This window comes from Bhargavaea cecembensis, from assembly GCF_000826125.2.
GTDB lineage: Bacteria > Bacillota > Bacilli > Bacillales_A > Planococcaceae > Bhargavaea > Bhargavaea cecembensis_B.
The window spans coordinates 257,862-303,900 of sequence record NZ_LN651372.1; the positions used below are offsets into that span (position 1 = coordinate 257,862).

The following is a 46,039-nucleotide window of genomic DNA, read 5'->3' on the forward strand; positions in this document are numbered from 1 at the left end:
GCCGTCCAGAAGTGCACGGCCGGAACCGAGCGCGAGCACCCAGCCGCTCTCCTCCGCCGCCTCGGCCAAGTGGCGGTTGATCCGCCCGGCAAGCGCCGTCCCGCCCGTCATCGAGCTGATGAGGAACGGGGTCCGGCACGGGAAGCCGAGGAAGTCGGTTTCCAGGGAAATCTCTCCGAAATCGATCTCCGGCAACGCCTGGTGGACAAATGAATACCGCTCGAACCCCGTGGTGATCCGGTCGCCGGTCACCTTTTCATTCAATGTGATATCAATATGCTCTGATTTCCGCCGCTCGATGGAGTCCGCCAAGCCGCACACCTGCTTTCATTGTTGGTCTAAACTTGTTCCGGGCTTTTTTTCGGATCCCGGATGAAGAGAGTCAGCAGCAGCCCGGCCACCGCAATCCATCCCGCGACGATGAACGAGACATTCACTCCGCGGATGGCACCTGCCGGAGTCCCGTCCGGAATGGCGGCGGTCGCCATGACCGTGACGAGGATGGCCGTTCCGACCGACCCGGACATTTGCCGGAATGTGTTGTTGACGGCGGTTCCGTGCGGGATGAGGGAATTCGGCAGCTGGTTGAGGCCGAGCGTGGTCGACGGCATCATGACCATCGAGATGCCGAACATCCTCACGGCGTTCAGCACTGCCAGATAAGCGAAGCTCGTTTCGGCGGTCAGGTTCGTGAACATGAAAGTCGTGACGGTCAGGATCGTGAAACCGGTGCGCAGCAGCCACTTCCCGCCATACTTGTCGAACAGGATGCCCGTCACCGGATTCATCAGCCCCATGACCGCGGCGCCCGGCAGCAGCATGAGGCCCGACTGGAAGGCAGTGAAGCCGTGCATCGTCTGCATGTAGATCGGCAGGATCACCGTCGCGGCGATCATCGAGGAGAAGACGATCATGCCGAGGACCGTCGTTGTTGCAAAGATTTTATTCTGGAATACCCGCATCTCCAAAATCGGCTGCTCCAGCCGCAGCTGGCGGCGGATGAACAAGAACAGCGTCACCGCGCCGACCAGCATGGCGATGCCGACCTGCGGCTGCAGCCATCCGCCGCTCCCCGCGATGCTGAAGCCGTAGAGCAGTCCGCCGAAGCCGAATGTCGACAGGATGATCGACGGGACGTCCACCTTCGGGAACGTCTGCTTTGTGACGTTCTTCAAGAGGAAGGCCGCTGCCGCGATGATCAGGAGGGCGACCGGAAGCACAACGTAGAAAATGCTGCGCCACGGGAACTGATCCACGAGATAACCGGACAGGCTCGGCCCGATCGCCGGCGCGAATGCGATGACGAGCCCGTACATTCCCATCGCCTTTCCGCGTTGCTCGAGCGGAAACAGGAGGAACATGATCGTCTGGAGAAGAGGCATCATGATCCCGGCCCCCGCCCCCTGCAGGAGCCGGCCGGAGAGGAGCACCGGGAAATTCGGGGCCAGCGCAGCGGCCAGCGTGCCGGCGGCGAAAATCCCCATCGCGCTCAGGAACAGCCTGCGCGTCGTGTATGTCTGGATCAGGAACGCCGTGATCGGGATCATGATCCCGTTCACGAGCATGAAGCCCGACTGCAGCCACTGGACCGTGCTTTCGGCAATTCCGAAATCATGCATGATCGGCGGAAGCGCGGTCGCGACGAGTGTCTGGTTCAGGATCGTGATGAATGCACCCGACAAAAGCACGGCGAACAGCGGTATATTTTTTCTGAAATCGAACGTCTCGTTTTTGTTCAAAGCACCCCTACTTTCCCATCTGTCATTGTTGTCCCGATTATAGCACAGGGGCAGAGGAGGGACGGAAAGCAGCAACGTCCTCCTCCGGCAGGGAACGGCTCAACCGCCCCCGCCTGCAGCGGGTGGACTGCAGATCCGGACAGACATAAAAATGCCCTCTTCCCTTTGGTACAGGAGAGGGCATTTTTCTTGCGGCAACCAGTTTTCGCCGGTCAGTCCGCCTCCACTTCCGCGACCGTTTCCTCCACTTCCGCGCGCGTCATCTTCTCGCGGCCTTCCTTCATGGCCTTCAGCGTCTTGTGGGCGAGGGCGAGCGGCAGCCGGCAGAACAGCAGGACGGTCTTCTTCCGCAGCAACTTCATGTATTCATCGGCCTTCGCCAGGTTTTCCTCGGCATAGACGAACAGATCATCGCGCGTCCAGCCGTCCGGGACGAACGACACGCCGCGCTCTTCCATGTCTTCCTGTTCATTGCGCAGGATGTTGACGGCCTGCAGCCCGCGGCCGTAGCCGATGGCGAGTTCACGGTCGGTCTGCTCGCCGGCGTACAGCTCAAACAGATCCGACAGCATGACGCCGACGAGGCCGGCCACGTAATATGTATAGTCATCCAGGTCTTCGCGCGTATGGACCTCCCAATTCCGGCGGGCCCATTCCGCCATGCCTTCCGACATCTCACGCGCCGAGTCCGCGACAATCCCGCGGGAATCCGGCGGGCACGCCTGCAGCCACTCTTCAAGGCGGAGCGTCACTTCCGGCATCCGGTCCTTCTTCTCGCCGAGGATCTCCATGTAACGCTCGTTGTCGAACGGCTCCACAAACAGTCCGGCCACTTGCGACAGCATCCGGTGTTTCGTCTCATTGTCCAGCTCTTCATGGTCTTCGATTTCGTCGATCGCGCGGAAAACGAGATAAGCGGACGCGACGGAATGCTTTAACTGCTTCTGCAAGAATGTGATCGGTATATAAAAAGTGCGGCTCGTCTCTTTCAGGACGCGCATCGCTTCTTTCGGAAAAGCGCTCTCCATGTGAAATTCCTCCTCCATCCGAGACAGGTCCCGGCGGTCCTCATGGCTTCCATTATATCGTTCTTCCATGCGGACTTGAAGCGAAGCACTGCAGGAGCGGGATGATGCCAATTAACAGTCATTTTTCTTCCTGTCCATTTTCCTGTATACTGTAAAAAACTGACGGACCGTCAAGAACGAGCAGGTGATTCAATTGATCCAAATCGGAGCTTCCGAATTAAGCGGCGGTGAATTCACCCGGGGCGTATTCGCCACGCAAGACATCAAAAAAGGCGAACTGATCCACGAAGCGCCGGTGATCGCTTATCCGAATGACCAGCATGAACATATCGAAAAGACACTGCTCGCCGACTATGCGTTTGAATACGGCATCAACCATACCGCCATGCTCCTCGGCTACGGGATGCTGTTCAATCATTCCTACCATCCGAACGCCACGTATGAAATCAGCTTTGAGAAGCATACATTCGACTTCTACGCCTACACTGACATCGAAGCGGGCAAGGAAATCCTGATCAACTACAACGGCGATGAGGAAGACCAGGAAAAGCTGTGGTTTGACCGTGAAGACGAAGAAGGAGACTGATGCGCTTCTCCTCAAATAACAAGCCTGCGATCCGGATCAAACCGGCCCGCAGGCTTTTCTTGTTTAATTCATAACGAGGCCACCGTCGACGATTAGGTTCTGCCCCGTGACCGAGCGGCTCCACGGTGAGGCGAAGAACAAGACGGCATCGGCCAGCTCTGCAGGCGTCGTCACTTTTCCGAGCGGCGTGCCTTCCCGGATGATGTCAAACACCGCGTCCGGCGTCGCTGCGCTGGCGTCAGTCTTCTCCAACAGCCCGCCGGACACCATGTTCACATGAATGCCGTCGGGACCTAGCTCCTTCGCCATGTTGCGGGTCATCGATAGAAGCGCCGCCTTGCTTGTGTTGTAGTCATGGTACGGAACGACCGGATGCTGGAACAGATTGGTCCCGATGTTGATAATCCGCCCGAATTTCTGTTCTGCCATGTCTTTCCGGCCCGCCTGCAGCGTATTGAGGGTGGACTTGATGCTCCCTTCAAACTGCTCGGAGAAATCGGCCCATCCGATTTCATCAAGTTGCTTGCGCTCATCCCCGTTGAACGTAAAGTTGACGAGCGCATTGTTGACGATGGTCGTCACCGGACGGCCGAAATGTTCTTTCGCTTTCCGGAACATCTCTTTTACCGAATCGGGGTCACGGACGTCCGCCTGGATGGCGAAAGCATTTGCTCCGATTTCTTCCGCCGTCTCCTCCGCCTGCTCCTTGCTGGAAAAGTAATTGATGATCACTTTTGCCCCTTCGCGGCCGAATGCCCGGGCGATTTCGGCACCCAGCCCCCTGCCTGCTCCTGTCACGAGTACCACCTGTTTGTTCAATTCCACTTCAGCCATCTCCCCTTTTTATCCATAAAAAAAGAGACCACCGGAAAGTGATCTGCGTCTGCACCAAAAGGGCTCCGCCACTTCCCTACGCCGGTATTGACCGGATCAGGTTCAAAGGGTCGGATTGCTCCTCTCAGCCGAAACGCGGCACCCCCAGTGATCTGTTTCTTTATTTTGCTCAGACTCAAGTATATCACACTTCCGGCGGCCGGCCCGGCTTCATGCCAGCTCATCCCCTGCCGTATGTCCGGCTGTAGAAAGTGCCCGAGAGGACCATTTCCCGCACCGTCTCGAGCCACAATGCTTCATATTTCGCAGCGCCTCCGCACCCGCCCGGCCGCGCAGACCCTTGGCCGCACACTTTCCGAGGACGACCGCATCCGGAAGCGATTCATTGAATCCGCCGGCGGTGTTCGGTGCAGGAAACTTGGGGCCGATTTCTTCTGCGAGTTCGGCAAGCGCGTTGACGTCAACGGAACGGCTCTCTGGAAATAACGAAGTCCCTCTCCTGCGGACAGAAAAGGTAACAGACGGCAATGGACTCAGACGCGCAGCTTTCCGCGGAAACCGCGCGAGGCATAGTAAGAGGAAGCCCCGTTGTGGTAAACGAACACATGGCCGTAACGCCAGTCGCCAAACAGCGCACCCCCGAGCGCCCGGATATCCTCCGGGGTTCGGATCCAGCTCGACGTCTTCTTGTCCAGCGGCCCGAATTCCTGAAGTGCTCGGTATTCGTCTTCCGTCAGCAGATCGATTCCCATCGCCTCCGCCATTTCCTCCACGCTCGTCTCCGGCTTGTGCTTCGACCGCGACTCGAGCGCCTGCCGGTCATAGCAGGTGCTCCGGCGGCCTTTCGGGCTTTCCGGAGACAGGTCGCAGAACAGGAACTCGTCGTTCTCACGGTCGTAGGCGATCACGTCCGGTTCACCGCCGGTCCGTTCCATTTCGGCGAGTGACCAAAGTTTCTCCGGACGGGCCTCCAGCTTCTCCTGCACATCTGCCCACCGGAGACCTTCATGGCGGTCCTGATTCCCTTCGAACCGGGTTTTCAGCTCTTCCAGCAGCATTTCCCGTTCTTCCCCCGTCAATTCCCTGTTGCCTGTTGCCACGTTCTGTCCCTCCTCGTTTGAGTGGTCCGCTTCCTTCTTCTCTTTTTACCATGAAGCTTGCCTTCGCACAATCACGGGTACACAAAATTTATAATGAAACTGGACAACAACAGATGAAACGGATGTGATCGGATGTGCACGACAATCGGATTTCCACATGAAGAGGGCATCGTGTTCGGCCGGACGCTGGAAATGGGCGTGAAGCTGGAAAATCAGGTTCTGTTTGTCCCCCGGAACAGCAAGGCTTTCGTGAGCGCTGCAGAACAAAATGATGATTCGATCTACGCGACGATCGGCACGGGTTTCATGAACATGGCCGCTTTCGGGGACGGCATCAACGAAATGGGATTGATGGGCTCCAGCAACCTGCTTCCCGGCTACGCTTCCTATTCAAAAAAGCCGGTGGACGGAAAGATCAATCTGACCGTTGCAAACGCTTTTAATTACTTGCTCAGCCGGTGCAGGAATGTGGAAGAGGTACGGAAAGAGGCGGGAAAGTTATCCGTCCTGGAACGGGGCAAGACAGATGACGATGTGTCCGGAGACATGCACTTCTTCTTCATGGATGCAGACGGAGACGGGCTTGTCCTGGAACCGGAAGACGGGCGGCTCCTCGCCTATGACAATCTATACGGCGTGCTGACGAATGCACCTGGATTCCCCTGGCATGCGACAAACCTGAAAAACTACCTGAATTTGCGGGCCGAAAACGTCGGTCAGAACGATTGGAACGGAACATTGCTATCCAAGTTCGGGGAAGGCAGCGGCCTGGTCGGGCTTCCCGGCGACTTCACTCCGCCATCCCGCTTTGTCCGGGCGGCATTCTTCGTTTCCGCCACACCGGAAGCCCTCGACCGCCTGGCAGCCATTTTGCAGGCTTTCCGCATTCTCTCCCAGTCGGATATCCCGACCGGCGCAGTGGTCGATCCGGATAACGGATATATGGATGAAACGTTGTATACGGCTGTCATGGACTCCGCAAAAAAAGCGTACTTCGTCAAAGGCCACGACAATATCAATATCCAACCGTTCTATCTTGACGATTTTAAGGACGAGCGGGACATCCGGATCATTGTGCCGGAAAAGGAGATGAATCTCTGAACGAACCATGCCTGTGGCCGGACGTGCGGCGCACAGGCATGGTTTTTTCAATGATTGCGGCTCTAGCGCCGTCCAAACGTCTGGCTGTAGAACTGGCCGGACCGGACCATCTCGCGCATGGTCCTCAGGCGCAGCGACTCATACTTCGCCAATACTTGGACAGCCGCTTCGCCATGCAGCCCCTTCGCTGCGCATTTCCCCAATACGACCGCGTCTTGCAGCGATTCATTGAACCCGCTGGCCGTGACGGGGGCCGGCACATGCGCGGCGTCTCCGACAAGCGCCATCCGGCCGGATGTCAGCTTGTCCGGCACATATTCCTTGATCGGAATGCCGATCAGCGTGCGTGTTTCGATCGAATGAAGCGCCGCGGTCCGCCATGGCTCCGGGAAATCCCGGGAAGCCTGTTCCGCCAGCTCTTCCATTGTTTCCTCGGGGATGTCGGGACCGTTGATCGAATGGCGCACGACCGTTCCGTCCACACATCCGGTGCGGCGAAGCATCGCGCTCTGCGTGTTGTCGTACCAAGTGCATCCGATCCGCTGCCTGCCCGAACCGTCCCCTCTTTGGATCACCGAACCGAATTTGAAGCCGTTATGGCTGTCGAACATCTCCGCACCCGAACCGGCACGGCCGGGACGAAGAGAGGCGGGCAGCTCTTCCTCATCGATTGAGGCGATCCATCCCATATATCCCGCGTACACTGCGTGCGGGTTCTCGGGGTCCACTTCCCGCCTTACACGGCTGCCGTGGCCGTCCGCTCCGATCAGAACATCACCGCTGTACGTCTCTCCTTCATCGGTCACCGCCCATGCCGAATGTTCATCCTGTCCGACGGAAGAGACTCGCGCATGATAATGAAGCGCAATCCCCGGATTCCGCTTGGCTTCTTCGCGCAGGCGGGATTCGATCGTCGTCCAAAGCTGTACGCCGGTCTTCCCGCCGGAAGCGAGGGTCTTAAGCAGTTTTTCGGTCCCGGATTCCCCGAACCTCGCTCCGTTCACGCGCAGTCCCGAGCCGCCGGGCCGGTCCTCCGCGACCTTATCCAGAATCGTTACCCGGATTCCTTCGCGAGCCAGAGAAATCCCGGTCATCAGCCCCGACAGCGAGGCGCCGACAACGACTGCCGTTCCGTTGTGTGCTCCTTTGCTCTCGTTCATTTTTTTCACGACTAGGACCTCCTTATACAGGTCCAGTATACTGCTATTGCGGTGAGGGGTGGAACTGGAATGCTGCCGTCATACCGGGGCGCGGAGTGGCTTCATTCCCGGAAGGCCGCCAGAGCTTTTGAATTTCTTCGTCATAGAATATCCATCCAGATTTTCACTGCGGTTGCGAGTATCAGCATCGCCAAAATGACCTGCAATGCTTTCGTATTGACCTTTTTGCCTGCCACCGCGCCTAAAGGCGAAGCGATGAGACTTGCCACGATCATGACGAATGCCGGATAATAATCCACTTGTCCGGTTGTGATTTTGCCGACTGTCGATCCGATGGAAGAAATAAAGGTGATGGCCAGTGAAGAAGCAATTGTCATCCGTGTGGGAATCCTCAAAACGACCAACATGATCGGCACAAGTAAAAATGCGCCGGCTGCCCCGACGATCCCCGTTCCGGTTCCGACAATCAGCGCAAGCGATCCGGCAATCCACCGATTAAGGGATATCATCGATCCCTTTTTTCGGGATGAACATCATCACCGCCGCAATCAATGCAAGGATGCCGTAGGTGAAGTTGATCCCCTCCTCCGACATTAATTTGGAACCGTACCCCCCGATGAAGCTTCCAACCAAGATGCTCGTACCCATATAGACGATCAATTTCTTATTTAAATATCCGCCTTTGCGATAGGCCCACACGCCGCCGATCGTCGCGAAGAATACCTGAATGGCACTGATTCCCGAGACCTCGTGGGTGCTGAATGCGGCCAATCCAAAAAGCGGAGGAATGTACAGCAACATCGGATACTTGATGATCGAACCGCCGATCCCCAACATCCCGGAGATAAATGAACCGATGAAGCCGATTAGAAAAATCACAATAACGAACGCTGCATCCATCTACACATCTCCTGTATAAATGTTCAACTTTTTCATCGTTGAAAAATATTTCGGAGGAGTGGATTGGCCTGATAACAACATTTTGACAAACCGGTCCTTGTCTTCTTCCAGCAAGGCCCAGTTGTTCAATTTCTCATAACCGACTGTGGACATCGGCACCGCTCCGAGCGCTTTTCCGCAGGCGCTTCCTGCACCGTGCCCCGGCCAGACTTGCAGGTAATCAGGTAATTGTTTGAACCTCTGCAACGAATGGAACATCTGGTTTGCCCCGAGCTCCGCAGAGCCCACCATTCCGACAGCCTTCTCAAGCAGATCCGGCCTGCCTATATCGCCGACAAAGACGAAATCGCCGGTGAAGATGCCCATCGGCTCCGAGGAACCGCCTCCTTGGTCTTTCAAGACAAACGAAATGCTCTCCGGCGTATGACCGGGGGTGTGCATCACAGTGAATTCGATCCGGCCGACATGAAATGTGCAGCCGTCTTTCAGCAGTACGTAGTCAATGCCCTCCAGTTGGTGATACTTCCATTTCTCATCCCCCTCGTCCGACACATGCACGGACGCCCCGCAACGCTTCGCCATCTCCCGGGAACCCGGGATGAAATCAGCGCGGATATGAGTTTCGGCTGTTGCGATGATCTTCAGGCCTTCCTTCTTCGCCGTCTTGAAATACGGATCGATGCGACGGGCGGGGTCAATGACAATGGCTTCTCCTGTTTGCTGGCAGCCGACCAAATATGACATCTGGGCTAAATTCTCATCGAAAAAAGAACGAAAGAACATGTTTAATCCCTCCAACCAAAATAGTTTCTGCAACCGCTTGCAACAGTTTTTTTGGAAGGGATACTTTTCTTGTTCAAGTATCCCGGTAGCTTGTGTTTCATCATATATTATTTTGAATGGTTTGAATAATTGATAATATTTATAGGGTATAAACGGCGAGGGACACCGTACGTTCAATTCCTTTCCTGCACGAAAAAACCTCTTCCCATTTTTCGAGAAGAGGCTTGGCAGGTCGTGTATATCATTTCAAGCAGGATGTACACGACACCGGCGGATGCTGTTCATTAACTATCTGGTCCTGCTTTGTCCAAAATAAATGAGATTTTCGTCCCTTTTCCCGGAGAACTCTCAATTTCTAATCCTTCTCCATAATGTCGTTTCAGCCGGGAATTTGTGTTGATCAGACCGACGCCCTGGCCGCTCTCAGACCTGCTTTCTTTAATCCGTTGCAGGGTTTCTTCATTCATGCCGACTCCATCATCCTTCACGGAGACCAGGACGTGTGAGGTTTGATTGGAGATCCGGATGAGAATTCGGCCGCCTGAACTTCGTTTCATGACTCCGTGGTGAACTGCATTTTCAACCAATGGTTGGATGGTGAGGAACGGAATTCTCACACCTTCACAATCATTCATTTCCCATACGACATGCAGCTTGTCTCCATACCTCACCTGCTCAATGTATAGGTAAGACTGAACAATGCTCAGCTCCTCTTCAATAGGGATCAGATCGTTCATGTGCTGGAACATGAACTTATACTGCAGGAAGTGACTTAACTCTTCCAACACATGACGCATTTTTTCCATATCGACCTCACTCAGAGCGATGACCGTATTTAAAGTGTTGAACAGGAAATGAGGCTGAATCTGTGCCTGCAGCCAGGCAGACTCCAACTGCAGCTGTTCCCTATAGATTTTCTTCAAGGTCGTCAGCCCCTCGATTCTTGATCGGAGCTCCAATGCTTCAACCGGTTTTGTGACATAGTCATTGGCGCCTGCCGCAAAGCCGGCTTGGATATCGGCCAGCCGGCTGCTGGCAGTAAGAAGCAGGACAGGCAGCTCGGTCATCGCAAACCGGCTACGGATTTCCCGGGTGAGCTCATAGCCGGACATGTAAGGCATCATGACATCCGAAATGACGAGATCCCATTCCTTCGCATCCAAAAGCTGCATAGCTTCCCTTCCGCCCGTGGCGACACTAATGTCATATTGATCTGCGGGCAATAACGCCTCAAGGACTTGAAGGTTGACCGGATCGTCATCAACAATCAGAATCGGCGAGCGGTCAACCGGCAGCTCTTCGGAGCCATTTTGCTCCGGCCCTTGCTGCTCGTCTGAAACCGCCATCTCCAATTTGTCATCGCATGACTGAGGATCTCCCGTTTCGAAAGAAGGACTCGCATTCACCTCAGCAGAAGATGCCAGCGGTAGAGTGAAAACGAAATCGGACCCCATGCCCGGCTGCGAAGACACGTCCAATGAGCCTTCGTGAAGTTCGATCAGCTGCCTGCTGATGTTCAGTCCCAGTCCAAATCCGCCTTCCGCTCTCGTCTTTCCCGTAGTCGCCTGCTCATAGGGATTAAAAAGCCGGTTGAACATATCTGCATCCATACCGATTCCCGTATCAGAGATGGTGAATGATGCTTTTTCTCCCTCAATGGAAGCCCGGATGGTGACCCGCCCTTCATCTGTAAACTTGAGGGCATTATGTATCAGGTTATAGAAAATCTGAGTCAACCTGTTCTCATCCGCCATAACCGGAGGAAAATCTTCGGCTACACAATTGACGATTTCCAGGCCTTTTGCATCTCCTATAAATCGCAGCATGTCCACGACTCCGTCAATGACCGGCCGGACTCGTACCGCTTTCTTATCCAGTTGAGGATTGCCGTCTTGGAGGCTCCTCACTTCCAGCAGGTCATTCAGCAATTGCGTCATCCGCCGGCCGACCGATAGGATTGTTCCCAGTTCCTTGACACTCCTTGGTTGCAACGAATCCCTCTCTCTTTCCAGAATGGACTGAGACATGCCCAGCATGCCATGGAGTGGATTTTTAAACTCGTGTGACGTGTTGGCGAGGAACTGATCTTTCTGTTCATTGATCCTCTTGAGCGTAATGGCGAGTTCTCTTGTCTCTGCATGGGTGTCAAAGTAATTTTTAAACCAGATCGCAGACAGGAAACTCGCGGCGATCAACAGATCGAATGGGTAGTGGACGACGCTCGTTCCGCTCTCCCGCCATATGACCGCCCATGCAAAATGGTGGATCACCGCTACCAGTGCCAGCAGCAATAGGAGGTTCCCCCTCCTGCCCCGGCTAAACCGCTGTATGACCGCAACCGACGACACGATCGCCGAAATGCCGACCAACAAATAGTATACCGGGAACAGGCCGATAATTTGCCGGGGTTCCAGAACCAAGGTGGCCGCCGCCACCATCAAAAGAATCGCAGAAAAGGCGGAAGAGACCCTGCCCCAATACGGCAGCTCCCGATGGGCCGTGCATACCAGCAGGGCGTAACAACCGAGTACAAGCACGGCATTCGCCAGTCGGAAATCCCACTCATATCCCATATAGATCAATTGATGAAAAATCTTCTCGTCAAAGCTCAGTAAATTCCCCAAAGCCACGCAGAAAGAGAGCAGTGAAAAGTACAGGAGCTGTTTGTCCCGGCTTCCGAGAAAGTATAAGATCACTGCGTACACGGCGAACGTCATAAAGAGCATAACAGCTAAGAGCTGGACGGATGAAGAGAACTTCACACGGTTGCCGACAGCTTCTTCCGTTCCGAATTTTACTGATCGGACGATTCCGCTGCCTCTGGCATCTTCAAAGTTTGCCGCCTGGATGACGAGGTCAATCATTCCCTGTTCGTCCGGCATGAATGTCGTGGTATACGGAAGGTTCTCTGCGACATACTGGTCTTGCGAAACTGCCACTTTGCCCGAACCGGCAAGACGGACTCCGTTTACATAGACTTCCGAGGCACTTCTTACGCTCGGCACGTATATGCTGTAATTCATTCTTTTTTCCGGATCGGTGCGGATTAACAGCCGGTAGGACCCGAATCCGTAAGGAGACGGATCTTCCTGACCGCCTGCATTCTCCCACTTACCCGGAACTTCCACCGTCACCGGTCCTGCGTCAGCCGGCATCCCCTCATCAGCCAGCAGCCGATTCGGATAAAACGCCCATTCTCCGTCCAGTAGCAGAGTACCATATTCCTCAGCATTCCAATCCTGCAAATTCAGCTCCCCGTCACTGGGAGAGTGAACAAATTCACGGAAAGCTTCCATCCATAAAAGGCGGCAGCCCGTCAAAATGACAAGAAATATCCCGACAATCAACAAAGCAGTTCTTCTTTTCATGTGGTGGCTGGCTATTCAGCCGTTATCCCCTTCCTTGGTCGTTCTTTTGCCTTCGTGGCAATGACTGGGATTCCAGCCATTATACCATGCCGGTTCCTAACGCAACCCACAATCCATTAAACCGCTTGTGATGGTGAACGGTTATAAGTTTTCCGGTTGTGGAACCGGTCGGGCCCTGACAGGAGTTCCATTCCGCTAAAAGACGAAAAAAACCCCTCCCCGGATAACCGGGAAGAGGCTTGGATGCTCGTATTAGCGCTTCGAGAACTGAGGTGCACGACGGGCGCCTTTGAGGCCGTATTTCTTCCGTTCCTTCATGCGTGCGTCACGCGTGAGGAGACCTGCGGATTTGAGCGCAGGACGGAATTCAGGGTCTACTTGAAGCAGGGCGCGTGCGACGCCGTGGCGGATTGCGCCGGCCTGGCCGGTGAAGCCGCCGCCGTTGACATTGACGAGAATGTCGTAGCTGCCGAGTGTTTCCGTTGCAACAAGCGGTTGCTTGATGACTTCACGGAGAGTTTCGAACGGGATGTAGTCTTCTGCGTCACGGCCGTTGATGGTGACTTTGCCTTCGCCGGGTACGAGGCGTACGCGGGCAACGGAAGTCTTGCGGCGGCCGGTGCCGATGTATTGAACTTGTGCCAAGTTGGTTCCTCCTCTGAATTACCCGCGAAGTTCGTAAACTTCCGGTTGTTGTGCTGCGTGTGGATGCTCAGCGCCTGCATAGACATGCAGTTTGCGGAACATCTGACGGCCGAGCGGGCCTTTTGGAAGCATGCCTTTGATGGCAAGCTCGAGCATGCGTGTCGGGAACTTGTCGCGCATTTCGCCTGCTGTACGCTGGCGGATGCCGCCCGGATGGCCGGTGTGACGGTAGTAGATCTTATCCTGAAGCTTGTTGCCTGTCAGTTCGATCTTTTCAGCGTTGATGATGATGACGTGGTCGCCTGTGTCCACGTTCGGTGTGTACGTCGGTTTGTGCTTGCCGCGCAGGATCGAAGCGACTTCAGATGCGAGACGGCCGAGCGTCTTGCCTTCTGCGTCGATGACGAGCCATTTGCGGTCAACATTTTGGGCATTCGCCATGAAAGTTGTACGCATTGTGGTAATCCTCCTAGATTTGGTTCAATCAGTTCCGTTTCTATATCCCAAACACAAAGAAACCTTACCGGGGCATTCTTTAGTGGGGTTATCGAAATACCGCTTATCATCATATCGCGGATTGATGGGGAAGTCAACCATTTTCATGAAAACACCAGGAAAAGTTGTTTCATTCCCCGTAGCGGACTTTTTCAAGGTACAACCCTTGAGGCGGCGCGGTTTTCCCGCCTTTCGTCCGGTCCCTGGCCACGAGGATTTCCGGGATGGCGGCCGGGTCGAGCCGGCCGGTGCCCGCCGCCCACAAAGTGCCCGCGATGATCCGGACCATGTTATACAGGAAGCCGCTCCCCGTGATGATCATATGGAGCTCATCCCCGTGATTTTCGAACCGGATCTCCTCCACGGTGCGCACCTTGTCCTGGACGTCCGTCTTCGCCGAGCAGAAGCTCGTAAAGTCGTGCGTACCGGTGAGATGGGCGGCTCCGGCCTCCATTTTCTGCGTGTCGGGCACCAGGCCCCGGGACGGCGAGGCAAAGTGGCGCCGGAACGGGCTCGGCACGTCCGCGAGCTCCCATATATACCGGTATGTCTTCCCTGTCGCGGAGAAGCGGGCATGGAAGCTGTCCGGCACTTCCTCAGCCCGTAGGACACGGATATCCGCGGGGAGTCGGGTGTTGAGCGCCATGGGCCACCGATCGTCCGGGATGCCGAGCGGCGTATCGAAATGGACCACCTGGCCGGACGCATGCACCCCGGCGTCCGTGCGTCCGGAAGCGGACACGCGGACCGGGGTGCCTTTATGGATGCCGGCAAGCGCCTCCTCGAGCTCCTGCTGAACAGTACGTCCCTCAGGCTGGACCTGGTAGCCCTCAAAGCCGCTCCCGTCATAGGAAATGATCATTTTGATGCGCCGCATGGCAATCGTCCTTTCCGGGCGGGTGGTGGGTGATGCTCTAATTGCAAATCCACCGCTCTAATTGCAAATCTCCAACTCTAATTGCAATTCCACTGCTCTAATTGCAATTCCACCGTTCTAATTGCAATTCCACCGTTCTAATTGCAATTCCGCACTCCCGATCACCAGTCCGCCCCACTGCCGGGTCAGCCTCTGAGCAGCCAGAGTCCGGCGATGAGGGCGAGGAGTACGAGGATGGCGGCCGTGTCGCGCCAGTCCCATTTGAGCTGGCGGTAGCGTGTCCGGCCTTCGCCGCCCCGGTAGCCGCGGACTTCCATGGCGATGGCGAGGTCTTCGGCGCGCTTGAAGGCGCTGACGAAGAGTGGCACGAGAAGCGGGACGACGGCTTTTACGCGTTCTTTCATCGTCCCCGACGAGATGTCGGAGCCGCGGGCGAGCTGGGCTTTCAGGATTTTGTCGGTCTCGTCCATGAGCGTCGGGATGAACCGGAGCGAGATCGACATCATGAGGGCGAGCTCATGCACCGGGAACTTCACTTTCTTCAGCGGGCCGAGGAGCACTTCAAGGCCGTCCGTGATGGAAATCGGCGACGTCGTCAGCGTGAGGAGCGACGTCATGAGGACGAGCACGAGGAAACGGGTCGAGATGAAGATCCCCTGCCGGAGCCCCTCTTCGTACACTTTAATGAAGCCGAACTCGAACAGCAGATCCCCCTGCCGCGTGAAGAAGATGTGGAGCAGGAACGTGAAGACAATCAGGAAGATGACGGGCTTCAGGCCGCCGATCAGGAAGCCGATCCGCACCTTCGACACGAGGATCGAGAGAAGTGTGAAGCCGAGAAGCAGCGCATAGGATGCGGTGTTGTTCGCAAGGAACACCGCCGCGATGAAGATGAAGACGAAGATCAGCTTGGTTCTCGGATCGAGCCGGTGGACGAACGAATCGCCCGGAATATAGCGGCCGAACACCATTTTCTCCATCATCGGCGCCCATCCCCTTCCCGTACGGCCGAGGCAAGATAAGCCGCGAGCCTTTCTTCCGTGAGGCACGGAGGAGCCGGGGGAAGTCCGGCGCCGCGTTCGAACTCGCGCTGGAAGGCGACGGTCCTCGGCACGCCGAGCCGCCACTGTGCAAGCCGCTCCGCATCACTGAAGACTTCCCCGGGAGGCCCTTGCAGGACGTTCGTGCCGTCGTGCATGACGATGATGTGGTCGCCGTACTGCGCGGCATCTTCCATGCTGTGGGTGACGAGGATGGTCGTCATGGAGCGTTCTCTGTGCAGCCGGTGGAACAGATCCATGATCTCTTTCCGGCCTGCCGGGTCGAGGCCCGCGGTCGGCTCGTCGAGGACGAGGACATCCGGCTCCATCGCCAGGACGCCGGCGATCGCGACCCGCCGCATCTGGCCGCCGGACAGGTCAAACGGCGACTTCTCCGCCGTCCCTTCCGGAAGGCCGAGCAGTGCGAGCAGTTCCGTCGCGCGCGCCTTTGCCTCTTCTTCCGGCACGCCGAAGTTGAGCGGGCCGAACATGATGTCTTTCAGGACGGTCTCCTCGAACAGCTGGTGTTCAGGGAACTGGAAGACGATGCCGACCTTGCGCCTCACCGGACGCAGGGCCTTGCCTTTGGTCGCCCGGGTGATCTCCGTGTCCCCTGCCCGCACAACACCCTCTGTCGGCTTCAGGAGGGCGTTCAGGTGCTGGAGGAGCGTCGACTTGCCGGATCCGGTGTGACCGATGATGGCCGTGTAGGAGCCGGACGGGATGCGGACGTCCACGTCATGGAGCGCCTGCTTCTGAAACGGCGTCCCGGCCGCGTATGTGTAGCCTACCCGTTCAAGCGTGATGTCCATAGACTTTCCACCAACTTCCGTTCCGACATGGTCTCGTTGATCGTGACGCCCTGCTCCCTCAAAAGAGAAGACAGGCGCAGTGCAAACGGCAGATCGAGGCCGAGCGCCGTCAGTTCGTTCCCGTTTGCGAATACTTCTCTTGGCGTGCCTTCGGCAAACTTCCTGCCCCGGTTCATGACGACGATCCGGTCGGCGAGGAGCGCCTCTTCCAGGTCGTGGGTGATCGAGATGACGGAGAGACCCGTCTTTTCCCGGAGTTCCAGGATGACCCGGATCACTTCCTCGCGGCCCTGGGGATCGAGCATCGACGTCGCCTCATCGAGGATGAGCAGCCGCGGCCTGAGCGCCAGCGCGCCGGCAATCGCGACCCGCTGTTTTTGTCCGCCCGAGAGATGCTGGGGCTCATGGTCGAGGAACCCGTCCATCTTCACCTGTCCGAGCGCTTCCCGGACGCGGACGGTCATTTCCTCGAATGGGATGCCGTTGTTCTCCAGGGCGAATGCAACATCGTCCTGGACGGTCGCTCCGACAAACTGGTTGTCGGGATTTTGAAACACCATGCCCATCTGCGACCGCTTATCCCACAGGTTCTCTTCGGTGAGCGTGTCTCCGAATAGCTCGACTTTCCCTTCCTGCGGAAATAAAAGGCCGATCATCAATCGGGCGAGCGTCGACTTGCCCGACCCGTTATGGCCGACGACGGCGATCCACTCGCCGGGCTGCATATCAAATGAAACGCCGTCCACGGCCATTGGCTTGTCCGGCTCGTCCGGCGTATATGTAAAACGGATGTCGTCCAGGGACAGGATCCGCTGCATTGCAATTCCTCCTCTGCTCCACTCTGCTGTCTATTCTAACTGAAACCGGGCGGGCTGTCGTCCGGATGCGGCGGCCCGGCGGACGGGGCATTCCGCAACGTTCCCCCTGAGATACACAACGTTTCATCTCAGATACGCAACGTCTCACCACAGATACACAACGTCTCACCCGAGTTCCGCAACGTTTCCGCACTCTCCCCGGCCGCATCGGGCCATTCTTATGTAAAAAAAAAGCGCGCACCCCAAACGGTGACTGCGCTTTTGTCGTATGGGCATATCCGGCGGTTGCTCACACCGCCGGCACCGTGATGGGGTGCGTAGAGCTAGACGCGACGGCCGCAATGGCTCCGCCCATCATAACACTCTGCTTTTTCATTGACGTATAAATCAAATCAGATAGCGGAAAAAGGGGTGCTGTCCATGCTCAATAAACGGCACGCCCTTTTCCATGCAATCAGTTGATCAGACGAGTTCGATGATGACGACCGGTGCTCCGTCGCCGCGGCGCGGGCCGACTTTCATGATGCGTGTGTAGCCGCCCTGGCGGTCAGCGTAGCGTGGTGCCACATCGTCGAACAGTTTCTGGATCGCGTAGACCGTTGTTTCATTGCCTTCTTCGTCTGTTTTCGAGACGACTTCGCGGCGGATGAATTCTGCAGCCTGGCGGCGTGCGTGGAGGTCACCGCGTTTCCCCAAAGTAATCATTTTCTCGACGACGGAACGGAGCTCTTTCGCGCGCGTTTCAGTCGTCTGCAGACGTTCGTTGATGATGAGGTCAGTCGCAAGGTCACGCAGCATCGCTTTGCGCTGGGAGCTTGTACGTCCGAGTTTTCTGTAGCTCATCGAGTTTCCCTCCTTCTTGTAGATATCGATCGGCCGCAGCCGTGGCGGTCAATCTTCCGTACGCAGGCCAAGCCCGAGGTCCTCAAGCTTCAGTTTCACTTCTTCAAGTGACTTGCGGCCGAGGTTGCGCACTTTCATCATCTCTTCTTCGGACTTGTTCGCGAGTTCGAGCACCGTATTGATGCCGGCACGCTTCAGGCAGTTGTAGGAGCGGACAGAGAGGTCAAGTTCCTCAATCGTCATCTCGAGGACTTTCTCTTTCTGGTCTTCTTCCTTCTCCACCATGATTTCGACGGATTGTGCTTCATCCGTCAGCCCGACGAAGATGTTCAGATGCTCGGTCAGGATCCTGGCCCCGAGCGAAATCGCCTCTTGCGGTCCGATGCTGCCATCGGTCCAGACATCGAGGGTCAATTTATCGTAATCGGACGATTGTCCGACCCGTGTGTTTTCCACCTGGAAATTGACGCGTGAGACTGGGGTATAAATGGAGTCGATCGGAATCACGCCGATTGGCAGATCTTCGCGTTTGTTCCGGTCGGCCGGGACATAGCCGCGCCCGCGCTGTGCATACATGCGCATGCGGAGATGGCCGTTCTTGCCGACGGTCGCGATATGGAGATCCGGATTAAGGATTTCTACGTCGCTGTCGTGGGTGATGTCGGCGGCTGTGACCGCCTGGTCGCCTCTCACGTCGATCTCGATGACTTTCTCGTCATCCGAGTAGATTTTCAGGGCGAGCTTCTTGAGGTTCAGGATGATCGTCGCCACGTCTTCGACGACGCCTTCGACTGTCGAGAACTCATGGAGGACCCCGTCAATCTGGATCGATGTGACTGCTGCACCCGGCAGCGAAGACAGGAGGATGCGGCGCAGGGAATTCCCCAGCGTGGTGCCGTATCCGCGCTCGAGCGGTTCAATGACGAACTTCCCGTAGCTCTTTTCTTCCGTCTTGATCGGTTCAATCCTCGGTTTTTCTATTTCGATCATTCAATTCACCCTCCCTCAAAACGTCCATGCATGGCGGTACCTATTGGAAATCGAACTTACAAGACAACGATTGCAGTTTCACAAACCAGTTTATCCGTAAATCTCGTTTCTCAATCAAATGGACGGACAGCCATTATACGCGGCGGCGTTTTGGAGGACGGCAGCCGTTGTGCGGCACAGGAGTCACGTCACGGATTGCAGTTACTTCAAGACCTACGGCCTGGAGTGCGCGGATGGCGGCTTCGCGGCCTGCCCCCGGCCCTTTGACAGTGACTTCGAGTGTTTTCATGCCATGTTCCATGGAAGTGCGGGCTGCGGTTTCGGCAGCCATCTGTGCTGCGAACGGAGTGGATTTACGGGAACCCTTGAATCCGAGAGCACCGGCGCTCGACCAGGAAACTGCGTTACCTTGTGTATCCGTGATCGTCACGATCGTGTTGTTGAAAGTGGAGCGGATGTGCGCGATCCCGGATTCAATATTCTTTTTCACGCGGCGTTTGCGCGTTTGTTGTTTACGTGCCATTTGTTCAGCAACCTCCTTTGCTTATTATTTCTTCTTGTTCGCGACGGTCTTACGAGGACCTTTACGTGTACGTGCGTTGTTCTTCGTATGTTGCCCGCGTACAGGAAGGCCTCGGCGGTGGCGGATTCCGCGGTAGCTGCCGATCTCCATCAGGCGTTTGATGTTGAGGGAAGTTTCGCGGCGAAGGTCACCTTCGACTTTGAGTGCGTCGATCTTTTCACGGATCGTGTCGAGCTCGGCGTCTGTCAGGTCGCGGACGCGAGTGTCTTCGGATACGCCTGCATCGGCGAGGACCTTCTGGGAAGTTGTTTTCCCGATACCGAAAATATAAGTCAGAGCGATGACTACGCGCTTGTCGCGCGGTACGTCTACACCAGCAATACGTGCCATATTCTATCGTGCACCTCCTTGGGGATTATCCTTGACGTTGTTTGTGCTTGGGGTTTTCACAGATTACCATGACCCGACCGCGACGGCGGATGACTTTGCACTTTTCGCAGATCGGCTTTACAGATGGTCTTACTTTCATCGGATTACAACCTCCTTATCGTCCGGAGTGCTTCAGATCATTTATAACGGTATGTGATACGGCCACGGGTCAAATCGTACGGGGAAAGTTCGACAGTCACCCGGTCGCCGGGCAGAATGCGGATATAGTGCATCCGGATTTTCCCGGAAACGTGTGCCAGGATCGTATGGCCGTTTTCGAGTTCTACGTTGAACGTCGCGTTCGGCAGTGTCTCCACGACCTTGCCTTCCACTTCGATTACATCATCTTTCGCCATCCATCATCATCCCTTCAGGTCAAAATTTAAGGTCTCTCTTCATCCCGCTATGCCTTGCCTTTCAACATATGACCGGTCTGCATGAGAGATGTCCGAAAGACTACCAGCGGATCCCGCTTCACGGAACCCGCCCGGCGCTTTCCGGCAAACACCCCGAGCGGGATGAGCGCAGCCTGAAAGCCCGGCACTGCGGGTTCCCCGCCCTCTGGCGGACGGTTCCACGGTACCCATTATACCTTGTTCCGGCGGGCATTGCATGGCCCGTGTCCCGGTGTGCCGGCAGTTCTGCCGCTTCCCGGTCCGTCCGGACTTCACATGCCGCATTGCAGGATCGTCATGCCGCCCCGGCAAGGGCTCAGCTGCGTGTGAGCAGCCGGTCGATGTCGCGGAACACGTCATCGATGTCCTGCTGCCCGTCGATATTGGTCAGAACGCCTTTTTCGCCGTAATAGGCGAGCAGCGGTTCGCTCTGCTTCATATTCACTTCCAGGCGGTTGTTGACGGTCTCCGGGTTGTCGTCGGCGCGCTGGTAGAGCTCCCCGCCGTCCTTGTCGCAGACCCCTTCCTGTTTCGGAGGGTTGAAGACAAGGTGGTAGGAAGTTCCGCATACTTTGCAGATGCGGCGGCCGGTCAGCCGTTTGACGAGTTCGTCATGCTCCACCCGGATGTTGATGACATGATCGATCTTCCGGCCAAGCTCGGACATGATCGCGTCCAGCGCTTCCGCCTGTGCGACGGTGCGCGGGAAGCCGTCGAGGAGGACGCCTGTTGCGCAGTCCTCTTTCGACAGCCGTTCGCGGACGATGCCGATGGTCACTTCGTCAGGGACGAGCGCCCCTTCATCCATGAACTTCTTGGCCTGGAGACCGAGCTCCGTTCCTTCCTTGATGGCGGAACGGAACATATCGCCTGTAGAGATATGAGGGATTTCGTACTTCTCGACAATTCTGTCCGCCTGAGTGCCCTTGCCGGCACCCGGCAGGCCCATCAATACGATATTCATACGTCTTGCCCTCCTACAGTGTTGTCCCGGCCGCGTTGGCGGCCGGATTCACTTTCACTTCATGAACCCTTTGTAATGGCGCTTGACGAGCTGGGATTCCAGCTGCTTCATCGTTTCCAGTGCGACCCCGACGACGATCAGAAGGCTGGTGCCCCCGATCTGGACGGACTGCGGCAGGCCTGCCAGGTTGATGAAGAAGATCGGCAGGACCGAAATGACCGCAAGGAAGATGGCTCCGACGAATGTCAGGCGGTACAGAACACGGGTCAGGTAGCTTTGTGTGTCATTCCCCGGACGGATGCCCGGAATGTAAGCCCCCTGCTTCTTCAGGTTATCCGCGACATTCTCAGGATTGACCTGGACGAATGCGTAGAAGTACGTGAAGGCGATGATGAGCGCTACATAAATGACCATCCCGAGCGGCTTCGTATAGTCGAAGATCTCGATGATGGCCGCCGTCCATTTGTTTTGACCAAAGAACGACGCGAGCGATTGCGGGGTTATGATGAACGCCACGGCGAAGATTACCGGGATAACCCCCGCAGCGTTTACTTTCAATGGCAGGTGGGTCTGCTGGCCGGCCTGCTGGCGGCCGCGGCCCGATACACGCTTCGCATACTGGATCGGAATCTTCCGGAGCGCCTGCTGGACGTACACAACGCCCACCGTGATGGCGACAATCGCAAGAACGAGCAGTACGAGAACCAGGATGTTCAGGAACAGGCGGTCGCCTGCGTCCTGCACTTGCTGGGCGTAGATCTGGTTCGCCGCGTTTGGAATCGCAGCCACGATCCCGGCGAAGATGATGATCGAGATGCCGTTGCCGACCCCTCTCTCGGTGATCTGCTCACCGAGCCACAGGAGGAATGACGTGCCCGCCGTCAGGACGACTGCAATCACGAGATAAGTCGTGAAGCCGTCATCTTTGATGAGCGTGCCGCCATACATCCGGTTGAAGCCGTAAGACATCGCGATCGACTGGATGAACGCCAGGACGACCGTGAAGTAACGCGTGAACTGGGCGAGTTTCCTGCGCCCGACTTCGCCCTGCTTCGCCCATTCGGCGAATTTCGGGACGACATCCATCTGGAGAAGCTGGACGATGATCGATGCCGTGATATACGGCATGATCCCCATCGCCAGAATGGAGAAGTTCGCGAGCGCACCGCCCCCGAACGTGTTCAGGAAGCCGATGAGACTGAAGTCGTCGGCCGCCTGGAGCGCTGATGCATCGACGTTCGGCACCGGGATGAATGTCCCGAGCCGGAAGACGACGAGGAGCGCAAGGGTGAAGAAGATTTTACTCCGGATTTCCCGGACGCGCATAAAGTTTGAGAGGGTCTGGAACATCAGATCACCTCTGCGGAGCCGCCTGCGTTCTCGATCGCCTCTTTGGCGGAAGCAGAGAATTTGTGTGCCCGCACAGTGACCTTCTTCTCGATCCGGCCGTTGCCGAGGATCTTGATGCCCGATTTTTCTTTGCTGACCATGCCGGTTTCGAGAAGGAGTTCAGGAGTGATCTCCGTGCCTTCTTCGAAGCGGTTCAGCGTGTCAAGGTTCACGATGGCATATTCCTTGCGGTTGATGTTCGTGAAGCCACGCTTCGGCAGACGCTGGAACAGAGGGAGTTGCCCACCCTCAAAGCCAGGACGCACACCGCCGCCGGACCGGGAGTTCTGGCCGTTTGCACCGCGGCCGGATGTCTTGCCGTTGCCGGAGCCCGGCCCGCGGCCGACCCGGTTGCGTTCTTTGCGGGATCCCGTTGCAGGTTTCAGTTCATGCAGTTTCATTTGACTGGCACCTCCTTATTATGGATTGGAATTAGATTTCTTCTACTTTGACCAGGTGGCTGACCGTGTTGATCATGCCGCGGATGGCCGCGTTGTCTTCGTGCTCGACTGTCTGGTTCGTCTTGCGGAGGCCGAGCGCCTCGACTGTTTTGCGTTGAGCCGGTTTCGAACCGATCACGCTTTTATTCAGGGTGATTGCGAGTTTAGCCATTAGTTTTCCCCCCTCAACCCAGCAGTTCTTCTACGGATTTGCCACGGAGTTTTGCGACATCCTCGGCACGCTTCAGTTCTGTCAGGCCCTGGATTGTGGCGCGGACCATGTTGATCGGCGTGTTGGAGCCGAGGGATTTCGAAAGGATATCCGTGATTCCCGCGAGTTCGAGTACCGCACGGACAGGTCCGCCTGCGATAACACCGGTACCAGGTGCTGCCGGTTTGATGAAGACGGAACCTGCACCGAAACGTCCGATTACTTCGTGCGGTGTTGTGCCGTGGACCATCGGTACGTTGATGAGGTTTTTCTTCGCATCTTCAACAGCTTTGCGGATTGCATCCGGAACTTCCTGTGCCTTGCCTGTGCCGAAACCGACGCGGCCGTTCTTGTCGCCGACGACGACGAGTGCCGTGAAACGGAAGCGGCGGCCGCCCTTGACGACTTTCGCTACGCGGTTGATCGTTACTACGCGTTCTTCGAACTCACTTTTCACTTCATTGCGACGCATTAAAGAGTCCCTCCTTCTTCATTAAAATTCCAGGCCGTTTTCACGGGCTGCATCTGCCAGAGCTTTTACGCGGCCGTGGTAGAGATACCCTCCGCGGTCAAAGACGACAGATTTGATGTTCTTTTCGGAAGCGTTCTTCGCGAGGGCTTCGCCGACTTTCGCCGCAGCTTCTGCATTGGATGCGGAAGCCGTTTCGAGGCCTTTGTCCATAGTGGATGCACTTGCAAGTGTCACGCCGTTGGCATCGTCGATCAGCTGAGCATAGATATGCTTGTTCGAGCGGAAGACGTTCAGGCGCGGACGCTCGGCAGTGCCACTGATCTTCGAACGCACGCGTGCGTGGCGCTTTTTGCGGACCTCGTTCTTGTCCTTTTTCGTAATCATCGTGGTCACTCCTTTCGATGCCTATGCGGCATTATTTCCCTGTCTTACCTTCTTTGCGGCGTACGTGTTCGCCTTCATAGCGGATCCCTTTGCCTTTGTAAGGCTCCGGCGGGCGTACCGCACGGATGTTGGATGCAAGTGCGCCTACGCGCTCCTTGTTGTATCCGCGGACGATGATTTTCGTGTTGGAAGGAACTTCGACTTCAAGGCCGTCTTCCGGAACGAATTCAACCGGGTGGGAGTAGCCGACGTTCAGCACGAGCTTGCCGCCCTGCATCTGCGCACGGTAACCGACGCCGACGAGTTCGAGGGATTTCTCGAAGCCTTTCGATACGCCTTCGACCATGTTGTTCAGGAGTGAACGGGTCGTGCCGTGGATCGAACGGTGTTCCTTGTTGTCGGTCGGACGCGTCAGAGTGATGACGTTGCCTTCCTGGTTGATCGTGATGTCTTCGCTGAATGTACGAGTCAGTTCGCCTTTCGGGCCTTTTACCGTGACGGTGTTGTCATCGGCAACCGTGACTGTCACGCTTTCAGGCACTTCGATCAGCTTATTGCCAATACGGGACATAGTGTTGCACCTCCATTCGTTTGTAACTGATTACCAGACGTATGCGACGACTTCGCCGCCGACTTGTTTCGCGCGCGCTTCTTTGTCTGTCAGGAGACCCTGGGACGTGGAAACGAGTGCGATGCCGAGACCGTTGAGGACTCTAGGAACTTCGCTTGTCTTCGCGTAGACGCGGAGACCCGGCTTCGAGATCCGCTTGAGGCCTGTGATGACGCGTTCGTTGTCCTGGCCGTACTTGAGGAAGATCCGGATGACCCCCTGCTTGTCATCTTCGATGTATTCCACGTCACGGACGAATCCTTCACGCTTCAGGATTTCGGCGATCTCTTTTTTCATGTTGGAAGCAGGAACTTCCAGTTTTTCATGGCGAACCATGTTGGCGTTGCGGATACGTGTGAGCATATCTGCGATCGGATCACTCATAGTCATTGTGTTTAACCTCCTTCCCAGAATGGGGGATTACCAGCTGGCTTTTTTCACGCCAGGCAGTTGCCCTTTGTATGCAAGTTCACGGAAACAGATACGGCAAAGCTTGAATTTACGGTATACAGAGTGCGGGCGGCCGCAGCGTTCGCAACGGGTGTACTCTTGCACTTTGTATTTAGGTGTGCGCTTTTGCTTTGCGATCATGGACTTCTTAGCCACAATTTCGCCTCCCTTTCGTTTACTTTTGGAACGGCATGCCGAACTGCGTCAACAGTTCACGGGCTTCTTCGTCCGTGTTTGCAGTCGTGACGATGACGATGTCCATGCCACGTACTTTAGAAACTTTATCGTAGTCGATTTCCGGGAAGATGAGCTGTTCTTTCACGCCGAGCGTGTAGTTGCCGCGGCCGTCGAATGCTTTCGTGGAGACGCCACGGAAGTCGCGTACACGCGGGAGTGCGACCGAGATCAGCTTGTCGAGGAAATCATACATGCGCTCACCGCGGAGCGTGACCTTCGTCCCGATCGGCATTCCTTCGCGCAGGCGGAAGCCGGCGATGGATTTCTTCGCTTTCGTGACGATCGGCTTTTGGCCGGCGATGATTTCGAGGTCCTCTACGGCTGCGTCGAGGGCTTTGCTGTTCTGGACAGCGTCGCCGACACCCATGTTGATGACGATCTTTTCGATTTTCGGTGTTTGCATGACCGATTTATATTCAAACTTGCTCACGAGAGCAGGCGTGATATCGTTTTGAAATTTCTCTTTCAGGCGGTTCATCAGGAGTCCCTCCTTCCTCTATGTGGCTTATTTCTTGAATGGATCGGCGATGACTTCGCCGGATTTCTTGGCGACGCGGACTTTCTTGCCGTCTGCGTCCACTTTATAGCCGACACGGGTCGGTTCGCCCGATTTCGGATCGAGAAGCATGACGTTCGATACGTGGATCGGCGCCTCTTTGCTCAGGATGCCGCCCTGCGGGTTCTCCTGGTTCGGCTTCGTGTGTTTTTTGATGACGTTAACGCCTTCTACGATCACACGGTCTTTCTTAGGGAATGCAGCAAGGATGACGCCGGTTTTCCCTTTGTCTTTTCCTGTGATCACCTGGACTTTATCACCTTTTTTAACGTGCATTCTCTTGCACCTCCTTGGTTGGCACTACCCTATGGATTACAGTACTTCCGGAGCCAGTGAAATGATTTTCATGAAGTTCTCGTCACGCAGTTCACGTGCGACTGGTCCGAAGATCCGCGTACCGCGCGGGCTCTTGTCGTCGCGTACGATGACACATGCGTTTTCGTCGAACTTGATATAGGAACCGTCTTTCCGGCGGACGCCGCTCTTCGTGCGGACGACAACAGCCTTGACTACGTCGCCTTTCTTGACAACGCCCCCTGGTGTTGCTTTCTTCACGGTGCAGACGACGATGTCGCCGATGTTCGCAGTCTTGCGGCCGGAACCACCGAGCACTTTGATCGTGAGGACTTCACGCGCGCCGGAGTTGTCCGCGACTTTCATACGACTCTCTTGTTGGATCATTGAGGGTACCTCCTCTCAGGGTTAAGTTCTCAATCAGATGATGACCGCTTTTTCGACAACCTCGAGCAGGCGGAAACGCTTTGTAGCGGACAGCGGGCGAGTTTCCATGATGCGGACGACGTCGCCGATCTTGGCTACATTGTTTTCATCATGGGCTTTGTATTTCTTGGAGTATTTGACACGCTTGCCGAGTTTCGGGTGCTTTTTGTAGGTTTCAACGACAACAGTGACGGTTTTGTCCATCTTGTCGGAAACGACGCGGCCCGTATAAACTTTGCGGTGGTTACGCTCTTCCATGCTTGCAGCCTCCTTTATCAGTTGTTGGCGCTGATTTCACGTTGACGAATGACGGTCTTCATGCGCGCGATCGACTTGCGCACCTCACGAATGCGAGCTGTGTTCTCGAGTTGGCCGGTCGCAAGCTGGAAACGGAGGTTGAAGAGCTCTTCTTTCAGCGATTTCACTTTTTGTTCGATTTCAGCAGTGGTCAATTCACGGATCTCATTAGCCTTCATTCGATTCACCACCAATTTCTTCGCGTTTTACGAACTTGCTCTTCACCGGCAGTTTGTGGGAGGCAAGGCGCAGCGCTTCGCGGGCAGTTTCTTCAGGAACGCCTGCGATTTCGAAGAGGATACGGCCCGGCTTGACGACGGCCACCCATCCTTCGACGGCACCTTTACCGGAACCCATCCGGACTTCAAGAGGTTTTTTCGTATATGGCTTGTGAGGGAAGATCTTGATCCATACTTTACCGCCACGCTTCATGTAGCGCGTCATGGCGATACGTGCGGATTCGATCTGGCGGTTTGTGATCCAGCCGGCTTCTACAGCTTGGAGGCCGTATTCGCCGAAGCTCACTTCGCCGCCGCCTTTAGTTTCACCGCGCATTTTGCCGCGGTGTACACGACGATGTTTCACACGTTTAGGCATCAACATGATCAGTTGCCTCCTTCCTCGGTTTTCTTCTTCTCAGGAAGGACTTCGCCGCGGTAGATCCATACTTTTACGCCGAGCTTGCCGTATGTTGTGTCGGCTTCTGCGTGAGCGTAGCCGATGTCGGCACGGAGAGTATGGAGCGGGACTGTCCCTTCGCTGTAATGTTCGGCACGGGCGATGTCGGCACCGCCGAGACGGCCGGATACTTGAGTACGGATCCCTTTCGCGCCTGCGCGCATTGTACGCTGGATCGCTTGTTTCTGGGCACGGCGGAACGAAGCACGCTGTTCAAGCTGGCGGGCGATGTTTTCTGCGACGAGTTTCGCATCAAGATCTGCACGCTTCACTTCAACGATGTTGATGTGCACACGTTTGCCTGTGAGTGCGTTGAGCTGTTTGCGGAGCGCTTCGACTTCGGAGCCGCCCTTCCCGATCACCATGCCGGGCTTCGCTGTGTGGATCGTGATGTTCACGCGGTTGGCTGCACGCTCGATTTCCACTTGGGAAAGGGATGCGTCTTTCAGTCTTTCGTCGATGAACTCACGGATCTTCAAGTCTTCATGCAGCAGTGTTGCGTAGTCCTTCTCTGCGTACCACTTGGACTCCCAGTCACGGATGACCCCGATACGCAAACCGTTTGGATGTACTTTTTGACCCACGAATTATCCCTCCTTCTTCTCGGATACCACGACTGTGATGTGGCTGGTGCGTTTGTTGATCTTGCTCGCGCGGCCTTGTGCACGAGGGCGGAAACGCTTGAGCGTCGGGCCTTCGTCCACGAACACTTCGCTGACGACGAGGTTGTTGATGTCCATGTCGTAGTTGTGCTCGGCGTTTGCCACTGCGGATTTGAGTACTTTCTCAACAACCGGCGATGCGGCTTTTGGAGTCAGTCGCAGGATAGCGACCGCTTCGCCCACTTGCTTGCCCCGGATCAGATCGACGACAAGGCGTACTTTGCGAGGAGCAATACGGACTGTGCGAGCGATGGATTTTGCTTGTTGCATCAGGAGTACCTCCTCTCAATTAGCGTTTCGTTTTCTTATCGTCGGCTCCGTGTCCGCGGTAAGCGCGTGTCGGTGCGAATTCACCGAGTTTGTGGCCGACCATGTCTTCCGTTACGTAAACCGGCACATGTTTGCGTCCATCATAGACTGCAATTGTGTTGCCGACGAAGTTCGGGAAGATCGTCGAACGGCGGGACCATGTTTTGATGACTTGCTTCTTGTCGTTGGCGTTTTGTGTTTCGACCTTCTTCATCAGGTGATCATCCACAAAAGGCCCTTTTTTCAAGCTGCGACCCATGTTGTTGCCTCCCTCCGTGATCGCCCCACGGCCCACCCCGTGAACCGTAGAGAAACCACATTATTTTTTGCGGCGACGAATGATAAGATCGTTCGATTTTGCTTTTTTCTTGCGTGTCTTGAGGCCGAGTGCAGGCTTGCCCCAAGGCGTAACCGGCGCTTTGCGGCCGATTGGCGTACGGCCTTCACCACCGCCGTGCGGGTGATCGTTCGGGTTCATGACGGAACCGCGGACTGTCGGGCGTTTGCCCATCCAGCGCGAACGTCCTGCTTTACCGATGTGGATCAGTTCGTGCTGCTCGTTGCCGACCTGGCCGATTGTCGCGCGGCATGTGCCGAGGATCATGCGGACTTCGCCGGACTGGAGACGGACGATGACGTACTTGCCTTCCTTACCGAGAACCTGTGCCGATGTGCCTGCGGAACGGACGAGCTGGCCGCCTTTTCCTGGCTTGAGCTCGATGTTGTGGATCGTCGAACCCATCGGGATGTTTTCGAGTGGAAGAGCGTTCCCCACTTTGATGTCGGATTCAGGACCGGACATGATTTCCATGCCGACCTTGAGGCCTTTTGGCGCGAGGATGTAACGCTTTTCCCCGTCCACGTAGTTGATCAATGCGATGTTGGCAGAACGGTTCGGATCGTATTCGATCGTAGCAACGCGTCCTGGAATGCCGTCTTTCCGGCGTTGGAAGTCGATGACGCGGTACTGGCGCTTGTGGCCGCCGCCCTGGTGGCGGACTGTCGTACGGCCCTGGTTGTTCCGGCCGCCCTTGCGGTGTTTAGGCGCGAGGAGCGATTTTTCCGGCTTGTCCGTTGTGATCTCGGCAAAGTCGGAAGCCGTCATGTTACGCCGGCCGTTCGTCGTCGGTTTGTACTTTTTGATCGCCATTGTTTTCCCTCCTCTTGTATTTTGGGTGTGTTGCGTCTATTAAGCTTCGAACAGTTCGATTTCTTTGGAATCCGCCGTCAGTTTGACGATGGCTTTGCGGCGTTTGTTCGTGTATCCGCCGTAACGGCCCATACGCTTGAACTTGCCTTTGACGTTCATGATGTTGACTTTCTCGACTTTGACGCCGAAAACTTCTTCCACGGCCTGTTTGACTTGCGTCTTGTTGGCGCGGACGTCTACATCGAACGTGTATTTCTTGCTTTCCATTGCTTCAGCGGAACGCTCGGTAATGACCGGACGCTTCAATACATCACGTGCATCCATTAACCAAGCACCTCCTCTACTTTTTCGACCGCGGACTTCGTCATGACGAGCTTGTCATGGCCGACGAGGTCGAGGACATTGATGCCGTTTGCGGAGACGACTGTGACGCCCGGGATGTTGCGTGCGGACAGTGCCACGTTTTCGTCAGGCTCGGCTGTGACGAACAATGCTTTTTTGCCGACGGACAGGTCGCCCATCACTTTCATGAAGTCTTTTGTCTTCGGCGCGTCGAATGCAAGGCCTTCCAGTACGATGAGGCTCTCTTCGCGGACTTTCGTGGAAAGTGCGGAGCGAAGTGCAAGACGACGGACTTTTTTAGGCATTTTGTAGCTGTAGCTGCGTGGTGTCGGACCGAATACGGTACCGCCTCCGCGCCATTGTGGCGAGCGGATGGAACCTTGGCGTGCACGGCCTGTGCCTTTTTGGCGCCATGGCTTGCGTCCGCCGCCGGCTACTTCGCCGCGGTGCTTGACTTTATGGTTACCCTGGCGCAGGGAAGCGCGCTGGGAGATGATTGCTTCGAACAGGACTGCTTCATTCGGCTCGATTCCGAATACGGATTCGTTCAGGTCGAGTTCGCCGACCGAAGCGCCTGATTGGTTCAGTACGGATACTTTTGGCATTGTGTTGTCCTCCTTTCCTTACTTTTTGAGGGCTGCGCGTACTTTGACGAGCGATTTGCGTGCGCCTGGTACGTTGCCTTTGACGAGGAGCAGGTTGCGCTCTGCGTCGACTTTTACGATTTCGAGGTTTTGGATCGTCACTGTGTCTCCGCCCATGCGGCCAGGGGATTTCATCCCTTTGAAGACGCGTGCCGGGTCAACCGGTCCGAGCGAACCCGGTGCGCGGTGGAAGCGGGATCCGTGGCTCATCGGTCCGCGGGAGTGGCCGTGGCGCTTGATCGCACCCTGGAAGCCTTTCCCTTTCGTCGTTCCTGTGATGTCCACAAAATCGCCTGCTGCGAAAATTTCTACTTTGACTTCCTGACCAACTTCATAATCGGCCGTGTCTTCTCCGCGGAATTCGCGAACGAAGCGCTTAGGCGCAGTTTCTGCTTTGGCTGCGTGGCCTTTTTCCGGTTTGTTGGCGAGTTTTTCGCGCTTGTCGTCGAAGCCGAGCTGAACTGCTGCATAGCCGTCCGTTTCGTCTGTCTTCTTTTGAAGGACGACGTTCGGGGCCGCTTCGATGACTGTTACCGGGATCAGGTCGCCGTTTTCAGCGAACACTTGTGTCATGCCGATTTTTCTACCCAAGATTCCTTTGGTCATTCGTCACACCTCCTGCATTGTGTAAGTTGTATTGGTTTAGATTAAAGTTTGATTTCGATGTCTACGCCGGATGGCAGATCGAGCTTCATCAGTGCGTCGACCGTTTTCGGCGTCGGATTGACGATATCGATCAGACGCTTGTGTGTACGCATCTCGAATTGCTCACGCGAGTCTTTGTACTTGTGCACAGCACGCAGGACCGTATAGACCGAGCGCTCTGTCGGAAGCGGGATCGGACCCGAGACACTTGCACCAGAACGTTTTGCCGTTTCGACAATCTTCTCAGCGGATTGATCGAGGATACGATGGTCGTACGCTTTCAAACGGATACGAATTTTTTGTTTTGCCATTACTTTCCCTCCCTTTCGCCTTTTTTCAAGACAGTTCTCCACGGAAATACCCTGCACGCCCGCCATGGCAAAGCGGCCGGGCGTGTCAGCAACCTCCCGCTTCATCGCAGTCAAATGACCAACATTCCACATTATACACAAAAATAAAGAACCCCGCAACTGTCAATGCGAAATTCTTTTGTGGACTTTCCTGGACTTACATAGTATAACGGGTGCCGCTTCCATGCGCAAGGGAGACGGGAGTTGTTTGAAAGTTAGGTTTGTGGAAGAGTGGGGCTGCAGGGTGTGAATGAGTAGGTTGATTGCGGGGAGGATATGGGGTCTGTAGGGGTAGCGGGTGTGCGGATTGATCATGGAGAGCGGTGGACTTGCGTGCGGAGGTTGGCGGGAGGGCGGCGGTTGGCTTGTGGCAGGTTGTCGCTCACTGTTGCGAAATCTGCCGTCCTTATTGTAAGTCTGTCTTTCTTATTGTAATTCTCCGCTCCTTATTTTAAATCTGTCTTCCTTATTGTAAATCTGACTCCCATATTGTGATTCTCCGCTCCTTATTGCAAATCTGTCTTCCTTATTGTAAATCCGACTCCCATATTGTAATTCTCCGTTCCTTATTTTAAATCTGTCTTCCTTATTGTAAATCTGACTCCCATATTGTAATTCTCCGTTCCTTATTTTAAATCTGTCTTCCTTATTGTAAATCTGACTCCCATATTGTAATGCGTCGTTCCTTATTTTAAATCTATCTCCCATATTGTAATTCTCCACTCCTTATTGCAAATCTCCCTCTCTAATTGCAAATTTCCTCCTCTAATTGCAAATCCACTCCCCTAATTGCAAATCCACTCTTCTAATTGCAATTCTCCCTCTCTAATTGCAAATCCGCTCTCCTAATTGCAATTCTCCCTCTCTAATTGCAAATCCGCTCTCCTAATTGCAATTCTCCTCCTCTAATTGCAAATTCCCCTCTCTAATTGCAAATCTCCTCTTCTAATTGCAAATCCACTCCCCTAATTGCAAATCCACTCTTCTAATTGCAATTCTCCTCCTCTAATTGCAAATTCCCCTCTCTAATTGCAAATCCCACTCTCTAATTGCAATTCTCCCTCTCTAATTGCAAATCCGCTCTCCTAATTGCAATTCTCCTCCTCTAATTGCAAATTCCCCTCTCTAATTGCAAATCCCACTCTCTAATTGCAATTCTCCCTCTCTAATTGCAATCCCCCTCCCTGATCGCCAATCCACTCCCCTAATTCCACTCCAGCCCCCGGCAACGTCCTTTCTCCCATATATAAAGCCCCGCAGGCTGCGGGGCTTTCTTGCGTTGTCCGGTCAGAGGATCATGGCGGCGATCCAGCCGAAGAGGATGAGCGGGATATTGTAGTGCAGGAATGTCGGGACGCATGTGTCCCAGATGTGGTTGTGTTGGCCGTCGGCATTAAGTCCGGCGGTCGGGCCGAGCGTGCTGTCGGATGCCGGGGACCCGGCGTCTCCGAGGGCGCCTGCCGTCCCGATCAGCGAGAGGATGGCGAGCGTGCTGAAGCCGAATTGGATGCTGAGCGGGACGAAGATGGCGGCGATGATCGGGATGGTGGCGAATGAGGAGCCGATCCCCATCGTGACGAGGAGGCCGACGAGCAGCATGATGAGCGCGGCGGCGCCTTTGTGGTCACCGAGCAGGCCGCTTGCGGCTTTGACGAGGGATTCGACGTGCCCGGTCGCCTGGATGACGGATGCAAAGCCGTTCGCCGCAATCATGACGAAGCCGACGAATGCCATCATTTTCATTCCCTCATTCAACAGCTCGTCGGCTTCTTTCCAGCGGACCGAACCGGTCACATAAAGGACCGCGATGCCGGCAAGCGCACCCATGATCATCGAATCGGTGCTGATCTGGGCGGCGAGCGCCGCGGCAAGGGCGAGGACGGTGAACAGGATGTTGCGCGCGGGAACCGGCTTTGCTTCTGGTCCATCCGCCGTATCGGCCGCATCGTCTGCATAGTCGCGCGGCTTGCGGTAGGAAATGAAGATTGCGACGAGCAGGCCGACCGCCATTCCTCCGACAGGGATCGCCATCGCGGCCGGGATGTCCGCCATGTCGATTGTCAGGCCGGCGAGCTGCATCTGATTGAAGAGGACTTCATGGAAGAGAAGGCCGAACCCGACCGGCAGCAGGATATACGGAGCCGTCAGTCCGAAGGCAAGAACGCATGCAATGAGGCGCCGGTCGATCTTCAGCATGTTCAGGACATGAAGGATCGGCGGAACGAGAAGCGGAATGAAGGCGATATGGATCGGGATCAGGTTCTGGGATGAAATGGCGATGAGCAGAAGGACGAGGATGACGAGCGCCTTGGCGAGTCCCCTGCGCTCTTTCTCTCCGCCTTCCCCGACCACTTTCAGGATGAGCCGGACGAGCACCTCCGGGATGCCTGTCTTCGAGATGGCGACGGCAAAGCCCCCGAGGAGTGCATAGCTGAGCGCGATGGTCGCCCCGCCTCCGAGGCCGTCGGTGAACGCGTCGATCGTTTCATTTATGGACAGGCCGCCCGTCAGTCCGCCGGCCAGTGCGCCGACTGCGAGCGCCAGGACGACGTTCACCCGGAGCAAACTGAGCACGAGCATGACCGCGACGGCAAGGATGACTGCATTCATGGAATCACTCTCTTTTCGCTTTATCGCTTTAGTATGATGAATCAATGAAGTACAGAAATTAATTTATCAGATTCGCAGTCCCGTTGTCAACCGGCGGCGTTTGTTTCCTTCGGGTTGATCCGGAATTGCCGCATGCTTCCCTCAAGCCGACGGTTTTTGGGAAGGGGGGCCGGTCCCGACCCGCTCCCGTCAAAACAAAAACCCGGCAAGCCGCCTCTCCGGAGGGCTTGCCGGGTTTTCCCGGAGATCAGGCGTGCTGTTGCTCATACGCCTGGATCTTGTCTTCGTATTTGAAGGTGAGTGCAATTTCGTCCCACCCGTTCAGGAGCATTTCCTTCCAGTACGGGTCGATGTCGAACCGGTGGACCGTGCCGTCCGATCCGGTCACGGTCTGTTCCCCGAGATTGACCGCGATTTCCGCCGGCTCCTCCAGGCCTTTGGCGAGGAGGGAAACGACTTCCTCTTCCGGCAGGCGGATCGGGAGGATGCCGTTCTTCAGGCAATTGTTGTAGAAGATGTCGGCGTAGCTCGGCGCGATGACCACGCGGAATCCGTAGTCCAGGATGGCCCACGGGGCGTGCTCGCGCGAGGATCCGCAGCCGAAGTTTTCCCGGGCGACGAGGATCTCGGAGCCCTCAAAGCGCGGATCGTTCAGGATGAATCCGTCTTTCGGCTTGCCGTCGGCGTCAAAACGCCAGTGATAAAACAAATATTTTCCGAAGCCGGTCCGTTCGATGCGCTTCAGGAATTCTTTCGAGATGATCTGGTCGGTGTCGACGTTGCTCCGGTTGAGCGGCGTCATGATGCTGGTCACTTCGTTGATCGGCTTCATCGGGCGGTCTCCTTTCTGCTGTTCATGCGTGGACGGCGGAGCGGGTCCGGACATCCGTGAATCGGCCTTCGATGGCGGCGGCAGCGGCCATCGCGGGACTCATGAGATGAGTCCGGGATCCCATTCCCTGGCGCCCCTCAAAGTTCCGGTTGGACGTGGATGCACAGCGCTCGCCGGACGGAACGATGTCATCGTTCATCGCAAGGCACATGCTGCATCCGGATTCCCGCCACTCGAATCCTGCATCCGTGAAGATCCGGTCGAGACCTTCGTCTTCGGCCTGCTTTTTCACGGTACGTGAACCCGGGACGACGATGGCGGTGACCGACGGATGGACTTGCCGGCCTTCCACGATTTCGGCCGCTGCGCGGAGGTCGCTCAGCCGCGCGTTCGTACAGGAGCCGATGAAGACGTGCTGGATGGGAATGTCGGTGAAACGCTGCCCCTCTTCCAGGCCCATGTACTCGATCGCCCGGAGGAAGCCGTCCCGGCCCATTTCATCCTCAAAGTCGGATGCGTACGGAACATGCCCGGAGATGCCGCCGCCCATCGACGGGTTCGTGCCCCATGTGAGGAACGGTTCGATCTCGTCGGCATGGATCCGGAGCGTCTTGTCATATTCCGCCCCTTCGTCCGATGCGAGGGCGAGCCAGGCGGCAGCCGCTTCGTCGAATGCTTCGCCTTCCGGGACGTAACGGCGTCCCTTCAAATATCCGATCGTTTCTTCGTCCGGACTGATGAGGCCTGCCCGGGCGCCCGCTTCGATCGACATGTTGCACACCGTCATCCGTTCTTCCATCGTCAGTTTGCGGATGGCGTCGCCCGTATATTCGACGACGTGGCCGGTGCCGACGTCCGTCCCGAACTTCGAGATGACGGCGAGGATGATGTCTTTTGCGGTCACGCCCCGGCCGATCTCCCCATCGATGCGGATCTGCATCGTCTTCGGGCGGGACTGCCAGAGCGTCTGGGTCGACAGCACATGCTCCACTTCGCTCGTGCCGATGCCGAAGGCGAGCGCCCCGAATGCCCCGTGCGTGGATGTGTGGGAATCCCCGCAGACGATTGTCTTGCCCGGCTGCGTGAGTCCGAGCTCCGGACCGATGACGTGCACGATCCCCTGATCCGGATGGTCGACGCCCGCGAGCGGGACGCCGAACTCCTCGCAGTTCTCCCCGAGCGTCCGGATCTGCTTGCGCGAGACCGGGTCCTTGATCTCCTCCCGGTTGCGGGTCGGCACGTTATGGTCGACCGTCGCGAAGCAGAGATCGGGACGGCGCACTTTGCGGCCGTTCAGCCGGAGCCCCTCGAACGCCTGCGGAGAAGTGACCTCGTGGAGCAGGTGGAGGTCGATATAAAGCAGGTCGGGCTTGCCCGGTTCCCCGTGGACGATGTGCTGATCCCAGATTTTATCGATGATTGTCTTTGCCATGCGCTTCCGCCTCCTGATTACATATACGCGAACATGATGTGGTCAGAGACCGCTTCGCTGTCCAGCTGTTCGATGATCCGTTCCGTCCATTCTTCCGTCGTCAGGGCCCGCATGCCGTCTTCCGCGACATCCGCCGTGCGGAAGCCGTCGTCCAGGACCGTCTGCACCGCTTCCTCGATCGCCGAAGCTTCCGTGTCCATGCCGAACGAGTAGCGGAGCATCATCGCGGCAGACAGGATCGCCGCGGCCGGATTGGCGACCGACTGGCCCGCGATGTCCGGGCCGGAACCATGGACCGGCTCATAGAGGCCGAATCCGTCCGAGCGGATGCTGGCGGACGGCAGCATGCCGAGCGAACCGGTAATGACGGATGCCTCGTCGCTCAGGATGTCACCGAACATGTTCTCCGTGACGATGACGTCGAATGCGGACGGATCCGTGATGAGCTTCATCGCGGCGGAGTCGACGAGCTGGTGCTCGACCCGGACGTCCGGGTAGGCCGCCTTCTTCTCTTCGACGACTTCCCTCCAGAGCCGGCTCGTCTCAAGGATATTGGCTTTGTCGACGGACGTCACTTTCCCGTTTCGGACGCGCGCCAGCTCAAACGCCTTCTCGACGATGCGCCCGATCTCTTCCCGTGAATAGCTCAGCGTGTCGACCGCGCCGTCATGTGTTCGGCGTTTCGGTTCGCCAAAGTACAGGCCGCCCGTCAGTTCGCGGACGATCATCAGGTCGACGCCGGCCGCCTTTTCCTCTTTCAGCGGAGAAGCGCCGAGCAGGGCCGGAACCGCCTTCACCGGCCGGAGGTTTGCGAACAGGCCGAAATGTTTCCGGATGGCGAGGAGTCCGTTTTCCGGACGCTGCCCCGACGGGTTCCCGTCCCATTTCGGTCCCCCGACCGCTCCGAGCAGGACGGCGTCGCTCGCTTTGCAGGCTTCTGCCGTCTCTTCAGGGAACGGATTGCCGAGGGCGTCAATTGCCGCTCCGCCGATCAGTCCGTAAGTCAGCTTGAATGTATGGTTGTAACGCCGGGCAATGAGTTTCAGCACCTTGACCGCGGCTCTCGTCACTTCGGGGCCGATTCCGTCCCCGGGCAATACGGCAATTGTCTTTTCCATGTTCCATTCCTCCTTATATGATGGGTTCCGGCCGCCGTCGACCCGGCCGGCTGTTCGATCCGTTCATTCCATGCGATTTCAGTGGGCCGCCGGAACGGCCGCTGCGGGCTGTTCCTGCGCGTCTTTCACGAGTTTCCGGTTGATGGCGTTGAAGTAGGCATTTGCCGTTGCTTCGAGCACATCCTGGGAGGCGTCGCGGCCGGCGACTTCCATCCCGCCGACCCGGAGGTTGACGTACGCTTCGCCGAGCGCGTCCCGGCCCTTGCCGATCGAAGTGACCCGGTAGTCGAGGATGTTGACCTTCTCCTTGACGATCCGCTCGAGCGTGTTGAAGATCGCTTCGACGGAACCGCTGCCGGTCGCCGCCTCCGTCACTTCCGTTCCGTCCGGCATGGTCGCCGAGACGGTCGCGGTCGGGATGTTCGCCGAGCCGTTGCCGAACTGGAGCTGGAAGCTGCCGAGTTCGTACACCGGCGTTTCCGTGTCCTGGATCTGATTGTCGGTGAGGATGACGAGCAGGTCCGCCTCGGTGATTTCCTTTTTCCGGTCGGCGAGTTTCTTGAATTCGGCGAACGCCTCGTTCAGCTGCTCCTCGCCGAGTTCGAAGCCCATCTGCACGGCACGGTCACGGAACGCGTGGCGGCCGGAGTGCTTGCCGAGGACGAGCTCGGTGTGCGCATCCCCGATGAGCGCCGGTGTGATGATTTCGTACGTTTCTGGGTTTTTCAGCATGCCGTCCTGATGGATGCCCGATTCGTGGGCGAACGCGTTCTTCCCGATGACCGCCTTGTTTGGCTGGACGGCGACACCGGTGAGCTGGCTCACGAGCTGGCTCGTGCGCTTGATCTCCTTCAGGGTGATGCCGCTCTCCGCCCGGTAGTGGTCTTTGCGGATATGGAGCGCGACGGCGATCTCCTCAAGCGCGACGTTCCCGGCCCGTTCGCCGATGCCGTTGATCGTGCCTTCCACCTGGTCGGCGCCGTTCTCGATGGCGGCGAGCGTATTCGCCGTCGCCATGCCGAGGTCATCATGGCAGTGCGCGGACAGCTTGACTCTCTCGATGCCCGGAACGGTCTCCTTCAGAAACTTGAAGATGGAGCCGTAGTCGTGAGGCGTGGAGTAGCCGACCGTGTCCGGAATGTTGATCGTCGTCGCGCCGGCCTTGACGGCCTCTGCGGCGATGCGGGCGAGGAATTCCGGCTCCGTCCGGGACGCGTCTTCCGCGGACCACTGGACGAGCGGGAAGAACCGCTTTGCGTATTTGATCGCCTCGACGGCCGCCTCGACGACCTGATCCGGCGTCTTCTTCAGCTTGTGGGCCATATGGATCGGCGAAGTCGCGAGGAAGATATGGATATGCGGCTGCTCCGCCCCCTTCAGCGCTTCCCATGCCGCGTCGATGTCTTTCGCATGGCAGCGGGCGAGCCCCGTCACGACCGAATTCTTCACCGTGCCGGCAATCCGCCGCACTGCGTCCTGATCTCCGGGGGAAGCGGCAGGGAAGCCGGCCTCGATGACCGACACCCCGAGCCGTTCCAGCTGGCGGGCAATCTCGAGCTTCTCGGCGGTGTTGAGGTTGATCCCCGCCGACTGCTCGCCGTCTCTCAGCGTCGTGTCGAAAATATCAATTTTGCGCACTGGCGACCACTTCCTTTTTCGGCTTCTTCCCTTCATTGACGAACGGCATCATGGCGCGCAGCTCGCGGCCGACCTTCTCGATCTGGTGCTCGGACTCGCGGCGGTTGATCGCGTTGAACTCCGGACGGTTGAGCTGGTTCTCAAGCAGCCAGCCCTTCGCGAACTTGCCGCTCTGGATATCTTCGAGCACTTCCTTCATGCGGGCTTTCGTGTCCGCGGTGACGATGCGCGGGCCGGAGACGAAATCGCCCCACTGCGCCGTGTCGGAGATCGAGTAGCGCATGCCTTCGAGCCCGCCTTCATACATGAGGTCGACGATGAGCTTCAGCTCGTGGAGCACTTCGAAGTACGCGAGCTCCGGCTGGTAGCCTGCCTCGACGAGCGTTTCAAAACCGGCTTTCACGAGTGCAGTCGTGCCGCCGCAGAGGACCGCCTGCTCACCGAACAAGTCGGTCTCCGTCTCTTCCTGGAACGTCGTCTCAAGAACTCCCGCACGGGTGGCACCGATCCCTTTTGCGTAGGCGAGGGCGACGTCCTTCGCCTGGCCCGAAGCATCCTGATGGACCGCGAACAGTGCGGGAACGCCTGCGCCCGATTCGTATGTCCGGCGCACGAGATGGCCCGGGCCTTTCGGTGCGACCATGAACACATCGACATCTTCCGGAGGGACGATCTGATTGAAGTGGATGTTGAAGCCGTGGGCGAACACGAGCGACTTCCCTGCACGGAGCGCCGGGCGGATCTCTTCGTTGTACACCTGCGTCTGGCGCTCATCCGGGAGGAGGACCATGATGACATCCGCCGACTCCGCCGCTTCGCGGACGGACGCCGTCTCGATGCCGTCCTCCATCGCCTGGTTGAACGAACGGCCGGGACGAACGCCGACGACCACGTCAAAGCCCGATTCCTTCAGGTTCTGGGCATGTGCGTGGCCCTGCGAGCCGTAGCCGATGACTGCGATCTTCTTGCCTTGGAGTGCCGCCTCGTTAACATCCTGGTTATAGTACATTTTAGCCATTTTAATTTTCCTCCCTGTGGGTTCTGGATTTTTATTTTGCGGCCGGCTGTGCCGTGCCGATGATTCACTTCGGTTCAAGAAAAGCTGCGGGCCGTCTGCCGGATGCGCCGACCCGGCGGAGTCGTCATTGGAGAATCAGATCCGGTTTCATCTCCGCCCGCTGGGTCTCCCTCGTGAAGGCGGTGACGCCGGTCCGGGAGATCTCCTTGATGCCGTAGGGGCGGACGAGGTCGATGAAAGCTTCGATCTTCCCCGGGTCGCCGGTCACCTGGAATGTCGTGACGCTCTTGCTCATGTCGATGACGGACGCCCGGAACGGTTCGACGATGCTCTGCACTTCGCTCCGGGTCTGCGGCGGCGTGACGACTTTGATCAGTGCCAGCTCCCGCATGACGACCGACTTTTCGGTGATGTCATTCACTTTGATGACGTCGATCTGCTTCTGCAGCTGTTTGACGAGCTGCTCGACCTTGCCCGGGTCCTCAACGTGGACGACGAACGTCATCTTCGACATGCCGGGCTGCTCGGTGTGGCCGACGGTGATGCTTTCGATGTTGAACTGGCGCTTCATGAGAAGGCCGGTGACGCGGTTCAGGACGCCGCTCTGGTTGATGACTGTCGTCGTTATGATTCGTTTCACCGTTCCATCACTCCGATCATTTCGCTCAATGTCTTGCCCGGCGCGACCATCGGGTAGACGTTCTCCGTCTGGAGCACCCGGCAGTCGATCAGCGCCGGTCCGTCCGAGCCGAGCGCTTCGCGGAACACCTTTTCCGCGTCGCTCATCGTCTCCACTTTGTAGCCCTTCACTTCATACGCCTCCGCCAGCTTTACGAAATCCGGCTGGACCGGGATGAGCGAGGAGGAATACCGCTCGCCGTGGAATGTTTCCTGCCACTGGCGGACCATGCCGAGGCAGGCGTTGTTCATGATGACGACCTTCACCGGAAGATTGAACTCCTGAAGCAGCGAGAGCTCCTGGAGGGTCATCTGGAATCCGGCGTCGCCGACGATCGAGACAACTTTCGCGTCCGGTCGGGCGAACTGGGCGCCGATCGCTGCCGGGAAGCCGAAGCCCATCGTGCCGAGCCCGCCGGAGGTCACCCAGTGGTGGGCGTTGTTCAGTCCGTAGTACTGGGCGGCGAACATCTGGTGCTGACCGACATCCGTCGTGACGATCGCATCGCCCTCCGTGTATTTATGGACGAGGCGGACCGCATCCTGCGGCATGATTTGATCGTCCGGCGCGGCCGTGTAGCCGAGCGGCCGGCTTTCCTTCCAATCGTCGAGCCCGGCGAGCCATTCGGCCGTGTCCGGCTTTTCCGCTTCCTGCTTCAGCAGTTCGGCGAGGGCCAGGCGGGCATCTGCGACGATCGGGATGTCGGTCGGCACGTTCTTGCCGATCTCCGCCGGGTCAATGTCGATATGGATCACTTTGGCCTTCGGCGCAAACCCGTCGAGGTTGCCGGTGAGCCGGTCATCAAACCGGGCGCCGACATTGAGGAGCACGTCGCATTCCTGGATCGCCTGGTTTGCCGCATATGTTCCGTGCATTCCGGCCATCCCGAGGAACAGCTCATGGCTTCCCGGGACGGTCCCGAGGCCGAGCAGCGTATTCGTGACCGGGATGCGCCATTCCTCGATCAGCCGCCGAAGTTCATCGGTGCCCTTGGCGGCGAGCACCCCGGCACCCGCGAGGATAAGCGGCCGCTTCGCTTCAGATAGTGCCTGTGCAGCTTTCTGGATCTGGAAGAAGTTCGGCCGGTAAGTCGGCTGGTAACCCGGCAGGTCGACCGAATCGGGATGCGGGAGATCGGCGTCCAGCCCGGTGACCGATATGTTTTTCGGAATATCGACGACGACCGGTCCCGGACGCCCCGTGGAAGCGATGTGGAAGGCCTCCTTCACGATCCTCGGCAGATCCCGTGCATCCTTCACCTGGTAGTTGTGCTTCGTGATCGGCTGCGTGATTCCGATGACGTCGGCCTCCTGGAAGGCGTCCGTCCCGATGACGCTTTGAGCGACCTGTCCGGTGAACACGACGAGTGGGAGGGAATCCAGCATCGCGTCCGCAATTCCCGTCACGAGGTTCGTCGCCCCCGGCCCGGATGTCGCGATGACGACGCCCGGACGTCCCGTCACCCTGGCATAGCCTTCCGCTGCGTGGATGGCCCCCTGCTCATGCCTTGCCAGGATATGACGGATCGGGTTGCGGTACAGCGCATCGTAGATCGGAAGCACGGCGCCGCCCGGATAGCCGAAAATAATGTCCACGCCCTCATTTTTCAGTGACCGGATCAGCAGGTCGGCTCCGGTGCCGGCCGTCTGCTTTGCCACGGCCGTCTCTTCCCTCGTCTTGACGCTCGTTTCCATCTGCGACATCCTCCTTTTGATTTTCGGATTTTATTGAAATGAAAAAGGCCCATTCATCCCCTTGCGGAAGAAAACGGAATTCCTCCTGCAAAAGGGATGAAAGAGCCTTTCATGGTACCACCCTTGTTTGCGGCAAACTTCGCCGCCTCGGCGGCCGGATTTGATTCCGGCCTTTTTGGTAACGGGGCGGCATGATGCCTGGCCCCGGGAACATCTACTCGGTTTCCCGTTCAATGTTCCACTCGGAGGGGATGTCGGGTCGGCTGCACTGCCGGGTTCCAGCGGTTCCGGCTCTCTGGTAAAGTGCAGGGGTCCTTCCCTTTAACCTCTTCATCGATTTAGATTTTCATGACGCCGCCGGTGTTGGCGGACGTGACCAGCTTGGAATAGCGGGCGAGATAGCCCTTTTTGATCTTCGGCTCGAACGGCTTGAGGTGCTTGCGCCGTTCTTCCAGCACCTCATCCGGGACCCGGAGCTCGATCGTCCGGTTGATGAGGTCGATCGTGATGATGTCCCCGTTCTCAACGAGGGCGATCGGCCCGCCTTCCGCCGCTTCCGGTGAAATATGGCCGATGGAGATTCCGCGGGATGCCCCCGAGAACCGACCGTCGGTGATGAGGGCGACTTTCGTGCCGAGCCCCCGGCCGACGATGGCCGAAGTCGGAGCAAGCATTTCCGGCATCCCCGGGCCGCCTTTCGGCCCTTCGTAGCGGATGACCACGACATGGCCTTCCTGTACTGTCCCGTCATCGATGCCGCGCTGGGCATCATCCTGTGACTCAAAGACGATTGCATCGCCTTCGAAGACCTTGATCGACGGATCGACCGCCCCGACCTTGATGACACTGCCGTCCGGCGCGATATTGCCGTACAGGACGGATAGGCCGCCCACCTGACTATACGGATTTTCTTTCGGCCTGATGACTTGTTCATTGACGATCGGGTGGTCTTTCACGTTTTCGTAAAGAGTTTTACCGGTGACCGTCATGCGGTCGCCGTGGATGGCTCCGGGAATCTCGCACAGCTCCCGGATGATGGCGCTGACGCCGCCTGCCATGTGCACGTCATGCATCGTGTAATCCGACGCCGGGCTGATCTTCGCGAGATACGGGATGCGCTCGGCGACTTCATTCACCCGCTTGAGGTCGTAGTCGATCTCGGCTTCGTTGGCGATCGCAAGCGTATGGAGGACGGTGTTCGTCGATCCGCCCATCGCCATGTCGAGTGCAAATGCGTCGTCGATCGTATCGAGTGTGACCAGGTCGCGCGGCTTCACGTCTTCCTCGACCATCCGGATGAGCTGCTTCGCCGCCTCTCGGATGAGGTTATGCCGTTCGTCCGATGTGGCGACGATCGTCCCGTTGCCGGGAAGTGCGACGCCCATCATCTCCATGAGCGTGTTCATCGAGTTCGCGGTGAACATCCCGGAGCAGGAACCGCACGTCGGGCAGGCGCTCTGCTCGATGTCGAGAAGCTGTGTCTGCGTCATCGTCCCCTGTTTGTAGGAGCCGACTCCCTCGAACACCGACATGAGCGACAGCGGCTGGCCTTCGGCGGAAACACCGCCCTCCATCGGACCGCCCGATACGAAGATCGACGGAACGTTCGTCCGGACCGCCGCCATCAGCATCCCCGGCGTGATCTTGTCACAGTTCGGGATGTAGAACACCCCGTCGAACCAGTGGGCATTGATGACCGTCTCCGCGGCATCTGCGATGATCTCCCGGCTCGGAAGCGAATACCGCATCCCGATGTGCCCCATGGCGATCCCGTCGTCGACGCCGATCGTATTAAACTCGAACGGAATGCCGCCCGCTTCCCGGATCGCTTCCTTGACGACCTCGGCGAACTTATTCAAATGCATATGCCCCGGAATGATATCGACATACGAGTTGCACACGCCGATGAACGGCTTGCCCATATCCTTCGCCTTGACGCCGGTTGCGTACAAGAGGCTCCGGTGTGGCGCACGGTCGATTCCTTTTTTGATCATGTCACTTCTCATGGTGATCTCTCCCTGACTTCTGGAAGCTTGACGACTGCCTATGGCCGTCTCCAAAAATGAATTGGGAACATCATATCGCGGAACGAAATGGGCGTCAACCTCGTATTTTAAGTTTTTCGCCAATTTAGAATAGTGGTTTTAAAATGTAATCGTTTACAACCTCGGCCTGTCGCGTTTCCGGTTTCAGGTGAAATATTTAAAATATTTTTTGGCGGAAGTCGGGGAAGCGGTTTCACATTGGGGAGACAGGGTAGTGTGGCTGCTTCTTTTGTGTGGGATTTTTGGAAGCGCGTGATGGAGATTCAAGGGCGTGTCAGTGGTTTTCAAAGGCGCGTTTTCCTTCCGAGGATTTTCAAAGGCGCGTGCCGCGGATTCGAAGGCGCGTGGGTACTTTTTAGAAGCGCGTTTTCCTTCCGAGGATTTTTAAAGGCGCGTCGACGGTTTTCGCGGTAGCGAGATGTGGCTGCCAATTTTTGAAGGCGCGTGCCGCGGATTCGAAGGCGCGTCGGCACTTTTCAGAAGCACGTTTTCCTTCCGCTAATTTTCAAAGGCGCGCGGAAGGTTTTCGCGGTAGCGATATACGGCCGGCGATTTTTGAAGGCGCGTGCCGCGGATCCGAAGGCGCGTCGGCACTTTTCAGAAGCACGTTTTCCTTCCGCGGATTTTTAAAGGCGCGTGGGAGGTTTTCGCGGTAGCGATATATGGCCGGCGATTTTTGAAGGCGCGTGCCGCAGATTCGAAGGCACGTCGGCACTTTTCAGAAGCACGTTTTCCCTCCGAGGATTTTCAAAAGCGCGTTGACGGTTTTCGCGGTAGCGATGTGTGGCCGAGGATTTTTGAAGGCGCGTGCCGCGGATTCGAAGGCGCGTCGGTACTTTTCAAAGGCGCGTTTTCCTTCCGAGGATTTTCAAAGGCGCGTTGACGGTTTTCGCGGTAGCGAGATGCGGCCGGCGATTTTTGAAGGCGCGTGCCGCGGTTTCGAAGGCGCGTCGGCACTTTTCAGAAGCACGTTTTCCTTCCGCGGATTTTCAAAGGC

General features: G+C 56.9%; 55 protein-coding genes, 2 pseudogenes and 1 riboswitch. Of the genes and pseudogenes, 3 read left to right on the forward strand and 54 right to left on the reverse strand.

Annotated features, from left to right (window positions below; genetic code table 11):
• The 3 genes from BN1189_RS04085 to BN1189_RS04095 form a co-directional block, all read right to left on the reverse strand.
• Nucleotides 1-312: alpha-hydroxy-acid oxidizing protein (locus BN1189_RS04085; RefSeq protein WP_040225777.1), on the reverse strand; the 312-nt coding region annotated here is incomplete at its 3' end.
• A 26-nt stretch (nucleotides 313-338) separates the two neighbouring features.
• The gene (locus tag BN1189_RS04090; RefSeq protein ID WP_040225780.1) at nucleotides 339-1,739 is read right to left on the reverse strand and encodes an MDR family MFS transporter; all 1,401 of its coding nucleotides are present in this window, start codon (nucleotides 1,737-1,739) and stop codon (nucleotides 339-341) included.
• A gap of 212 nt (nucleotides 1,740-1,951) precedes the next feature.
• Complete coding sequence (locus BN1189_RS04095; protein WP_040225782.1) at nucleotides 1,952-2,767, reverse strand: squalene/phytoene synthase family protein; 816 nt, start codon at nucleotides 2,765-2,767, stop codon at nucleotides 1,952-1,954.
• Between the two features lie 193 nt (nucleotides 2,768-2,960).
• On the opposite strand from BN1189_RS04095, the gene BN1189_RS04100 reads away from it, so the two are divergent.
• The gene (locus BN1189_RS04100; RefSeq protein ID WP_040225785.1) at nucleotides 2,961-3,353 is read left to right on the forward strand and encodes an SET domain-containing protein; all 393 of its coding nucleotides are present in this window, start codon (nucleotides 2,961-2,963) and stop codon (nucleotides 3,351-3,353) included.
• A gap of 63 nt (nucleotides 3,354-3,416) precedes the next feature.
• On the opposite strand, the gene BN1189_RS04105 is transcribed toward BN1189_RS04100, so the two are convergent.
• Together BN1189_RS04105 and BN1189_RS04115 are read right to left on the reverse strand one after the other, a co-directional pair.
• Nucleotides 3,417-4,178: a 3-oxoacyl-ACP reductase gene (locus BN1189_RS04105; protein WP_069201949.1), complete on the reverse strand. Its 762-nt coding sequence runs from the start codon at nucleotides 4,176-4,178 to the stop codon at nucleotides 3,417-3,419.
• 65 nt (nucleotides 4,179-4,243) lie between these two features.
• A riboswitch (TPP riboswitch) is annotated at nucleotides 4,244-4,343 on the reverse strand.
• Nucleotides 4,344-4,720: 377 nt separating this feature from the next.
• The gene (locus tag BN1189_RS04115; RefSeq protein ID WP_052455629.1) at nucleotides 4,721-5,245 is read right to left on the reverse strand and encodes a DUF4256 domain-containing protein; all 525 of its coding nucleotides are present in this window, start codon (nucleotides 5,243-5,245) and stop codon (nucleotides 4,721-4,723) included.
• Nucleotides 5,246-5,419: 174 nt separating this feature from the next.
• Here BN1189_RS04115 and BN1189_RS04120 point away from each other — a divergent pair, with 174 nt between their 5' ends.
• Nucleotides 5,420-6,388 (forward strand): linear amide C-N hydrolase, encoded by a 969-nt coding sequence (locus tag BN1189_RS04120; protein WP_052455628.1) that lies wholly within the window; start codon nucleotides 5,420-5,422, stop codon nucleotides 6,386-6,388.
• A 62-nt stretch (nucleotides 6,389-6,450) separates the two neighbouring features.
• On the opposite strand, the gene BN1189_RS04125 is transcribed toward BN1189_RS04120, so the two are convergent.
• The 49 genes and pseudogenes from BN1189_RS04125 to ilvD form a co-directional block, all read right to left on the reverse strand.
• Nucleotides 6,451-7,548 carry an FAD-dependent oxidoreductase gene (locus BN1189_RS04125; RefSeq protein ID WP_040225881.1) on the reverse strand — a complete coding sequence of 366 codons (1,098 nt, stop codon included), beginning with the start codon at nucleotides 7,546-7,548 and terminating at the stop codon, nucleotides 6,451-6,453.
• 140 nt (nucleotides 7,549-7,688) lie between these two features.
• A pseudogene (locus BN1189_RS04130) lies at nucleotides 7,689-8,448 on the reverse strand (sulfite exporter TauE/SafE family protein).
• A 21-nt stretch (nucleotides 8,449-8,469) separates the two neighbouring features.
• A pseudogene (locus BN1189_RS04135) lies at nucleotides 8,470-9,231 on the reverse strand (MBL fold metallo-hydrolase); the annotation flags it as partial.
• Between the two features lie 284 nt (nucleotides 9,232-9,515).
• A complete protein-coding gene (locus BN1189_RS04140) occupies nucleotides 9,516-12,581 on the reverse strand; it encodes a hybrid sensor histidine kinase/response regulator (RefSeq protein WP_306610690.1) in 3,066 nt (1,021 codons plus the stop codon).
• Nucleotides 12,582-12,851: 270 nt separating this feature from the next.
• Nucleotides 12,852-13,244 carry a 30S ribosomal protein S9 gene (gene rpsI, locus BN1189_RS04145; protein ID WP_040225796.1) on the reverse strand — a complete coding sequence of 131 codons (393 nt, stop codon included), beginning with the start codon at nucleotides 13,242-13,244 and terminating at the stop codon, nucleotides 12,852-12,854.
• A gap of 18 nt (nucleotides 13,245-13,262) precedes the next feature.
• A complete protein-coding gene (gene rplM, locus BN1189_RS04150; protein ID WP_040225797.1) occupies nucleotides 13,263-13,700 on the reverse strand; it encodes a 50S ribosomal protein L13 in 438 nt (145 codons plus the stop codon).
• A 169-nt stretch (nucleotides 13,701-13,869) separates the two neighbouring features.
• Nucleotides 13,870-14,616: a tRNA pseudouridine(38-40) synthase TruA gene (gene truA, locus BN1189_RS04155; protein ID WP_040225798.1), complete on the reverse strand. Its 747-nt coding sequence runs from the start codon at nucleotides 14,614-14,616 to the stop codon at nucleotides 13,870-13,872.
• A 185-nt stretch (nucleotides 14,617-14,801) separates the two neighbouring features.
• Nucleotides 14,802-15,599, reverse strand: a complete 798-nt coding sequence (locus tag BN1189_RS04160; protein ID WP_040225800.1) for an energy-coupling factor transporter transmembrane component T family protein — start codon at nucleotides 15,597-15,599, stop codon at nucleotides 14,802-14,804.
• A complete protein-coding gene (locus tag BN1189_RS04165) occupies nucleotides 15,596-16,468 on the reverse strand; it encodes an energy-coupling factor ABC transporter ATP-binding protein (RefSeq protein ID WP_040225801.1) in 873 nt (290 codons plus the stop codon). The genes BN1189_RS04160 and BN1189_RS04165 overlap by 4 nt, the downstream gene beginning before the upstream one ends.
• On the reverse strand, nucleotides 16,444-17,286 hold the full coding sequence (locus tag BN1189_RS04170; RefSeq protein ID WP_040225802.1) for an energy-coupling factor ABC transporter ATP-binding protein: 843 nt from the start codon (nucleotides 17,284-17,286) through the stop codon (nucleotides 16,444-16,446). Before BN1189_RS04170 ends, BN1189_RS04165 begins: the two co-directional genes overlap by 25 nt.
• 462 nt (nucleotides 17,287-17,748) lie before the next feature.
• Nucleotides 17,749-18,129: a 50S ribosomal protein L17 gene (gene rplQ, locus BN1189_RS04175; protein ID WP_040225805.1), complete on the reverse strand. Its 381-nt coding sequence runs from the start codon at nucleotides 18,127-18,129 to the stop codon at nucleotides 17,749-17,751.
• A 48-nt stretch (nucleotides 18,130-18,177) separates the two neighbouring features.
• Entirely contained in the window at nucleotides 18,178-19,119 is a 942-nt protein-coding gene (locus BN1189_RS04180) for a DNA-directed RNA polymerase subunit alpha (RefSeq protein WP_040225808.1), read from the reverse strand.
• Between the two features lie 133 nt (nucleotides 19,120-19,252).
• Nucleotides 19,253-19,642: a 30S ribosomal protein S11 gene (gene rpsK, locus BN1189_RS04185; RefSeq protein WP_040225810.1), complete on the reverse strand. Its 390-nt coding sequence runs from the start codon at nucleotides 19,640-19,642 to the stop codon at nucleotides 19,253-19,255.
• 24 nt (nucleotides 19,643-19,666) lie between these two features.
• On the reverse strand, nucleotides 19,667-20,032 hold the full coding sequence (gene rpsM / locus BN1189_RS04190; RefSeq protein ID WP_040225813.1) for a 30S ribosomal protein S13: 366 nt from the start codon (nucleotides 20,030-20,032) through the stop codon (nucleotides 19,667-19,669).
• Nucleotides 20,033-20,057: 25 nt separating this feature from the next.
• Complete coding sequence (gene rpmJ / locus BN1189_RS04195; RefSeq protein WP_076758849.1) at nucleotides 20,058-20,171, reverse strand: 50S ribosomal protein L36; 114 nt, start codon at nucleotides 20,169-20,171, stop codon at nucleotides 20,058-20,060.
• Nucleotides 20,172-20,208: 37 nt separating this feature from the next.
• Nucleotides 20,209-20,427, reverse strand: coding sequence for a translation initiation factor IF-1 (gene infA / locus BN1189_RS04200; protein ID WP_040225815.1), 219 nt, complete (start codon nucleotides 20,425-20,427; stop codon nucleotides 20,209-20,211).
• A 355-nt stretch (nucleotides 20,428-20,782) separates the two neighbouring features.
• Nucleotides 20,783-21,430 carry an adenylate kinase gene (locus BN1189_RS04205; RefSeq protein WP_040225817.1) on the reverse strand — a complete coding sequence of 216 codons (648 nt, stop codon included), beginning with the start codon at nucleotides 21,428-21,430 and terminating at the stop codon, nucleotides 20,783-20,785.
• A gap of 54 nt (nucleotides 21,431-21,484) precedes the next feature.
• Entirely contained in the window at nucleotides 21,485-22,780 is a 1,296-nt protein-coding gene (gene secY, locus BN1189_RS04210) for a preprotein translocase subunit SecY (RefSeq protein ID WP_040225818.1), read from the reverse strand.
• Nucleotides 22,780-23,220 carry a 50S ribosomal protein L15 gene (rplO, locus tag BN1189_RS04215; protein WP_040225821.1) on the reverse strand — a complete coding sequence of 147 codons (441 nt, stop codon included), beginning with the start codon at nucleotides 23,218-23,220 and terminating at the stop codon, nucleotides 22,780-22,782. Before rplO ends, secY begins: the two co-directional genes overlap by 1 nt.
• Before the next feature lie 31 nt (nucleotides 23,221-23,251).
• A complete protein-coding gene (rpmD, locus tag BN1189_RS04220) occupies nucleotides 23,252-23,431 on the reverse strand; it encodes a 50S ribosomal protein L30 (protein ID WP_040225824.1) in 180 nt (59 codons plus the stop codon).
• A gap of 13 nt (nucleotides 23,432-23,444) precedes the next feature.
• Nucleotides 23,445-23,942, reverse strand: a complete 498-nt coding sequence (gene rpsE, locus BN1189_RS04225) for a 30S ribosomal protein S5 (protein ID WP_040225826.1) — start codon at nucleotides 23,940-23,942, stop codon at nucleotides 23,445-23,447.
• Between the two features lie 21 nt (nucleotides 23,943-23,963).
• Nucleotides 23,964-24,326: a 50S ribosomal protein L18 gene (gene rplR, locus BN1189_RS04230; protein WP_040225829.1), complete on the reverse strand. Its 363-nt coding sequence runs from the start codon at nucleotides 24,324-24,326 to the stop codon at nucleotides 23,964-23,966.
• A gap of 31 nt (nucleotides 24,327-24,357) precedes the next feature.
• A complete protein-coding gene (gene rplF, locus BN1189_RS04235) occupies nucleotides 24,358-24,897 on the reverse strand; it encodes a 50S ribosomal protein L6 (RefSeq protein WP_040225830.1) in 540 nt (179 codons plus the stop codon).
• A 30-nt stretch (nucleotides 24,898-24,927) separates the two neighbouring features.
• On the reverse strand, nucleotides 24,928-25,326 hold the full coding sequence (gene rpsH, locus BN1189_RS04240; RefSeq protein ID WP_040225832.1) for a 30S ribosomal protein S8: 399 nt from the start codon (nucleotides 25,324-25,326) through the stop codon (nucleotides 24,928-24,930).
• Nucleotides 25,327-25,356: 30 nt separating this feature from the next.
• Nucleotides 25,357-25,542, reverse strand: coding sequence for a type Z 30S ribosomal protein S14 (locus BN1189_RS04245; RefSeq protein ID WP_008298870.1), 186 nt, complete (start codon nucleotides 25,540-25,542; stop codon nucleotides 25,357-25,359).
• Between the two features lie 19 nt (nucleotides 25,543-25,561).
• Nucleotides 25,562-26,101, reverse strand: a complete 540-nt coding sequence (gene rplE / locus BN1189_RS04250) for a 50S ribosomal protein L5 (RefSeq protein WP_040225834.1) — start codon at nucleotides 26,099-26,101, stop codon at nucleotides 25,562-25,564.
• Between the two features lie 27 nt (nucleotides 26,102-26,128).
• A complete protein-coding gene (gene rplX, locus BN1189_RS04255) occupies nucleotides 26,129-26,455 on the reverse strand; it encodes a 50S ribosomal protein L24 (protein ID WP_040225836.1) in 327 nt (108 codons plus the stop codon).
• A gap of 36 nt (nucleotides 26,456-26,491) precedes the next feature.
• Nucleotides 26,492-26,860, reverse strand: coding sequence for a 50S ribosomal protein L14 (rplN, locus tag BN1189_RS04260; protein WP_040225837.1), 369 nt, complete (start codon nucleotides 26,858-26,860; stop codon nucleotides 26,492-26,494).
• A gap of 33 nt (nucleotides 26,861-26,893) precedes the next feature.
• The gene (rpsQ, locus tag BN1189_RS04265; protein WP_040225838.1) at nucleotides 26,894-27,157 is read right to left on the reverse strand and encodes a 30S ribosomal protein S17; all 264 of its coding nucleotides are present in this window, start codon (nucleotides 27,155-27,157) and stop codon (nucleotides 26,894-26,896) included.
• A 17-nt stretch (nucleotides 27,158-27,174) separates the two neighbouring features.
• Complete coding sequence (rpmC, locus tag BN1189_RS04270; protein ID WP_040225839.1) at nucleotides 27,175-27,375, reverse strand: 50S ribosomal protein L29; 201 nt, start codon at nucleotides 27,373-27,375, stop codon at nucleotides 27,175-27,177.
• Nucleotides 27,365-27,799, reverse strand: a complete 435-nt coding sequence (rplP, locus tag BN1189_RS04275) for a 50S ribosomal protein L16 (RefSeq protein ID WP_040225840.1) — start codon at nucleotides 27,797-27,799, stop codon at nucleotides 27,365-27,367. Before rplP ends, rpmC begins: the two co-directional genes overlap by 11 nt.
• Nucleotides 27,800-27,801: 2 nt before the next feature.
• Nucleotides 27,802-28,458, reverse strand: coding sequence for a 30S ribosomal protein S3 (gene rpsC / locus BN1189_RS04280; protein ID WP_040225842.1), 657 nt, complete (start codon nucleotides 28,456-28,458; stop codon nucleotides 27,802-27,804).
• 3 nt (nucleotides 28,459-28,461) lie between these two features.
• A complete protein-coding gene (gene rplV, locus BN1189_RS04285; protein WP_040225845.1) occupies nucleotides 28,462-28,806 on the reverse strand; it encodes a 50S ribosomal protein L22 in 345 nt (114 codons plus the stop codon).
• Between the two features lie 19 nt (nucleotides 28,807-28,825).
• The gene (gene rpsS / locus BN1189_RS04290) at nucleotides 28,826-29,104 is read right to left on the reverse strand and encodes a 30S ribosomal protein S19 (protein WP_040225846.1); all 279 of its coding nucleotides are present in this window, start codon (nucleotides 29,102-29,104) and stop codon (nucleotides 28,826-28,828) included.
• A gap of 60 nt (nucleotides 29,105-29,164) precedes the next feature.
• The gene (gene rplB, locus BN1189_RS04295) at nucleotides 29,165-29,995 is read right to left on the reverse strand and encodes a 50S ribosomal protein L2 (protein WP_040225848.1); all 831 of its coding nucleotides are present in this window, start codon (nucleotides 29,993-29,995) and stop codon (nucleotides 29,165-29,167) included.
• A gap of 39 nt (nucleotides 29,996-30,034) precedes the next feature.
• Nucleotides 30,035-30,319 (reverse strand): 50S ribosomal protein L23, encoded by a 285-nt coding sequence (rplW, locus tag BN1189_RS04300; RefSeq protein WP_040225850.1) that lies wholly within the window; start codon nucleotides 30,317-30,319, stop codon nucleotides 30,035-30,037.
• On the reverse strand, nucleotides 30,319-30,942 hold the full coding sequence (gene rplD / locus BN1189_RS04305) for a 50S ribosomal protein L4 (protein WP_040225853.1): 624 nt from the start codon (nucleotides 30,940-30,942) through the stop codon (nucleotides 30,319-30,321). Before rplD ends, rplW begins: the two co-directional genes overlap by 1 nt.
• A gap of 18 nt (nucleotides 30,943-30,960) precedes the next feature.
• Nucleotides 30,961-31,587, reverse strand: coding sequence for a 50S ribosomal protein L3 (rplC, locus tag BN1189_RS04310; protein WP_040225855.1), 627 nt, complete (start codon nucleotides 31,585-31,587; stop codon nucleotides 30,961-30,963).
• A gap of 41 nt (nucleotides 31,588-31,628) precedes the next feature.
• A complete protein-coding gene (gene rpsJ, locus BN1189_RS04315) occupies nucleotides 31,629-31,937 on the reverse strand; it encodes a 30S ribosomal protein S10 (RefSeq protein ID WP_040225886.1) in 309 nt (102 codons plus the stop codon).
• Nucleotides 31,938-32,402: 465 nt separating this feature from the next.
• Nucleotides 32,403-32,684, reverse strand: coding sequence for a hypothetical protein (locus tag BN1189_RS04320; RefSeq protein WP_040225858.1), 282 nt, complete (start codon nucleotides 32,682-32,684; stop codon nucleotides 32,403-32,405).
• Between the two features lie 579 nt (nucleotides 32,685-33,263).
• Nucleotides 33,264-34,586, reverse strand: coding sequence for a Na+/H+ antiporter family protein (locus tag BN1189_RS04325; RefSeq protein ID WP_040225860.1), 1,323 nt, complete (start codon nucleotides 34,584-34,586; stop codon nucleotides 33,264-33,266).
• 247 nt (nucleotides 34,587-34,833) lie between these two features.
• The gene (gene leuD, locus BN1189_RS04330) at nucleotides 34,834-35,418 is read right to left on the reverse strand and encodes a 3-isopropylmalate dehydratase small subunit (protein WP_040225889.1); all 585 of its coding nucleotides are present in this window, start codon (nucleotides 35,416-35,418) and stop codon (nucleotides 34,834-34,836) included.
• 22 nt (nucleotides 35,419-35,440) lie between these two features.
• Entirely contained in the window at nucleotides 35,441-36,850 is a 1,410-nt protein-coding gene (leuC, locus tag BN1189_RS04335; protein ID WP_040225862.1) for a 3-isopropylmalate dehydratase large subunit, read from the reverse strand.
• A gap of 17 nt (nucleotides 36,851-36,867) precedes the next feature.
• Nucleotides 36,868-37,968, reverse strand: a complete 1,101-nt coding sequence (leuB, locus tag BN1189_RS04340; protein WP_040225865.1) for a 3-isopropylmalate dehydrogenase — start codon at nucleotides 37,966-37,968, stop codon at nucleotides 36,868-36,870.
• 78 nt (nucleotides 37,969-38,046) lie between these two features.
• Nucleotides 38,047-39,606 carry a 2-isopropylmalate synthase gene (locus BN1189_RS04345; RefSeq protein WP_040225868.1) on the reverse strand — a complete coding sequence of 520 codons (1,560 nt, stop codon included), beginning with the start codon at nucleotides 39,604-39,606 and terminating at the stop codon, nucleotides 38,047-38,049.
• Nucleotides 39,593-40,624, reverse strand: a complete 1,032-nt coding sequence (ilvC, locus tag BN1189_RS04350) for a ketol-acid reductoisomerase (protein WP_040225870.1) — start codon at nucleotides 40,622-40,624, stop codon at nucleotides 39,593-39,595. The genes BN1189_RS04345 and ilvC overlap by 14 nt, the downstream gene beginning before the upstream one ends.
• A 124-nt stretch (nucleotides 40,625-40,748) precedes the next feature.
• Nucleotides 40,749-41,264 (reverse strand): acetolactate synthase small subunit, encoded by a 516-nt coding sequence (ilvN, locus tag BN1189_RS04355; RefSeq protein WP_040225871.1) that lies wholly within the window; start codon nucleotides 41,262-41,264, stop codon nucleotides 40,749-40,751.
• Entirely contained in the window at nucleotides 41,261-42,997 is a 1,737-nt protein-coding gene (ilvB, locus tag BN1189_RS04360) for a biosynthetic-type acetolactate synthase large subunit (RefSeq protein ID WP_040225874.1), read from the reverse strand. The genes ilvN and ilvB overlap by 4 nt, the downstream gene beginning before the upstream one ends.
• 338 nt (nucleotides 42,998-43,335) lie before the next feature.
• On the reverse strand, nucleotides 43,336-45,003 hold the full coding sequence (ilvD, locus tag BN1189_RS04365; protein ID WP_040225875.1) for a dihydroxy-acid dehydratase: 1,668 nt from the start codon (nucleotides 45,001-45,003) through the stop codon (nucleotides 43,336-43,338).
• Nucleotides 45,004-45,800: 797 nt separating this feature from the next.
• Here ilvD and BN1189_RS16250 point away from each other — a divergent pair.
• A partial coding sequence (locus BN1189_RS16250) for a hypothetical protein (RefSeq protein ID WP_218922844.1) occupies nucleotides 45,801-46,039 on the forward strand: 239 nt, incomplete at its 3' end.

Excerpts from the sequence above, each read along its gene's own strand:
- BN1189_RS04180 (WP_040225808.1), bottom strand. The coding sequence starts at position 19,119 with ATGATCGAAATAGAAAAACCGAGGATTGAACCGATCAAGACGGAAGAA.
- BN1189_RS04160 (WP_040225800.1), bottom strand. The coding sequence starts at position 15,599 with ATGATGGAGAAAATGGTGTTCGGCCGCTATATTCCGGGCGATTCGTTC.
- rpsJ (WP_040225886.1), bottom strand. The coding sequence starts at position 31,937 with ATGGCAAAACAAAAAATTCGTATCCGTTTGAAAGCGTACGACCATCGT.
- rpmD (WP_040225824.1), bottom strand. The coding sequence starts at position 23,431 with ATGGCTAAACTCGCAATCACCCTGAATAAAAGCGTGATCGGTTCGAAA.
- rplE (WP_040225834.1), bottom strand. The coding sequence starts at position 26,101 with ATGAACCGCCTGAAAGAGAAATTTCAAAACGATATCACGCCTGCTCTC.
- BN1189_RS04115 (WP_052455629.1), bottom strand. The coding sequence starts at position 5,245 with ATGCTGCTGGAAGAGCTGAAAACCCGGTTCGAAGGGAATCAGGACCGC.
- BN1189_RS04165 (WP_040225801.1), bottom strand. The coding sequence starts at position 16,468 with ATGGACATCACGCTTGAACGGGTAGGCTACACATACGCGGCCGGGACG.
- rplC (WP_040225855.1), bottom strand. The coding sequence starts at position 31,587 with ATGACCAAAGGAATCTTGGGTAGAAAAATCGGCATGACACAAGTGTTC.
- rpsK (WP_040225810.1), bottom strand. The coding sequence starts at position 19,642 with ATGGCACGTAAACAACAAACGCGCAAACGCCGCGTGAAAAAGAATATT.
- ilvB (WP_040225874.1), bottom strand. The coding sequence starts at position 42,997 with ATGGAAACGAGCGTCAAGACGAGGGAAGAGACGGCCGTGGCAAAGCAG.
- rplN (WP_040225837.1), bottom strand. The coding sequence starts at position 26,860 with ATGATCCAACAAGAGAGTCGTATGAAAGTCGCGGACAACTCCGGCGCG.
- rplD (WP_040225853.1), bottom strand. The coding sequence starts at position 30,942 with ATGCCAAAAGTATCCGTACTGAACCAATCAGGCGCTTCGGTCGGCGAA.
- ilvD (WP_040225875.1), bottom strand. The coding sequence starts at position 45,003 with ATGAGAAGTGACATGATCAAAAAAGGAATCGACCGTGCGCCACACCGG.
- rpsS (WP_040225846.1), bottom strand. The coding sequence starts at position 29,104 with ATGGGTCGCAGCTTGAAAAAAGGGCCTTTTGTGGATGATCACCTGATG.
- leuB (WP_040225865.1), bottom strand. The coding sequence starts at position 37,968 with ATGGAAAAGACAATTGCCGTATTGCCCGGGGACGGAATCGGCCCCGAA.
- rpsH (WP_040225832.1), bottom strand. The coding sequence starts at position 25,326 with ATGACTATGAGTGATCCGATCGCAGATATGCTCACACGTATCCGCAAC.
- rplQ (WP_040225805.1), bottom strand. The coding sequence starts at position 18,129 with ATGAGCTACAGAAAACTCGGACGTACAAGCTCCCAGCGCAAAGCGATG.
- truA (WP_040225798.1), bottom strand. The coding sequence starts at position 14,616 with ATGCGGCGCATCAAAATGATCATTTCCTATGACGGGAGCGGCTTTGAG.
- leuD (WP_040225889.1), bottom strand. The coding sequence starts at position 35,418 with ATGAAGCCGATCAACGAAGTGACCAGCATCATGACGCCGCTCAACCGG.
- BN1189_RS04125 (WP_040225881.1), bottom strand. The coding sequence starts at position 7,548 with ATGAACGAGAGCAAAGGAGCACACAACGGAACGGCAGTCGTTGTCGGC.
- BN1189_RS04095 (WP_040225782.1), bottom strand. The coding sequence starts at position 2,767 with ATGGAGAGCGCTTTTCCGAAAGAAGCGATGCGCGTCCTGAAAGAGACG.
- rplR (WP_040225829.1), bottom strand. The coding sequence starts at position 24,326 with ATGATTACGAAAAAGGACAAGAACGAGGTCCGCAAAAAGCGCCACGCA.
- rpsE (WP_040225826.1), bottom strand. The coding sequence starts at position 23,942 with ATGCGTCGCAATGAAGTGAAAAGTGAGTTCGAAGAACGCGTAGTAACG.
- rpsM (WP_040225813.1), bottom strand. The coding sequence starts at position 20,032 with ATGGCACGTATTGCTGGTGTAGACGTACCGCGCGACAAGCGCGTAGTC.
- BN1189_RS04120 (WP_052455628.1), top strand. The coding sequence starts at position 5,420 with ATGTGCACGACAATCGGATTTCCACATGAAGAGGGCATCGTGTTCGGC.
- rplO (WP_040225821.1), bottom strand. The coding sequence starts at position 23,220 with ATGAAACTGCATGAACTGAAACCTGCAACGGGATCCCGCAAAGAACGC.
- rpmJ (WP_076758849.1), bottom strand. The coding sequence starts at position 20,171 with ATGAAAGTAAGACCATCTGTAAAGCCGATCTGCGAAAAGTGCAAAGTC.
- rplP (WP_040225840.1), bottom strand. The coding sequence starts at position 27,799 with ATGTTGATGCCTAAACGTGTGAAACATCGTCGTGTACACCGCGGCAAA.
- rplM (WP_040225797.1), bottom strand. The coding sequence starts at position 13,700 with ATGCGTACAACTTTCATGGCGAATGCCCAAAATGTTGACCGCAAATGG.
- infA (WP_040225815.1), bottom strand. The coding sequence starts at position 20,427 with ATGGCGAAAGATGATGTAATCGAAGTGGAAGGCAAGGTCGTGGAGACA.
- BN1189_RS04320 (WP_040225858.1), bottom strand. The coding sequence starts at position 32,684 with ATGGGAGATAGATTTAAAATAAGGAACGACGCATTACAATATGGGAGT.
- secY (WP_040225818.1), bottom strand. The coding sequence starts at position 22,780 with ATGTTCCAGACCCTCTCAAACTTTATGCGCGTCCGGGAAATCCGGAGT.
- rplV (WP_040225845.1), bottom strand. The coding sequence starts at position 28,806 with ATGCAACAAGCAAAATCCATCGCTCGCACAGTCCGTATTGCTCCTCGC.
- ilvC (WP_040225870.1), bottom strand. The coding sequence starts at position 40,624 with ATGGCTAAAATGTACTATAACCAGGATGTTAACGAGGCGGCACTCCAA.
- rpsQ (WP_040225838.1), bottom strand. The coding sequence starts at position 27,157 with ATGGAAGAGCGTAACCACCGCAAAGTTTATACGGGCCGCGTCGTTTCC.
- rplB (WP_040225848.1), bottom strand. The coding sequence starts at position 29,995 with ATGGCGATCAAAAAGTACAAACCGACGACGAACGGCCGGCGTAACATG.
- BN1189_RS04325 (WP_040225860.1), bottom strand. The coding sequence starts at position 34,586 with ATGAATGCAGTCATCCTTGCCGTCGCGGTCATGCTCGTGCTCAGTTTG.
- rplW (WP_040225850.1), bottom strand. The coding sequence starts at position 30,319 with ATGGATGCACGTGATGTATTGAAGCGTCCGGTCATTACCGAGCGTTCC.
- rpmC (WP_040225839.1), bottom strand. The coding sequence starts at position 27,375 with ATGAAGGCTAATGAGATCCGTGAATTGACCACTGCTGAAATCGAACAA.
- rplX (WP_040225836.1), bottom strand. The coding sequence starts at position 26,455 with ATGCACGTTAAAAAAGGTGATAAAGTCCAGGTGATCACAGGAAAAGAC.
- leuC (WP_040225862.1), bottom strand. The coding sequence starts at position 36,850 with ATGGCAAAGACAATCATCGATAAAATCTGGGATCAGCACATCGTCCAC.
- BN1189_RS04205 (WP_040225817.1), bottom strand. The coding sequence starts at position 21,430 with ATGAATATCGTATTGATGGGCCTGCCGGGTGCCGGCAAGGGCACTCAG.
- rplF (WP_040225830.1), bottom strand. The coding sequence starts at position 24,897 with ATGTCCCGTATTGGCAATAAGCTGATCGAAGTGCCTGAAAGCGTGACA.
- BN1189_RS04170 (WP_040225802.1), bottom strand. The coding sequence starts at position 17,286 with ATGCAGCGGATCCTGTCCCTGGACGACATCCGTTTTACATATACGCCG.